The sequence below is a fragment of the Corynebacterium sp. HMSC05E07 genome, assembly GCF_001807225.1.
GTDB lineage: Bacteria > Actinomycetota > Actinomycetes > Mycobacteriales > Mycobacteriaceae > Corynebacterium > Corynebacterium singulare.
Map to the genome: position 1 here is coordinate 1 of NZ_KV788281.1, position 55,649 is coordinate 55,649.

Below are 55,649 nucleotides of genomic sequence, written 5' to 3' on the forward strand. Positions count from 1 at the left end.
CACTGCTACCAAATAGCCGGTCGCAACACCGCTTTCTTGGGCATAGCGCGTGCCTGCGTAGTGTCTTAAGTCGTGAAAGCGCAGGCTTGGCTGGCCAATAGCCTTGCGCGCTTTGACCCAATGCGGGCGAAGCGTGTGGTAGGAAAGCGGATTGTGCGGCTTCGTCGGCGACGACCACAAGCGCTTGCCTGCTGGGGTGCCCAGTGCTTTAGCAGCGATAAAGGGCGCATCTTTGCCAAAGATGTACACCTCACGAATACCAGCAGCACTTTTTGGCGGGCTTTTTACCCAGCCTTCTGCTGATGAGTGCGTCCATTCTTTGGTCACGCGGATAATAACGCCATCTACGGTGTCAGTAGGCTGACCGGTGTCATCAAGCTCGTAGAGAATCTCAATGTCTTCGCGCTCAAGGGCAATGATTTCCCCGTAACGCAAGCCACCACTAGCCGCAATGCGCACAATATCGCGATAGCGCGGGATGATGAGTTCAATAATGTCGTCGACTTCTTTGTCGGTTGGAAAGACGATTTCACGCTTACTAGAAGCTTTTGAGCCGCCCGAAACATTACACGGGTTGGATTCAACAAGACCGTCCTCAACAGCGGTTTTGAACACGGACTTTAAAAAGTCATACACTCGCGCTGTTTGGGTAGCAGCTTGCCTGCTGGATTCGGCATGCCACTGGCGAATCTGTGCCGACGTAAACTCATTGAGTCTGACATCTTTAAAGCAGGCAAGCCTGCCGGTGGTGATATAGCGCTCGTATTCCACGCGAGTGCGCATCTTTAAGTGCTGGCCATCAGATCGCGTGCGCTGAAAGATCCATGTGTGAGCATAGTCATACAAGGTTGGTAGCTTCTTTGTGGGCTTGATACCCAAACGCTCTTTGGGATGTGTCCACTTACCGTCGGCAATAAGCACTTGTTCGCTAGCAAGCCATCTATCGGCTGCAGCTCTCGTAGGAAAGCTTTGGGGAGCTGAGATCCTCACGCGATTAGAGCGTGAGGAGTAGGGCGCGTTATAGCGCGCTTGGAACCTACCGTTTTTGAGTTCTCGAATCGTTCCAAAGGATCGAGACTTCTTGTTTGGCATAGCGAGTCTACCTCCTAGTGACAGATCGCGTGGCCACCCGGTGGCCACATGTTGTTACAATCCGTCAGTTTCTGGCTATTTGTGTCGTAACTTAAGGCGTTTACCAGCGTAAACGCTCGTTAACCAGTATATACAAACTGGTTCGAGCCCAGTTGGAGGAGCAGATAAAACACCCCACTAGCTTACATTCGTTGGCTGGTGGGGTTTCCTCGTTTTCAGATTTCCCGTGTATCCGGCTTAGGCCTAAACCCACACTTAACCTTTCCGACACGTCGACGAAAGGTTCCGGTACTACGGTGTACCTGTCTCGCCGTTCGCTACCTCTCGAAGGATTTTTCTCATGCGCATTCGTGCTCTCGCAATGGCCACTGCTGTTGCTTGTGCTATTTCCCCGGTTCCAGCTTTGGCTGCTGAAGCTACGACTTACTACTCCACGAAGCAGCACTACCAGCCGCAGGGTTCTGCCTACGCTGAGGCACCCGCCGGCTTCCATCAGATTTACACGTCGACTGTGAACCGCCATGGCTCCCGAGGCCTGTCTAGCTTCAAATACGACGACCTAGCACAGCAGATGTTGGAATACGCTAAAGAGCACGGCCAGCTCACCGAACTAGGTGAAAAGCTCATCCCACAGGTTGAAGCCATGATCACCGTGAACAAGGAGCTTGCGGGAGGCACCGGCCAGGAAGCGGGCTACGGCAACCTCACTGTCGTAGGCCGTGAGGAACTGCAGGGCATCGGGCAACGCAATGCTCAGCGCAACTCCGCATTGATGGACCGCATCGAGAATGACGACCTTAAGGTCAAGTACATTTCATCCGGTGAAGACCGCGCAAATGACTCCGGCTGGAACTTTGGTAAGTCCTGGCTTTCGGCAAATCCACAGTTGTCAGACAATCTTGTCGATGGCATGGAGGATGGCCACGTCACCATTGAGACGCGGCCCGACCTCATGTACGCGCACAAGGATAAGAATGCCCCTTCCTATGAGAAGTACTCGGAATGGAAAGACTCCGAGACGCTCGACAGCAAGGTACAGGAAGCTTATGCCAAGCCAGCATCACAGACTGCTGCGCGCAGCCTGCTAGACAAGATTTTCACCGAGGACTTCATCGCGGGCCTCGAGGACGGCTCCATTAGCTTCGTCGGCCGTAAGAAGGAAGACAAGACCGTTGAGGGCATTGTGGACGCTGCCCTGCAGTTCTACAACCTGTACATCATCGCCCCCGCTCTTGCCCATGAGGAGAATACGCCGGCAGAAGGTTGGATCTTTGACCAGTACATGGATGACGCCAGCGGCCCGACCTTTGCATATCTCCTCGACGTAGAGGATTACTACCAGAAGGGACCTGCAATCGAGGGCCAAACGGTCGCCTACGACAACTACGAGCCGCTGCTCAAGGAGATGATTCAAGGCGTCAAGGATCGCGCCGAAGGCGGTGACATCGCTGCTGAGTATCGCTTTGGCCATGCGGAAACCATTATCCCTCTGGCAGCTTTGCTGAAACTCCCTGACTCTGAGAAGGGTATCCCCGCTGATGAACTTTATTCGTGGGAGAACTCCGACTGGCGTGGTGACAAAGTAGCACCGATGGGTGCCAATATTCAGTGGGATGCTTTCCAGAACGAGCACGGAGAGACGCTCGTGCGCATGCTGTACAACGAGAAGGAAATCGCCTTCCACGACGGTTGTGAGCCCATTGCTGAGGAGTCGACGTTCTACACCATCGATGAGCTTTCCGAGTGTCTGCCACTTGGCTCAACGTCGGATCACTCCAAGGCCCGTCTCAAGGGAGATAAGAATCATGACAACCCGGAGCCGTCACCGTCTGGTGCTTTGTCTTCCAAGACCGAGGTGTGGGGCGTTGTCGCTGCGGTCATCGGCGCACTAGCAATCGCTGTTAGTGCCGCTGCTGCTAACGCAGAGCAGATTAAGAGCATCCTCAACAAGTATGGAATCCACTTGCCCTTTTAAACCGCGGAGTTAGATGCTGCGGAATTAGCCAGTCCCATTGATCCTTACGAGTTGATGGGACTGGCTTGTATTTTGTTGCTAGCGCTTCACCACGTGCACATCTACCCCACCAAAGAGGCTGAAGCAGTTCACGACAATTTCTGGGGCGCTGGCAGGGAGGTCTGCGGGGTCAACGGCGCCGTCCTCGATCTTGATGTCGTGGCCGCCGAATAGTCCGACACCGCTCACGCGGACGCGGAAGCCTTCAGGAACCCAGACATCGACGCCTCCGCAAATGCCGACCGCCTTAATAGTCGTGACATGCTCTTGGAGTGCTGCACCGCGCAGGTCAATGTCTGTGCCGCCGAACATGCCGACCGTGGTGTGGTGAGACGCTATGGGCGTGCCACGGACCGTGGTACCACCAAAGATTCCGACTGAAAGGGCCTGGGCGCCGTGCACGCCTGGTTCGACTTGAGCCAAGACGCGTTCAACAATAGGCGCTATCTCTTTGTTCGAGTTCACGCCGCTGAGCTCGTGGGGGCGCTGCTCCGCAAGCTCGTGGCTCCCGAAAAGAACTTGCTCGGGGTCCTCGAGCACGTCAGAAACGAGGTCGACCAGCTCACCACGCGTTGTCGCATCGGAACACTGCTGTGAGCGTTCCTCGAACTCGGTGACGCTGAGTTGGCCCACCGACATGGCATCCGCCAACACTTGCGAGGCGGTGATGCGCTGGGAGTTTGTGCACTTGATGTCGCGTGATTCCATACCTCTATTTTATATCGGGTCACGCTATGGAGTGCGGGAGAACGAAGTGTGAACCCGCACCTGCGGCGGATTAGCCCTCGAGCTCTGGTGCGAAATCGGGCAGGCGCTCGCCTACTCCAAGAAGCTCAGCAATGGCTGCCACAGCACGCGCTGCACCCTTGCCGTCACCGTAGGGGTTGACGGCATTGGCCATGGCGTCGTAGGCCGCGGCATCGTCGAGCAGCAGCTTCGCCTCCGCAACGATGAGGCTGCGGTTGGTGCCTACGAGCTTCACGGTGCCGGCGACAACGGCCTCGGGGCGCTCAGTGTTCTGGCGCATGACCAGAACCGGCTTGCCCAGTGCCGGGGCTTCTTCCTGAACGCCGCCCGAGTCCGTGAGGATGATGGTCGCACGATCTTGCAGCTTAGTGAACTGGTCATACGGCAGCGGATCCGTGATGATGACGTTGGCTAAAGCCTCAACCTCTGGCAACACGGCGTCGCGGACCTTGGGGTTAAGGTGCAGTGGGAGCGCAAAGTTGATGTCTGGGTAGGCCTCAGCCAAATCCTTGACTGCGCCACCGATTTCCTTCATCGCTTCAAGGTTCTCACGGCGATGGGTGGTAACGACGACAAGGCGCTTGTCGGATGCTGTGGCTTCCTGGAGTGCTGGGTCTTCAAACTCGGTGTTCCAGCTCGCAGCTTCGAGGAGTGCGTCGATAACAGTGTTGCCCGTGACCGCAATATCCTTGGAGCGAACGTTTTCGCGGCGCAGATTCTCCATCGACCCTTCCGTGGGTGCGAGGTGTAGTTTCGCCACCTGGCTGATAATCTTCCGGTTCGCCTCTTCGGGGAATGGTGAATCGATATCGCCGGTGCGCAGACCTGCTTCGAGGTGCACGATTTTCACGCCGCGGTGGAAACCTGCAAGAGCCGCAGCCATTGCCGTCGAAGTATCACCTTGGGCAATGATCACATCTGGTTTCTCGGCATCGATGATTTCATCCAAGCCCACTAGAGCACGGGACACGATCTGGTTCAGGCCCTGACCGGGAACCATCAGATGGAGATCTAGTTTCGGTTCGATGCCGAACATGGTGTTGACCTGCTCGAGCATCTCACGGTGTTGACCGGTGGAGACAGCGATGGATTCGAAGCGCTCGTCCCTGTCCAAGGCAGTGATGATGGGGGCAACCTTGATCGCCTCGGGGCGGGTGCCATAAATAGTCATGATTTTAGGACGAGACATCGTTCTCCTTGGTGTAAAAGAAATGGAGACACACCAATTCTTCCATATGGGGGAATAGGAAAAGGAAGCATGCGTGGCTAAGCGCAGCTATGGCGAGACTACGCTTATTGACCCATCGGGGTGAACACGCACCTGCGCAGCCAACGCCTTCACCAGGTTAATGCGCTGCCACGAGCCGGAGCTGCCCTGCCAGTCCAGTGGGGTGCCAGGCTTCGCGGCAGTCTGGCGGAGGACCTCGGCGCGCTGTTCGTAGTTGAGGTTGGGGTGGGCGGCCTCGAGGAGGACGGGTGCGGCCTTGGGCACGATCATGGGGGCATCCGGGTGATAGACGGTGGGCAGGCCGTAATCGGCGAAGTTGGCGTAGCGCTCGGCGGCGTGCTGAGTCGTGGAGTAGCTGGTGCCGGCAGCGTTCTGCTCCGCCACAAGGGTGGCGATGTCCTTGCCGGTGCGCCACTGGATCTCAGCGCGGATTTCAGCCTCGGCCTGGTGGAGGGCATCGCGCATGCGGGGATCGTTGAGGCGGTCGGCGGCAGCGGCCAAGCCGGTCATGCGGCCGCCGATGACATCGAGGGGTGAATGCACGCCCATGACCACACGGTGGTTGCCGGCCTCAGCGCCGCGCAGGGCCAGCTGTGGGCCAACCTCCGGGAGCATGGTGGCCAGCAGCGTGGTAACCCACACAGCCTGGTTGGTGTGCCCGGAGGGGAAGGCCGGGGAATCCAGGTAGTAGTTCCGCACACCGTCGTTGTAGCGGATGATGCGATCCGGGGCCTGCTGAAAGGGGCGCTGGGCCTTGAAGTAGTACTTCTCCGCAAACGTGGAACTAGCCAATCCACCCGCGCGCGCTAAGTAGCCGTTGCCCAAGAGGTATTCGGTTTTAGGAAGGCGGTGCTCTGCCAGGGCGTCGCGGAAGGCACGGCCGAGTTCGGGGCCCATGGCCTCCGACACGGCGACCATGACGCCGTCGGTATCAGCGACGGCGTCGCGTTGCGCACGGGCGATGAGGGTAGCGTCGTGGGCCGCGGCGTTATTGATAGCCACCGCCTTGTCCAGGTCCGCGGCCATGACGGCGGGGTTGGCCTTCACGTCGTCGTAAAGCCGCACCACCTCCCAGTACACGCCGTACTGATAGGACGAGACATCGGAGGGAAATCCCACGAGGTAGTCCGGGGTAAAGGGGCGGGGCGTGGGGGCGCCGTGGTGGAGCGCAGGTTTCTCACCGGTGCTCGAGCCCGTCATCGGATCCATCAGTGCGGGGACGGTGAAAGGCAGGTCGGCTGCCTGGGCGGCGGGCTGAGCAGACGTGGCCAGCAGCAGGGCGGCAAGTGGGGCCGCCAACGCGCGGGAGTGTGTAGGCATAAGGATGTTCTTACACCACGCAGATGTCCACGGAATGACGGGGAGGTTAACGCCGGTGGCTCACGAACGGCAGGGGTTAGTCCTCGGCGGCACTGACCTCTCGAGTTTCCTCAGAGGAGGCCGCGCGGGTCTCAACAGGGCCCAGGCTGGCGGTCAGTAGCGCAGCCATAGCCACGGCTGCGGATGCCGCATACGTTCTCTTCGAAGTCTCCACACTTTTAACCTAACGTGACGCAGGCCGCATGTGAAGTCCTTCGGCCACATCTATTCCCCAGTCCCCATTGATCCCTACCCCCTGCGCCGTCAGGCAGGTAGGCTGTGTGTCAATCGTGTACGTGCATGGAACGTGCGTGCGGCACCGCCCGCACGTATACCGTGAACCACGTACTGTGAATGCTGTTGTGAACGCCATCGTCGGCCCTTAAGGCCGGCTGAAGAAGGGGATGACTAGTTTCCAATGATCCAATTTGTTGTGGGTGCCGCCGCCGGATACGTCTTTGGAACCAAGGCAGGGCGCAAGCGTTACCACCAAATTAAGGGCGCCTACGAAAAGGCCGTGAACTCCCCCGTGACCAAGTCTGCGGTGAAGTCCGCCCGCAAGGCCGTGGCCAACCGTCTAGACCCGGATCCGCGCATGCGCGAGCTCAAGGATTACAACAAGGGAAACCGCGGCAAGCGCGGCACCAAGGGCGCCACAGATGGGGTACAAGCGGACCGCATTTACGAGCCGGACGAGGATTAACGCGCACGCTTATCGCGTGCGCGAGGGCGGACGGATGAGCACGTAGTGCTACCTAACGCACGCCGCGGAAAGCGCGGTCATTGAGCTCGCGGCGGGCTTGCTCGAGGGCGACGAGGTCCGCGAAGAGCGAGTTATAGGCCTCTTCGTCATCGGAGGGGCGCATGCGGCCGAGTTGGGCTTTGAGTTGGGCTACTTGGTCGCCCACGCGGGCCTCCTGGAGGCGCGAGAGAACCGAATCGGCGTAAGCCTCAAGGTCCGTGTCGGGGTTGCCGGTCTCCCCCAGCTTGATGGGCTCGACGGCGAGCTCAGAAACGAAGTTGCGGGCGGTGAGGTCTAGCATCTCCCCTGCCACGGCGGCCAGCCACTCCACGCCGGGCATGGAGGCACCTGCGGTCACGCCACCGAGGGTGGAGATGGCTTGGCGTACGGTGCGGTAGGCCTCGTTGGAGTAGGCGTCCTCCGTAATGCCATCGAAGTAGCTGCCGGCAATCTGCGGGTATTGCAGGGCCAGCTTGAGGGCCTCGCGTTGGGGCCACAGGTGCGGCTCGCGCGGACCGGGGATGTGCATGACGGGGGTGTTAGCCTGCGCGGGCGCTGAAGACGTTTCCTCCAAGCTGGCAAAGCGCGGGCGCTCCTGTTTCTTGGGCTTGCGAGCCTCCTGGCGGACTTGGTGGAGGACTTCCTCCGGGTCCGGCCAACCTACCCAGCCGGCGAGGCGGCGGGCGTATTCTCGCTGCAAGGGGGCATCACGAATCTGGGCCACGACCGGCACTGCGCGGCGCAGGGCTTGGAGGCGGCCTTCGGCGGAGTCGATACTGAAGTCAGAAATGACCGAGCGGATGACGAACTCAAACATGGGGATGCGGTCCGCCACGAGGTCACGCACAGCGGCATCGCCGCGCTCGAGGCGCAGATCGCAGGGGTCCATGCCATCCGGGGCCACGGAGACAAAGGACTGGCCCGTGAACTTCTGCTCGCCCTCAAAAGCGCGCATGGCGGCCTTCTGACCGGCCTCATCACCGTCGAAGGTGTAGATGAGCTCGCCATGGAAATAAGAATCATCGAGCATGAGGCGGCGCAGGACTTGCAGGTGATCGCCACCGAAGGCGGTGCCACACGAGGCCACGGCGGTCTTGACGCCGGCGGCATACATGGCCATGACGTCCGTGTAGCCCTCCACCACCACGGCCTGGTGCTGCTCCGCGATGTTGCGCTTGGCCAGGTCGAGGCCGAAGAGCACCTTGGACTTGCGGTAGAGCATGGTTTCGGGGGTGTTCATGTACTTGCCCAGCTTGTCATCGTCGAAAAGCTTGCGGGCGCCAAAGCCGATGACATTGCCGGAAAGATCCTTGATGGGCCATAGCAGGCGCCGGTGGAAACGGTCGATGGGACCGCGCTTGCCCATCTTAGAAATGCCGGCGGCCTCCAGCTCCTCAAAGGAAAAGCCCATGCGCAGCAGGTGCTTGGTGGCGGTGTCCCAACCCTCGGGCGCATAGCCGCACTCGAAGTCATAAATAATCTCTTTGGAGAAGCCACGGTCCAGGAGGAACTCGCGGCCGGCGGCTGCCTGCGGGGTCTCCAGCTGCTGGCGATAGAACTCGTGGGCGGCCTTGTTGGCGGCGATGAGGCGCTGGCGGGTGCCCGGCTTTTCATCGCGCGCTCCGGTGGATCCACCCTGGTAATTGATGTGGTAGCCAATCTTCTGGGCTACCGCCTCCACGGCCTCGGGGAAGGAGACCTGCTCCATTTCCATGAGGAAGCTGTAGACATCTCCGCCCTTGCCGGTGGAGAAGCAGTGATAGTAGCCGCGCTGCGGGCGCACGTGGAAGGACGGGGTCTTCTCATCCTTGAAGGGACTTAAGCCCTTGAGGGAGTCATAGCCGGCGGGCTTGAGTTGGACGTATTCGCCCACAATTTCTTCAATAGGCGCGCGTTCACGGATAGCTTGAATGTCGCTGTCCGGAATTCTGCCTCGTGCCATGGGTACAGACTACCCCGCGCGCGGGACACGGAGCCATAGACCTTGAGGACTAGCCACTCGCGCCAAACAGTACGCGCGGACGGGATTTCATTTTCGGCCCTACACCTGCAATGATGGTGGTCATGGCTCAGTCCTCTCCCTCCAAAAAATCACTTCCGGCTCTCATCGGCGGTGCACTGCTTGTACTCGTGGCAGGCTACTTCGGCATCGACCTTGGTAATGGAGGTAGCGACGGTGGTGCACAATCCGGCCCGCCCTCTGAGGCGCCAGAGACCTCGGGAAAGGCAGGGTCGGGGGATCGGGGGGACGTCGACAAGCACAGCTCCGACGATGGTGACCTGCCCACCTGCGCCATGGACACCCTGCCCGAGCAGGCCGAGGAGACCGCGCAGGACATCCTGGCCGGCGGGCCCTATGACTATCCGGACAATGACAACGCCCGCTTTGGCAATTACGAGGGCGTGCTGCCGCAGCAGGGACGCGATTATTACCGCGAATACACCGTGGAAACACCAGGGCTTGGCCACCGCGGTGCCAAGCGCATTGTCACTGGTGGCGGCAGCGAAACCGACCCGGATGTCTGGTACTACACCGATGACCACTATGAGAGCTTCTGTACGATTCCGGACGCTGAGTAGGCCTGAAGAGTTGAAGGATTTGTGAGAACATGGACCGCATTCTCATCACCGAAACCATCCGCACCCGCGAGGACTTCTTTGGGGCGCTTGGCCGTCTGCGCGACAACGCAGCCGGAGCGCCGCGCAACCTCGATGACTTGGCGGATTTCCTGCGCGAGCAGCGCATCCAGGCGATCATCGCCGCGGACATGGAGCTGGAGCAGGAGGAGTTGTCGCGGATTTCTCTGGTGCTGGAGGACCAGGGCGTGGCGCTGGTGCGCTAGGGGCTTTTAGCTCAGAAAACCGAACAGCTCGGCACTGCGCTGGGCTAAGCGCTCCAGGCGGGATTCCGTCATGGAGGCAATCTGGTCAATGACGGCGCGATCACGCTCGAGATCGGTCTCGGCCTGGCGCCACCACAGGGCGAAGGTGGCATCGAGGGAACCGGGGGCTCCGGCCACGAGGTAGTCATAGACGCGGAAGATGCGCTCGCGCTGGCGATCCTGGCGCGCCAGGTGGGCGGGCTCATCCATGACGTAGAGAACGGCAATGGTCTTGAGCAGGGTCACCTCGGCGACGGCACCCGGCGGGACATGAAGGTCACCGTTCATACGTCCGAGCGGGCCATTATTGGCTTCCTGCGTGGCGGACACGGTGGCGCCGACGTAGCGGCCAACCAGTTCCGAGGTCATCTTTTTCAGATTTGCGTAGTCGGTGAGGGTGTAGCCAAAATTGCCGATTACGTTGATGACATCCAGCTGGCGCAGCCGGTCCGCGGCTTCCAGCAGCTCGTCGGCGGTGCCGCCGAAAGCCTTCGCGCCCTTGTCCGCAAGGTGCGCAAGCTCGACAAGGTCCCAGAGAACGCTGAGCGAAATGCGGCGCGAAATGATGCCGTCTTCCACGTCATGGACCGAGTAGGCGATGTCATCGGACCAGTCCATAACTTGGGCTTCCATGGACTTGCGCTGGTCCGAGTGGCCTTGGCGGAGCCACTCGAGCACGTCGACGTCCTCGTCATAGGCGCCATATTTGCGGTTGGTGGTGCCATCCGGGTTGGTCTTGGTCCAGGGATACTTGCAGGCGGCGTCGAGCGCGGCGCGGGTGAGGTTGAGGCCATAGCTGTGCGGGCCCGCCGGGGTATCGAGTACTACCTTGGGTTCCAATTTGGTGAGGATGCGCAGAGTCTGGGCATTGCCTTCGAAGCCGCCGAGGGCGACCTCATTGAGGGCGTTTTCGCCGTTGTGACCGTAGGGCGGGTGGCCGATGTCATGGGTAAGCCCAGCCATGTCACACAGGTCAGGATCGAGGCCGAGGCCGGCGCCGATGCTGCGCGCGATTTGGCTGACCTCCAAAGAGTGGGTCAGGCGGGTGCGCGGGGTATCACCATCGCGGGGGCCGACGACCTGTGTTTTATCCGCCAAGCGGCGCAGGGCCGCGGAGTGTAGAACGCGGGCGCGGTCCCGGGAGAAAGCGCCGCGATGCTCTTCGGTCTCGCGGTAGGCCGATCCCTTTGGGGTCTCGGTGGCGAGGCGGGCAACGTCATCGGCGGAATAGTTGTAGCTCACAGGGGTTTAGTTTAGGCGGTGTCGTCGCCCTGCTAGGGCTGCCTCGCGTCAATAACGCTGTGGCGCAGTGCCTGGTTGGGGCGGATGATGCGCTCGATGCGGTAGAAGGCCGTGCGCAATCCGGCCGAGCGCTTCTCCCCTACTGCGGTGCGCAGCCCGAGGTAGATCAGCCCGCCGGTCTCGTGCGCGAGGTAGCGCCACCACGGAATGGAGAACCGCGGGGATGGATAGTAGGGCGTTCCCAGAACCGTGGCGCGTATCCCCTCTTGGCGGGCGATGAGGAAGGTGCGCAGGCGGTGGAGCGGATCGGTGATGATGACGGCCTCGGTGACGCCCAGCTTCTCACGCACAGCGGCCAGCGAGCTGCGGGTATCCAGGCCTTCCTCCACGGCGGTGACGTCGAGGGCTGTATTCTCCAGCAGGCGCTTGGCCACGCCGGCCTCGGTGAACCTATCGCCGGGTAAGTTCCCACCAACGGTGACGATGGGCAGGTTGTGTGCGGCGGCGTGCTCGGCGGCGTAGCGCACGCGGCCGGCGAGGATGCGGGAGGGGCGGCCGTCGTATTGCGCGGCTCCTAAAACAATGACGTACTTCACTGCCTTACTAGCTTAGCGTCGGGAAGGTATCGTGGTGCGCATGACTATTGCTGCTCGTATCGGCCGCGCCGCCCTCGCCGCCCTCGTGCTGGGTTGCGCCACTGCCGGCCCTGCTGTGGCCGCGGAATTAATTGTCGCCGCCCCCGAGGCGTCCGCCCTCAAGGACAAAGTGACGGATGAGGCCGGGGTGCTCTCCAGCTCGGAGAAGTCCGAGTTGGAGGACAAGATTGTGGCTCTGCAACAGGAGCACCACGTGGTGATTTTCGTGGTCTTTGCCTCCTCCCTGCCGGAGGGCGCGGAGAGCTACGCCAACGGCATTGTGAAGGCCAAGGGCCCGAACTCCGCGGCCTATGTGGTGGGTGTGGATGATTCCACCGTCGGCGTGCAGACCGGTAATGACTGGCCCCGCGGGCGCCTCGATGTCATGTATGACGCGGCATACGCGAAGCTTGTCGACGGTCACCAGTACGGCCCCTCTGCCCTCGCGCTTGTCGACGCTGCCGCAACCGGTTCCGCAGGTTCCTCCGGCTCCTCCGGCTCCGGCTCTTCGGGGTCTGCTGATTCCGCGGGTTCCTCGGATGGCTCCGGCGGCCTCTGGTTGGCTGGCGGCGCAGGTGCCCTGGTGCTGGCCGGTGGCGGCATCGCGGCGGCAAGCCGGCGCAAGACCAAGAAGGACTCCGCGGCCTCTCTGGAGTCCGCTCGCCAGATTGAGCCGGGTAATACCTCACAGCTGGACCGGCTGGATATGGCGACGCTCTCCCAGCTGGCGCAGGAAGAGCTGGTCTCCACTGACGAGTCCATTCGCCGCGGCAAGGAAGAGCTCGACATCGCTGTGGCCGAGTTCGGCCCGGAGCGCACCCGCCCCTTCACGAAGGCCATGAATCACTCCACGCTGACCTTGCAGAAGGCCTTCCAGCTGCAGCAGCAGCTCAACGACAATCTCCCTAAGTCCACTGCCGAGCGCCGCCAGATGCTGGTGCAGATCATTTCCTCCTGTGGTCAGGCCGACGATGCACTGGACGAGCAGGCAGCGGACTTCGCGCACATGCGTGACCTGCTCATCAATGCCGGCTCCAAGCTGGATGAACTTACCCGCCGCACGGTGGACCTGCGCGGCCGTCTGCCGCAATCCCGCACCCTGTTGTCCTCCCTCAGTGGGTCCTACTCCGAGGAGGCGCTGTCCTCCATCGCGGATAACCCAGAGATGGCGGAGGTCTCCCTCACCGAGGCCGAGAAGCTCCTCGACCGCGGCCGCGAACTTCAGTCCAAGCCGGCCGGCCAGCAGGGCCCTCTCGTGGGTATTATCCGCGATGCCGAGCATGCGCTCGAGGTCTCCGACCGCCTGCTCACCGGCGTGGAAAATGCCGAGAACTCCATTTCCTCGGCCAAGGCCAACCTGCCGGCTCTCATCGAGGAAGTCGAGGGAGAAATCACCGAAGCCCATCAGCTGGAACAACAGGGCAAGGCCCAGGGCTCGCCTGCCGATTGGTCCGCGCTGGAGGACTTGCTCTCCACGGCGCGAGCCGCCGTAGACCAGGCTCGCAGCAACGGTCAGGCTGACCCGCTGGGCCAGTACACCGCCCTGACGGCAATCGATACCAAACTCGACGAGCAACTCGACACCGTCCGCGAGACCAATTCCACTCGTGAGCGCCAGCTCTCCCTTTACCGCCAGCAGATGGCTTCCGCGGAATCCTCCATCCAGGCAGCTGAGGACCTGCTCTCCTCCCGCGGGCGCGTCATCGGTTCTGAAGCGCGCGTGGCTCTGGCTGATGCCACCCGCCTCCACGCCCAAGCCCAGAGCGCCGCCTCCACGGACCTGCGCGCGGCCCTCACATTCTCCCGCGATGCTGCCGCAGCTGCCCAGACCTCGCTCAACCGCGCCAAGAGCGATCTGGATGCCTACCGCCGCCAGCAGCAGCGCCGCCAAGCCAGCGACGCCGCGGGCAACATCCTCACCGGCATGGTTTTGGGACAGGTCCTTGGCGGCGGCTCCCACGGCCACGGCGGTGGCTTCGGCGGCGGCTTTGGCGGTGGCGGCTTCGGAGGCGGAGGATTCAGCGGCGGCGGTGGCGGTGGCTTCCGCGGCGGCTCCTTCTAGCCGCCCCCGGCCTTCGCTGGCGTCTCACGCAAGGCATCTGCTCGGCGGCGTTTTCACAGCTGAAAACGCCTTATGCCGCCTCAACGGTCGGCTGAGCCTTTCCTTCATGCACATGGTTCGAGTCATACGGCTCTACTCACATGGTTTAGCTCAGAAGGTTTACTTGGGGTCAAACAAACCAAATGGAGGCCTGTAGATGGTTTGTTTGGGGGCAAAGAAACCTTATGACTAATGCCTTCTGACTCGACCCCCCGTGTACGACAACCGCACAGGAAATCCGCACCCCCTACCGATGCGGGGTGGTAAACCCCTTACCGATGCCAGGTGGCACCCCCTACCGATAGGACGGTGGACTGCGGAAGGTCCCTTCAGTTTGGTCCCTGTAGTTTGGTCCCTTGGCACCGTAAAGGGACCACTTATCGCGCGAAATCAGCCAACACATGGTCCCTGTGCACTAATAAGGGACCAGGGTAGAGGGACCAAACGACCAGGTCCGTTCGATAGCGGAGGTGAGCTAGGTGCGCAGGGGGCGGGTGGGGCCGTCGATAAGCAGGCAGCAGTAGCTGGTAAAGGCGGCGTCCGGCAGGGGCAGCTCGCCCACGGCAACCTCAAGGTCGCGACCGCGGGGAGAGGTACGGGCGACTTCGATGCCGGACGCGTCGAGGATGCGACGCTCGCGCCGGAAAGGGTTCGTGCGCTCGAGCAGATATTCACGTCCTTCGCAGACTGCGCGCAGCTTATTCACCGTGAAGCTGGCCTGCTCAGCCGAAAAGACAGGGCCACGCACGCTAAAACGGCGGGCTCCTGGGACATGCTCGAATGCGATCGTGGTGCCCGATCCGGGCAGCAGCAGGCCCGTCGGATTCACGCGGGCAATGACCTCGTCCGCGGCGTTGACCAGCACGCCATCGCGCCACATCCAGCGCTGCATTTACATCAACACCGTGACGACGGCGACGAGGGACAGCAGCAGCAACGTCACGATGATCGGGATGGCGGTGCGCTGCGTGCGCGCTTCAAGGATGACCCGCGTGAACCAGCTCAGACCAGCGATTTCCCAATCATCGAGGTCACCGGAGTCATCACTGTGCTCTCCTTCGAACTCGAGGATGGCCTTGCGCACTCCCGAGTTCTTGGAGGAGAACTGGGCAACCTTGACGCCCGAGCTGTCCTCCACGATCCAGTCACCGCCAGCCTCGTTGATGAAGGCAAAGGTGCGACCATCCAGCGAGGCCTCCAAGCGCTTATCGCGTTTGGGGTTGCCGGCGAGGCGGTAGACGCGGTCGTCAGTCAGCGTGATGGAAGCACCCAAATCAGTGACGTCGAGACGCCAGTGATCACCTTCCACGTCGGCCGAGCGCTCCTGGAACATACCCAGCGACCCCGGCCCCTCCTCCACGAGGAGGACCGAGTTCTTGCTGTCGCTGCGATCCCAGCTGGTGTAGTGCATTAGCAGCCGATCAGGCGGGTGGCCAGGTATGCCTCAAGCTCATCGAGCTTGACGCGCTCCTGCTCCATGGAGTCACGCTCACGGACGGTGACCGCGTTGTCCTCGAGGGTGTCGAAGTCATAGGTCACGCAGAACGGCGTACCAATCTCGTCCTGGCGGCGGTAGCGGCGGCCGATGGCACCGGAGGTGTCGAACTCCACGTTCCAGTTCGCGCGCAGCTTGTTAGCGAGTTCACGGGCCGGGGTGGACAGCTCTTCCTTCTTGGACAGCGGCAGCACAGCCACCTTGACCGGGGCGAGGCGGCGGTCAAGGCGCAGGACCACGCGCTTATCGGTACCGCCCTTAGCGTTCGGGGCTTCTTCCTCGTCGTAGGCATCGATGAGGAAGGCCATCATGGCGCGGCCAAGACCAGCGGCCGGCTCGATGACGTACGGGGTCCAGCGCTCGCCGGACTCCTGGTCAAAGTAGGACAGGTCCTCGCCGGAGCCCTTCGCATGCACAGACAGGTCATAGTCGGTTCGGTTGGCCACGCCTTCCAGCTCGCCCCACTTAGAGCCCTTGAAGTTGTAGGCGTACTCCACGTCCACGGTGCGCTTGGAGTAGTGGGAAAGCTTCTCCTGCGGGTGCTCGTAGAGGCGCAGGTTCTCTTCCTTGATACCGAGGTCGATGTACCAGTTGTAGCGGTCATCGATCCAGTACTGGTGCCACTCTTCGTCCTCGCCCGGCTTGACGAAGAACTCCATCTCCATCTGCTCGAACTCACGCGTACGGAAGATGAAGTTACCGGGGGTGATCTCGTTGCGGAAGGACTTACCGATGTTCGCGATCCCGAACGGCGGCTTCACACGCGCAGATGTCATGACATTCTTGAAGTTGACGAAGATGCCCTGGGCGGTCTCCGGGCGCAGGTAGTGCAGGCCCTGCTCGTCATCAACCGGGCCGAGGAAGGTCTTGAGCAGTCCGGAGAAGGCTTTCGGCTCGGTCCAGTCACCGGGCTGGCCGGTCTCCGGGTCATTAATGTCCGCCAGGCCGTTCTCCGGCTCGTGACCGTGCTTCTCCTCGTAGGCCTCAATGAGGTGATCAGCGCGGTAGCGCTTACCAGTGTGGCGGGATTCAACGAGCGGATCGGTAAAGACCTCGACGTGGCCGGAGGACACCCACACCTGACGGGGCTGAATCACGGAGGTGTCAACACCCACGACGTCGTCGCGCGACTGCACCATGTGGCGCCACCACTGGCGCTTGATGTTTTCCTTCAGTTCAACGCCAAGCGGGCCGTAGTCCCACGCAGAGCGGGAACCGCCATAAATTTCACCTGCCTGGTAGACCAAGCCGCGGCGCTTGCACAGGCTGACGACGGTATCAATGACGGATGCCATGGTAAATGTGACTCCTCTGGTAGGGGACAGTCTTTTGCAATGCGGACAAGTCTAGCGCGCGCCTTCCCGCAACGCGCCGTCACCCCGAAAGTGTGGTGCATTTTATACACATCGGCGTATTTCTAGGCTATAGTATCTATATCTCTAATTATCTCTACCTCTATAGATACGACTGAAGGTGAACCGCGTGAGCACCACCCAATTGGCCCCTCTCTCCTTTGATATCACCGCCGCCGCAACGGTAATCAGCGCTTTAGATTCACCACTGCGCATCGATATCATTCAGCGTCTCGCTGAGCGTGATCACTACGTCCACGAACTCGTCTCCGCTACGGGCAAATCCCAGCCTCTCATTAGCCAGCACCTGCGCGTTCTCAAGCGCGCGAACATCGTAGACAGCGAGCGTTCCGGCCGCGAGGTGCGCTACACGTTGGCGGCCCCGAAGGTGCTGCCGCTGCTTGCCGACGCCGCCCAGGCCACCACCTAAACCCCCTTAGTGAAAGTGTATTGATAAGCTGAACACCATGGCCATCCACGACAGCATCCCCAAGCTCGGTGCGCGTAACACTCGTCAGCGCACCGCCGTGGTCGAAGTCCTCCGGAAGCTCGACAAGTTCGCATCCGCTAAGGACATTCACCAGGCACTCATTGAAGGCGACCAAAAGGTCGGCCTCACCACGGTCTACCGCACCTTGCAATCTCTGTCTGAGATCGATGCAGTCGACGCACTCCACATGCCATCCGGCGAAACTCTCTATCGCCACTGCGATACCGATGCCCATCACCACCACCTGGTGTGCACCAAGTGTGGCCGTACCGAGGAAATCGACGGCGGCCCGATCGAGGAGTGGGCCTCCTCGGTAGCCAAGGAGCATGGCTTCGAGCTCACCGGGCACGATGCCGAAATCTTCGGCATCTGCGCCGACTGCCGCGCCTAAAAAATAACGCTGCCGGGCGTGCCCACGGGCACGCCACCTACAACCGCGCGCTATGTGACGCCGCCCAAAGCGGCGGTCACGCCTCGCTATTTCACTCCGCCGAAGCGGCGATCACGTCGCGCGTACTCTTCCACCGCGGCAAACAGATCCTCCGGAGTGAAGTCCGGGAAGAGCTTGTCCTGATAAATCATCTCTGCGTAAGCCGACTGCCAGAGCAGGAAGTTGGAGGTGCGCTTCTCTCCCGAGGGGCGCAGGAACAAATCCACGTCCGGCATATCGGGGTCATACATCACTGAGCTCACCGTCTTCTCGGTGATGCTGCGCGGATCAAGCTCGCCGCGGGAGACCTGCTCGGCGAGGACGCGGATGCCGTCGACAAGCTCGGCGCGCCCACCGTAGTTCACGCACATCACCAGCGTCATCTTGGTGTTGTCTTTGGTGAGCTCCTCGGCAGCCTCGAGCTCCTTGATGACCGAGCGCCACAGGCGCGGGCGACGGCCGGCCCACACCACGCGCACTCCCTTTTCATTGAGCCAGTGCCGCTGGCGGCGCAGCACGTCGCGGTTAAAGCCCATGAGGAAGCGCACCTCCTCGGCGCTGCGGCGCCAGTTCTCCGTGGAGAAGGCATACGCCGAAAGGTAGGGAACGCCGAGGGCGAGGCAGGCATCGACGACGTCGAGAAGCACGGCCTCTCCCCTACGGTGGCCTTCAGTGCGCTTCATACCGCGCTCCTCCGCCCAGCGGCCGTTACCGTCCATGACCAGCGCGATGTGGCGCGGCAGGAACTCCTGCGGGATAGCGGGCGGATGGAGGACTCGGTTCGGGTCTGGCGTAATCACGCCCTACAGTCTACTGTTCCATGATCCCCAGCGCGCCAACGCTTCGCTCAAGATGCCACTGCAGGTGAGCGCGGGTGAGCCGGTGTGCCTCCTGGGCTTGGGCGTGCGTGGGCTGACTCGGGTGACCGTGGGCAATGAGCCACATGTGGTGCAGGGTTTCCGGGTCCACCTCGGCTGCCCCGGGCGGGCGGCATTGGTGGCAGGCGGCCCCGCCGACGGCCGGGTGGAAGGCATGGTGAGGGCCGGGGCGCTGGCATTGCGCACAGTCGAACAAGCTGGGCGCCCAGCCGGCGTGGGACATGGCTTGGAGGAGGAAGGAATCGAGAAGCACAAGCGGATCGCCGTGCTGGAGTTGGTCAAGGACCTTCACGCACGCTTCGTAGAGATAGGGGTCCCCGGGGGCATCTGCGGCGGCGAGGCGCTCGGCTGATTCGAGGGCCGCGCAGGCCGCGGTGTAGCGGTCATAGTCCTCGATGATGCGCGCGCCGAAATAATCCACGGTATCCGCCTGGGAGATGGTGTACAGGTTGCGGCCGGGATAGAGCTGCACATCGAGGTTGACAAAGAGCTGCAAGCGCGAGCCAAAACGCGACTTGGCTCGGCGCACGCCCTTGGCGACGCCCCGCACGAGCCCATGATTGCGGGTGAGGAGCACGATGATGCGGTCCGCTTCCCCGAAATCATACGTGCGGATGACAAGGGCGCGGTCGCGGAAATTTTCCCGCATTTAGAAGCCCAGGCGGCCCAGCGCCTTCGGGTCCGACTGCCAGTTCTTCAACACCTTGATACGCAGGTCAAGATAGACGTTTTGACCAAGCAGCTGGATGATCTCTTTGCGGGCGGTTCCCACGATACGGCGGAAGCGGCGGCCATCCTTGCCCTCAATGATACGTTTCTGACCCGGGCGCTCGAGGTAGAGCACGGCATGGACGTTGAGGACGCCGGGGCGTTCCTCGCTGGGCAACATCTCATCAACCTCGACGGCCACGGAGTGCGGGAGCTCGTTCTTCAAGCCGGCCAGGGCGGCCTCGCGGATAAGCTCAGCGATGCGCTCCGCCTGAGCCTCATCGGTGACGTGGCCATCCGGGTAAAACTTCGGGCCTTCGGGCAGATGATCGACGATGACTTGGGTCAGCTCATCAAGCTGCACTTGCTCGATGGCGGAGACAGGAATAACCACGGCGTCCGGGTTGTCCTCGGTGAGTAGCGCGTGCAGCGCCAGCAGCTGCGCACCAACCTGGTCCTTGGAGGCCTTATCCAGCTTGGTCACGATGCCAATGATGGGGGTCTTCGGCGCGACCTTGCGCACGTTCTCCAAAATCCAACGGTCACCGGGGCCAATCTTCTCGTCCGCGGGAATGGTCAGGCCGATGACGTCAACGTCTGCGTAGGTGTCCTTGACAACCTCGTTGAGACGCTCGCCCAGCAGGGTGCGCGGGCGGTGCAGGCCGGGCGTGTCAACAACAACTATCTGCGCGTCCTCGCGGTGCACGAGTCCGCGAATGGGGTGGCGGGTGGTTTCCGGCTGGTCCGCGGTGATGGCGATCTTCTGGCCTACCAGCGCGTTCGTGAGCGTGGACTTACCGGTATTCGGGCGGCCCACGAAGGACACGAAGCCGGAGCGGAAGCCCTCGGGCGTGTCGGTGTACTGCGAATAGTCTGCGGCGTTGGCTTCGCCATCTTCAGGCAGGTCCGCGAAAGCGGCGTCAAAATCGGTGCTCATATTGCTTTTCATCATAGCTCACGATTTCTACATTCCCGCTCCCCGCTGCATGCAGGCAGAAGGTCCCTCTAGTTTGGTGCTTTCAGTTTGGTCCCTTTACTCTGGTCCCTTTTCAGGGCAAAGAGACCTTCTGGAGCCAGTTTTCGCTCTTTACATGGTCCCTTTTCAGCGAACAGGGACCAGACTAAAGGGACCTTTTAGTCGGCCGCAGGTGGCGGGTCGTTCGGCCGCAGGTAGAGACCAGGAAGCTAAAGCTCTTCGACGTGGAACTGCAGGCGCGGGTTGGCAAAGACGTCTTGGGCCTCGATGAGCTGAAGTTCCTGGGCGTCGGCCTCGTAGGTGGCGTGGAGCAAGTCGTAGACCGAGGAGGCGGTGCGCTTGAGGGCCTCCTTGGCGTCGCTGGTCTCGGTGTAGTGGCCTGTAAACAGGGCTGCGGTGACATCGCCGGAGCCGTTGCGCTTGACGGGCAGCTTCGGGGTGGCCACGAGGTAGGCGCGTTCGCCATCAACGGCGAGCATCTCGATCTCGTCTTCCTTGGTGTCTGGGCGCTGCACGGAGGTGACCAGCACGGTCTTCGGGCCAATATCCTGGGCCTTCTTCACCGCCGCGAGGGTTTCCTCAAGGGTGGTCACCGACGAGTCGGTGAGGTAGCCCAGCTCGAACTGATTGGGCGTAATGATGTCTGCCACCGGCACAACCTTGTCACGCAGCAGCGGCGGGATGTCGTCAGAAACAAAGCAGCCGGACTTAGCGTTACCCATGACCGGGTCGCAGGCATAGAGGGCCTTCGGGTTAACGGCCTTGATGCGGTTGACGGTCTCCACGATGGCACCGGCGATGTCCGGGCCGCCCTGGTAGCCAGAGAGGATGGCATCGATGCGCGGGAAGGCGCCGCGCTTTTCAATGCCGTCCACAATCGCCGTGACGTCCTCAGCTGGGATCATCGGCCCGCCCCAATCGCCGTAGCCGGTGTGGTTGGAGAAGTTCACCGTGTGAATGGGCCACACCTCGTGGCCTGCGCGCTGGAGCGGGAAGACGGCGGCGGAGTTGCCAACGTGGCCGTAGGCAACATGGGACTGAATGGAGAGGATGTTCATAACCCTCCATTGTGCTACGCGCAGCGTAGCTCCTCAACGTCGGGAGGGGTTTAGATGCCGCCGCCGGGGACTTCCTCGTCGAGCTTGGCGCGCTCGGCCGCATCCGGGAAAGCTTTCGGGCCAGAGGGCTTGGGCTGGTAGCTCACGCCGCGGGAGTCGAGATCTTCGTACCAGTCCGCGAGCAGCTCGTTCTGCAGGCCGAACATCTCCTTTTCCTCCGCGGCTGTGGTGTGGTCATAGCCCAACAGGTGGAGGCAACCATGCACGGTGAGCAGGGCCAGCTCGTGGCCCAAGGAGTGGCCTGCGGCGTTGGCCTGGCGCTGGGCGAACTCGGGGCAGAGCACGATATCACCGAGCATGGCCGGGCCGGCATCGGGGGAATCGGGGCGCCCACCGGTGGCACCGGGGGTGAGCTCATCCATGGGGAAGCTCATGACGTCGGTAGGGCCTTCCAGGTCCATCCAGCGCACGTGCAGGTCTGCGATGGTCTGCAGGTCCACGGCAGTCAGCGTGCACTCGGCATCGGGGTTAACGTCGAGGCGGCCCAAAGCATAAGAGCAGACATCGATGAGCATTTCCTCGTTCACGCCCTCAAAGCCGGACTCGTTGATAAATTCGATGCTCATTTCTTGTCCTCCTGCTCAGCAAAGGTGTCGTAGGCATCCACGATACGGCCCACCAGCTGGTGGCGCACCACGTCGGCAGAGCCCAGCTCCGCAAAGTGAATATCCGGCACGCCCTTCAAGATGCGACGCACCAGGCGCAGACCGGAGACCTGACCGCCGGGCAGGTCCACCTGGGAGATATCACCGGTGACCACGATGGTGGAGCCAAAGCCAAGACGGGTCAAGAACATCTTCATCTGCGCAGGCGTGGTGTTTTGGGCCTCGTCGAGGATGACGAAGGCGTCATTCAGCGTGCGGCCACGCATGTACGCCAGCGGTGCAACCTCGATGATGCCGGCCTCCATGAGCTTCGGAATCATCTCGGGGTCAATCATGTCCCGCAGGGCGTCGTACAGCGGGCGCAGGTAGGGGTCAATCTTGTCATTGAGGGTGCCGGGCAAAAAGCCCAGCTTCTCCCCTGCCTCCACTGCGGGACGCGTGAGGATGATGCGGCTGACCTGCTTGGCGCGCAGTGCCTGCACGGCCTTGGCCACGGCGAGGTAGGTCTTGCCGGTACCGGCCGGGCCGATGCCGAAAACGATGGTGTTCTCATCGATGGCCTGCACGTAGCGCGACTGGCCCAGCGTCTTCGGGCGCACGGATTTGCCGCGGCGCGAAACGATATCGGCCGCGAGCGCCCGGGAGACGGACTCGGGGGCATCGACGGCCACGAGGTCGAGCGTGTGCTTGACCGTATCCGTGCTGACCGGATGTCCGCGGCGGGCAATCGCCTCGAGCTCTTCCAGGACCTTGCGGGCGCGGGCAACCTCATAGTCGGGGCCAGCTGCGGTCACGGTCGTGCCGCGGGCAAAAAGATCCACGCCGACGAGGTCTCCCAGCACGCGCAGATTATCGTCCGCCGGGCCCAGCACGGTGGCCAGGTAGGCGGAGTCGAGATCAAACTTGGTGGTGATAATAGGCACGCCCAAAAGGCTACCAGCGGGAGGTCAGGGTGCCGATGCTGGCCAGTGCCACCATGCTTGCCGACGCCGTCCTCAGCACCTCCGGCCCCAACTTAATCGCCGTGGCACCAGCCGCGGTGAGCTGGGCGAGTTCCTCCTCGCCGATTCCGCCCTCAGGCCCCACGAGCAGGTAGATCGTCTCGGAGGCGTCGAGGTCATCGAGGTCTTTAAGCCGCACCGTGGCGTCCTCGTGGAGGACGAGCGCGCCTGCGCCGGCGATCTCCTCACACAGCTGGCGCGTGGTCAACGGCCCGCGCACTGCAGGGATGCGCGTGCGGCGCGATTGCTTCGCCGCCGCCACAGCCGCAGATGCCCATTTGCCCAGCGCCTTCGGAGCCTTTTTACCGTCCCACTTGGACACGCAGCGATCCGCCTGCCACGCAATGATCTCATCCGCACCAGCCTGGGTAGCCAGATCGACTGCGAGCTCGGCGCGCTCGGACTTAGGGATGGCCTGGACCACGACGACGCGTGGGGACGGTTCAGGGGTGGTTGCGATGTCGTCGACAAGCGCGGCGAGCGTGTCCTTGCCCTGCACGTCCGTAATGGTGGCAGTGACGCGGAGCCCGGACCCATCGATCAGGACCAGGTGCTCCCCTGGTCCCATGCGCTTGACGGTGACCGCGTGGCGGCCCTCCGCGCCGTCGAGGCCGACGGGCTGACCGACCTCGACGAGGGAGAGATCCGGATGAAGGAAGACGGGCAGAGACATCAGCGGCGGAACTTGCCTCGGAGGCGGGTAAAGAGGGATTCACCCTGGTTGTCGCCCGCGCGGTGGACCTGGGTGCCGCTGTGGCCGGCGGCACGGACCTTCTCAAGTGCCTCGCGGGTCTTCTTGTCCAGGTCGGTCGGGATAACGACATCCACGTGGGCATGCAGGTTGCCAAAACCATCTGTGCGCAGGCGCGGCATGCCCTTGCCCTGAAGGGTGATGGACTCGCCCGGCTGGGTGCCCGGCTTGATATCGAGGGTGAGCTCCTCGCCGTCGAGCTGCTCAACGGTGCACGAGGAACCCAGCGCGGCATCCACCATCGGCACGCGGACGGTTAAGTGCAGGTCATCGGCATTGCGCTCGAAGACCGGGTGCGGCTCGGTGTGCACCTCCACGTAGAGGTCGCCCGCGGGGCCGCCGCCGTGGCCGACCTCGCCCTGGGAAGCCATGCGGATACGCATGCCATCACCGATGCCGGCCGGAATGGTGACCGTAATATCGCGGCGCTTACGCACGCGGCCATCGCCACCACAGTGTCCACACGGATCGGTGACAACCTCGCCGTAGCCGTAGCACTTCGGGCAATCGCGGGTGGTCATCATGTTGCCCAGCATGCTGCGCTGAACTTCCTGAACCTGGCCCATGCCGCCGCAGTGATCACAGGTAACCGGCTTGGCCTTGGACTCCGAGCCCGTGCCCTCGCAGCGGTCACACAGCACGGCGGTATCCACCTTGACCTGCTGCTTGACGCCGCTATAAGCCTCTTCCAGCGTGATCGTGGTGCGCAGGAGAGCGTCATCGCCCGGCTGCACGCGGGAACGTGGGCCGCGGGAGGCACCACCGCCGCCAAAGAACTCGGCAAAGAGGTCACCCAAGCCGCCACCGCCGAAGCCGCCAAAGCCACCGCCGCCTTGGGCAGCACGGTCCTCCATGGGGTCACCGCCCATGTCAACAATCTGGCGTTTCTGCGGATCGAGGAGAACCTCCTGGGCCACGGAGGCCTCGCGGAACTTCTCCGCGGCCTCCTCATCGCCCGGGTTCACGTCCGGGTGGTACTTGCGGGCCAGCTTGCGGTAGGCCTTCTTAATTTCGGCGTCAGAAGCCGACTTATCTACACCAAGAATGCCGTAGTAGTCACGAGCCACGTACTGTCATCCTTTTCTATTTCTCGTTGCTATCTCAGTAATTCAGTCCGGCAGGCAAGCTTACTCGCCCGCGAGGATTTCACTCACATAACGTGCAACGGCAGACACCTTGGCGATTGTTCCCGAATAGTCCATATAAGTCGGCCCCACCACGCCGAGCCCACCGAGCGCTGCTGCCTGGGCCCCTGTGCCGAAGCCATAGCGTGTTGCCACGACAGAGGTTTGGCGCAGCTCATCGGCTTCGTTCTCGTCGCCGATGGATACAGAGACATTGCCCAAGTCGGGCACGCGGGCGAGCAGTTTGAGCACGACGACCTGCTCCTCAAGGGCCTCGATGATGGAGGGCAAGCCCTCCGGCAGCGCCACGCGGGTAAGGTTGGAGGTGCCGGCCATGATCAAGCGATCGGAGGGCTGCTCCACCAGGGTCTCGATAAGGGTGGTGGCCGCTTTGAGGACGTGAGGGCGGATGTCGGCCGGGGAGGCGTCGACAAGCGCGGCGAGCTCCACCGAGGCATCCGTGAGCGTCTTGCCCTCCAGAGTGGTGTTGAGGATGTCGCGCAGGCGGTGGGTCTGCTCCGGGTCAATGACATCCTCGAGCTCCACATTGCGCTGATCGACGCGCCCATTATCCGTAATGAGCACCAGCAACAGGCGCACCGGTGACAGCGCGACGACCTCGCAGTGCTTGACGCGCGAAACCTTGAGGTTTGGCATCTGCACGACTGCCGCCTGCTTGGTCACCTGGGCGAGCAGCTGCACGGAACGGCGCAGCACATCTTCTAAGTCCACCCCTCCTTCGAGGAAGGTGAGCATAGCGCGTCGCTCGGGCGCGGACAGAGGCTTGACATCATGGAGCGTATCGACAAACTGGCGGTAGCCCTTCTGCGTGGGCACGCGCCCGGAGCTGGCATGTTCCTGAGCAATGAGCCCTTCGGCTTCGAGCACGGCCATGTCGTTGCGGATGGTCGCCGAGGACACGCCGAGCTGGTAGCGCTCGAGCAGGGCCTTCGATCCCACGGGCGACTGGGAGGCGATGTAGTCCGCGACGATGGCACGCAGGACTTCTTGGCGGCGGGCATCGGTGGAGCTGGACATGTCTCTAAGGTTATCCGTTCTGGCGGAATGGTGGTGGAAGCAGTGCCAATCCGCCGCGGTGTTCAGGCAGGCCGCCAGCGATGCCAGATGGTCTCTCTACTGTGGTCCCCTTAGTCTGGTCCCTTATCGGCGTAAAGGGACCATTTCGGGGCCCATTTCCCGGTCTATATGGTCTCTTTTCGCTGCACAGGGACCAAAATAAAAGGACCAGACTAGAGGGACCTTTTACAACGAAGCACTGTAAGAGAGCTGCCGAGCAGGTCTGAGGCACCTACTCATGACAGCACAAGCTAGCGAGCGCGGTCCTCAGCGACGAGGAGGTCGGTGATGATGCCATCCGCCAGCAGGCGACCGGCCTTGGTCACGCGCAGGCGGTCACCGGCGCGCTCGAGCAGGCCGCGCTCAATGAACCGCGCGGCTACGGGCTCGGCAGCCGAGGCGAGCCAAGAAGCGGGGATACCTTCGCGCAGCCGCAAGCCCAGCATGATGCGCTCGGTGTCGCGGTCCGCCTCGCTGAGCTGCTCGCGCTCCTTAATCGGGAGCTGGCCCTCCCCCACAGCCCTGATGTAGGTTCGCGGGTTCTTGACGTTGAAGAAGCGCTCGTTGCCCAGGTGCGAATGTGCACCCGGGCCAGCACCCCACCAGTTGCCGTCAACCCAGTAGATACGGTTGTGCTCACACTCGCCGCCGGGCTTGGCCCAGTTAGAGACCTCGTACCACTTGAAACCTTCCGCTTCGAGGGTGGAAGAAATCATCTCATAACGCCTGGCCAGCACGTCCTCATCTGGGGCTGGCAACAAACCCTTCGATACCTTGCGTGCCATGCGGGTGCCATCCTCCACGATGAGCGAGTAGGCGCTGATGTGGTCCACGCCGGTGTCCAAAGCGCGCTCGAGGGTGAGGGCCACGTCGGAGTCCTTCTCCGTTGGCGTGCCATAAATCATGTCCAGGTTGACATGCTCGAAGCCCGCAGCAAGAGCCTCACGCGCGGCATCGAAAGCTCGCCCCGGGGTGTGCGCGCGGTCCAAAACGGCAAGCACGCTTGCCGACGCGGACTGCATGCCCAACGAGATGCGGGTAAATCCGGCGTCGAGAAGCCCTGCGAAATACTCCGGCGAGGTCGATTCCGGGTTGGACTCCGTGGTGACCTCCGCGCCTGGGGCAAGGCCGAAAGTGGTGCGAACCTTCGACAACACGCGGCCAAGGCCGTCCGCGCCAAGCAGGCTCGGCGTTCCACCGCCGATAAAAACGGTTTCAGCTTCGCGGCCAACCTGCGCGGCGGCCATCTCAAGCTCCCTCTCCAACGCGTCGAGATAATCGCTGGTCAGATCCCCTCCGAGCTCACCTGGGGTGTACGTGTTGAAGTCGCAGTAGCCGCAGCGTGAGGCGCAGAAGGGAACGTGAATGTAAAGACCGAAGGGATCCATGGGGAACAAAATAACCGACTCGCCCGTTGAAGCGGTAGTCTATAGTGCAGATTTGCCACCCCGATTCTTAAAGAAAGGCCCCCTGTACGTGGAACCTCCGAGTCGATGTCCCCGCCGCCTACCTAAGGCGGTGGGGTAAGCCGTGTTATCTGCAATCCTGATGATTCTGGCGGGTTTCGTCGTCATCGGCCTGATTATCGTGGCCAACGCCTATTTTGTGGCACAGGAATTCGCCTTCATGTCGGTCGACCGCACCCAGCTGCGCCAGCGCGCGGCCGAGGGTGACAAACCTGCGGAGCGTGCCCTCGGCATCACGCAGAAGACATCCTTTATGCTCTCCGGCGCGCAGCTGGGAATCACGATTACGGGCCTGCTCATTGGTTATGTGGCCGAGCCACTCGTGGGCCAGGGCTTGGGCAAGCTCCTCGGTGATGTTGGCGTACCGGTGGGCGTGTCCGTCGCGGTAGGTACCGTGACGGCGCTGGCCGTATCGACGGTGCTCACCATGCTCTTTGCTGAGCTCTTCCCCAAGAACTACACCATCGCGGCCCCCATGAAGTCCGCGCTGTGGCTCTCCGCGTCGACGATGTGGTACCTGCGCATCTTCGGCTGGCTCATTCACTTCTTTGAGTATTCGTCCAACGCCATTCTCAAGGTGTTCGGCATCGAGCCGGTAGAGGATGTCGATTCATCCGCCACCACCGATGACCTGGAGTCCATCGTGGATGCCTCCCACGAAGCCGGTGACCTGGACGAGGACACGTACCTCGTACTCGATCGTCTGCTGCACTTCCCCGAGCACGATGTGGAACACGCCATGATTCCGCGTTCGCGCGTGGATGTCATCGAGCCGGAAACCACGTTGGGTGAGGTTCGGGAGATGATGTCGGAGAATCACACGCGCTACCCCATCATCGATGATGAGCACAATCCCATCGGTGTAGTCCACCTCTATGATGTGCTCGGCACCGAGCTTCCTCCGGCGACGCCGGCCCGCGAAATCATGAAGGAACCCGTGGTGGTGCCGGAGCTCATGCCGCTTCCCGACGTCGTCACAGAGCTTCGCGACGCTGACGAGAAACTCGCCTGCGTCATCGACGAGTACGGCGGCTTCGTCGGCATCGTGACCATGGAAGACTTGGCCGAGGAGATCCTCGGCGATGTCACCGACGAGCACGACCTCGAAGAGACCGAGGAAATCACCGAGCAGGACGAGACGCACTGGATCGTCGACGGTGACACACCCATCGACGAAATCGAGCGCGCCATCGGCCACGATTTGCCGGAGGGCGATTTCGAGACCGTCGCCGGCCTGCTCATCGCGCACTCCGGCGCGCTGCCAGAGGAAGGCGAGCTGCATTCCATTGAGCTCGAGGCCGAACCGGACGATTGGGTCGATGGTGATGAGGCGCCCACGCGTACGCTCAACGTGCGTGTTGAGGAAGTCGACCGCCATGTGCCCTCCGTTCTGGCTCTGGAACTCGTCGAGGAATTCCCGGAAGAGGAGGATGACTAATGACTGACACGTGGTGGTTCAACCTCATCATTACCCTGCTCATCATCGCGGCCTCCGGGTTCTTCGTGATCGTCGAGTTCTCCCTCATGGGCGCTCGCCGCAACCGCTTGGAGGAGACCGCGGAATCTTCTTCCGCCTCGCGCGCGGGCCTGCGCTCCCTCAACGAGCTGACCATCATGCTCGCCGGCGCCCAGCTGGGCATCACCGCAGCCACATTCGTCCTTGGTGCCGTGACCAAGCCGTGGGTCCATCACCTGCTTATGGCCCCGTTGGAGGCTCTCGGCCTGCCGCTGGGTATTGCTGATGTCATCTCCTTCCTCCTCGCCCTTTTCATCGTGACCTTCCTGCACTTGGTCATCGGTGAGATGGCGCCGAAGTCCTGGGCTATTGCCCACCCGGAGACGGCCCTGCAGCTCATCGCTGTGCCCGCCCGCGGTTTCATCTGGCTCTTCCGACCGTTGCTCATCTGGATCAACTCCATGGCGAACAAGCTGGTTCGCATGACCGGTGAGGAGCCCGTGGACCGCGCCGGTGCCGCCGGCTATGACGCGGAAACCCTGCGCCACTTAGTGGAGCACTCGCGCCTGACGGGCACGCTTGATGATGACTCCGCGAACCAAATCACCGGCGTCATCGAGCTGGAGGCCTCCACCGCGGCTCAGCTCGCCCGCGAGCACGGCTCTGAGATTCTGCCGCTGTCCTCCGATTCCACCGTGGCCGAGCTACATGACCTGGTGGTGCGCAAGTCCATCATGCGCGTGCTGGTCTATCCTCGCGCCTCACGCATCCCGCGCATCGTCCACGTGCGTGACACCCTGCTCGCGGATCCGGAGACCCCGGTGCTGGACTTTTCCCGCCCCGCACTGGCAGTTAGCTCCTCCTCCACCGTGCAGAAGACTCTGGATCAGATGCGTGCACGCAATGAACAGCTCGTCATGGTGGGCAAGCCCACCAAGGACAAGACGGTGTGGATTCTGACCTGGGACGACATCATGGGCCAGCTGTGGCCGCAGATTACGGAGCAGCTGGATCAAGCCGCCCCGGCCGCGAAGAATCCGGGGGTCTAAAGCCGCCGGCAATAAAGAAGAGCGCCACCGAGAGAGGGAATCTCGGTGGCGCTTTCCTTTGTCCTTGTGTGTTGGCAACAAGGAAGTCTGTGGTACGGCTGCTACGCGGTCGTGGCAGCCTTCTTCTGACGCTTGGCGCGGACACGGGCGACGACGGCGTCGATACGCGCACGCTCCTCCAGGAAGGGTGGCGGGTTGTGGCCGCGCATAGTGCGCACGAAAGCGGGGTGCGCCTCGACCACGGTGTGGCGCCACGCCTGCATTGCGATGAGGGAGGATTCACCCGCGCGCTTGTACAGGTTCGGCAGGGAAATAACATCGAGGTTGCGGGCCACGGCGTCGGTTTGCGCCAGCACGTACTCGACCAGCTCGCGCAGGTAGGCTGCTACAGCTGCGGTGCGGCCGCGCAGGGTTTCGGCAAGCTCCGACACCACGACGGGTGGGCCGGAGATGGGCAGGCCTTCAGCGAGCGCGCGGGCGGTGAGCTGCGCGGGCTCCTCGACGTCATTATCGCCGGAGGATGCCGCCGATATGGTGCCGGATTTTAGTCCCGACACGAGCGCGTGGCGCAGGCCGATGAGCTCGCCGACGCAGCGTCCGGAATCAACGCGGGCATCCTCGACGATGTCTCCCAGTTCAGCCAAGCAATCGAGGGCGAGTTCTTCGTCCCAGTCCTCGATAGCCTCGATGAGGTGCTCAATGTAATCAACGACTTCATCGCCGATGTTATAGATTTCTTGGGTCAGCTCACGGTGGCGCAGCTCGGCTGCGATTTTGTGCATAGGCTGCCCTTTCCGCGAGAACCTCTAGTTGAGGTTTAGAGTTTTTCTGACCCCGCTGACTCTATTAGAGATCCCCGCGTCGAACCGCGCGACACTCCGAAGAAATTCACAGACTCCGCCCAGCGACACTTGCCATCGGGCGGAGTCTGAGTCACTGGGCCCGCGTCAGTTGGCTCGCGATCTGGAGATTATTTCTTGCCGGCGTAGAGGCGCTCGATGTCGGCCGCATAGCGCTGCGCCACGACGTAACGCTTGACCTTCATGGTCGGGGTGAGCTCATTGCTTTCCTCGGTGAGGTCCTGGTCCAGAATGACGAACTTCTTGATACCTTCCGCGTGGGACACCGTGGCGTTAACCTGGTTGATGGCGTCCTGGATGTCCGCGCGTAGGCCCGGATCGGCGGAGACCTCACGGATGCCCTTGGCCGCGGAGATGTTGCGCTCGGCCTTCCAGCGCTTGAGCGCGTCCTCGTCGAGAGTCAGCAGCACACCGACGAAGGGCTTACCGTCACCGACCACCATGGCCTGGGAAATCAGCGGGTGGGAACGCAGGATATCCTCCATTGGACCGGGCGAGACATTCTTGCCGCCCGCGGTCACGATGAGGTCCTTCTTGCGTCCGGTGATGACGAGCTTGCCATCTTCATCAATCTCACCAAGGTCACCGGTGTTGTACCAGCCATCACTCAGAGCTTCCTCGGTGGCCTCCGGGTTCTGCCAGTAGCCCTTGAAGACGACGCCACCCTTAATCATGATCTCACCGTCATCGTTGATGCGCAGCGTTGTGCCACCCAGCGGCGGACCGACGGTACCGATGGACTGATCCACAAAGTCCACGGCGGCAGCCGCGGCGGTCTCAGTGAGACCATAGCCCTCATAGATGGTCACGCCGATACCGCGGTACCAATGCAGAAGTTCCTGGGAAATGGCCGAACCGCCGGAAATGCAGTACTTCACCTCGCCGCCCATGGCCTCACGGATTGCTCCGTAAACAAGCTTGTCAAAGGCCTTGTGCTTGGCCTTGAGGAAGCGGTCAGGACCCTCCGGAGTGTCGAGCGCCTTGGAATACTCGATGGCTACCTTTTCCGCGCGATCGAAGATGGCGCCCTTGAACGCGGAGGAGCCATGCGCCTTGGCGGAAGCGCCGTTGCGCACCTTTTCAAACACGCGCGGCACGCCCAGAATCAGGTTCGGACGAGAGCGCGCGAACTCAATGGTGATGGTGCCGAAGTCTGCCCAGTGGTTCTGGGATGCACCACCAATGGTGACCGCAAGGGACACCGCGCGGCTAAAGACGTGCGCCAGCGGCAGGAAGGTCAGCACGTGGGAACCCGGTACGGCGATGGCGCCGATCGGGTTGGTGAGCAGGCCACGGGCCTCCGCCAGCCAGTTGCGGTGGGTAAGCATGCAGCCCTTCGGCCGGCCGGTGGTGCCGGAGGTGTAGACCAGCGAGGCCACGTCATCGGTAGCGGTGGCCTCAATGCGTTCGTTCACTGCGGCGTCATCAAGCTCGCGGCCCTCAAACTTCAGGGTGTCAATGGCAGAAGAGTTAATCTCCAAGATGCGGCGCAGCTGGGAAGGTGAACCGTGCAGCTGCGGTGTACCGTCCTCACGCAGCTTGAGGTGCTTGACCAGCTCAGAGTGCTCGCGCGTCTCCGTAATCGCCAGGACAGCGCCGGAATCTTCCACAATCCACTGAACCTGGGAGAGCGAGGAGGATGGGTAGACCGGAACGGAAATCGCGCCGGCAGCCCAGATAGCGTAATCCAGCAGGGACCACTCATAACGCGTCGTCGAGATCAAAGCAACGCGGTCGCCCTGCTCCACGCCGAGGGCAATGAGGCCTTTCGCCACCGCGTAGACCTCCTCGACGAATTCCTTTGCGGTAACGTTGACCCACTCGTAGTTCGCCGGACGGGTAAACATTACGCCATGTGGGCGGGCCTTTGCCGTGGCCATCATGGCCGTCAGGCAGGTCTCCCCTTCATCAATCTGGAACTGAGCTTTGGTATGTGCCTCATTTAAAGTCACAGTTGTGTCCTTTCCCACAAAAACTAAATTCCAGCCCACTCTACCAACCGGATTTATCACGTGCGTGCGGAGGGCGTGGCACAATTGGGCGATGTGACTACCCGTGATCTGCTTCAAGAGCTCGCCCAGCGCCACGGAGTGGCCTGCGAGTACACCGCCCAGAACGGACAGCCTGTGTACGTCAGCGAGGAAACTATTACCTATACGCTGCGCGCACTTGGCGTCTCTATCTCTGACCGACCTGACGATGAAGAATTAACACAGGCCCTCTTTGAGGACTACCTGGATCGCGCTTCCCGCCCATTGCCACCGTGCGTCGTGGCGCGCGAAGGCGCAGAAAAATCCTTCACTGTCCACGTCCACGATGGTGATCCCGTCACCGTCACCATTGAGTTAGAGAATGGCGAGACGCGTCCGACATACCAGGACCACAACGACGCCCCGCCTGCCGACGTCTCCGGGATCATCTGGGGCGAGGCCTCCTTCCACGTTCCTGGAGACTTGCCGTTGGGCTTCCACACCCTGAAGCTATCCTCTCCGGGCATTGGCGAGTATGAATGCCCGCTCATCGTCGTGCCGAACCACCTGAGCACAGCGGATCGCTTCCTCGAGCAGCCCGCAGCGGGTGCGATGGCGCAGCTGTACTCAGTGCGCTCCGACAAGTCCTGGGGTATGGGTGATTTCGGCGACCTGGCCGAGCTTACAGAGATTCTCGCTCCGCACTATGACTTCCTCCTTATTAACCCGTTGCATGCAGGTGAACCGCTCCCGCCAGTGGAGGATTCTCCGTACCTGCCCACCACCCGCCGTTTCATCAACCCCATTTACATCCGCGTCGAGGATGTTCCGGAGCTCAAGCTCCTGAGCCCAGAGCTGCAGGATGATGTGGCCGAGCTGGCTTCCGAGTTCCGCGAGCGCAACCGCTCCGCAGAGGAGATTGACCGCGACTCCATCTTCGAGGCCAAGCTGCAGGTACTGCAAGAGCTCTTCAACCAAGAGATGACGCCGGAGCGCCGTGCGGCCTTTGGTGAATACCAGCGCCGCGAGGGCCGCGGCCTGCGCAACTTTGCCCTGTGGTGCGCTGAGACCGAGTTGGAGCGCCACAGCGGCCGCCGCCACGCACTTGACCTCGATGTCTCCGATTTGGCGGAGTTCTACTCGTGGTTGCAATTCCTCTGCGATGAGCAGCTGGACGCCGCTCAGCGCCGCGCGCTCAATGCTGGGATGTCCATTGGCCTTATCACGGACATGGCTGTGGGCATCCACCCCAGCGGCGCCGATGCGGTCAACCTTTCGGAATACCTTGCGCCGCAGTGCTCGGTAGGTGCACCGCCGGATGATTACAACCAGCAGGGCCAGGATTGGTCACAGCCGCCGTGGCACCCGGTGCGTTTGGCAGAGTCCGGCTACCTCCCGTGGCGGAACCTGCTGCGCACCATGCTGGGCAACGCGGGTGGTCTGCGCGTGGACCACGTTCTCGGTCTGTTCCGCCTGTACTGGATTCCGCGCCACTCCAGCCCGCTCAACGGCACGTACGTGAACTATGACTGGGAAGCCATGCTGGGGATCTTGGCGCTCGAGGCCGAGCGCGCTGGTGCGGTCCTCGTGGGCGAGGACCTGGGCACCCTCGAGCCCTGGGTTCAGACTGCTCTGCAGGACATGGGCGTGCTAGGCACCACCATCATCTGGTTTGAACATGCCGATGATGGCCCCACTCCGCGCCCTCAGGATCAGTACCGCCAGATGGCGATGTCCTCCGTGGGTACGCACGATCTGCCGCCGACTTTGGCCTACCTGCGTGGCGACCACATCGCCTTGCGCGCACGCTTGGGTCTGTTGACCACCGCAGTCGCAGATGAAATGGAGCAAGACCGCGATTGGCAGGAAAAGGTCAAGGACAATCTGCAGGCCTACGGCATGTTGGACAATCGTGAGAACGAAGAGGACTTCCTCGTCGCCCTCCACAAGTACGTCGCCGGCACGCCGTCCGCGCTGACTATCACTAATGTCGTGGACATGGTCGGTGACGTGCGCGCGCAGAACCTTCCGGGAACGACGAAGGACCAGTACCCCAACTGGTGCATTCCGCTGTGCAACACCGCCGGTGAGCCGGTGCTGCTGGAAGATCTGCCGAAGCAGGAGCTTTTCCAGCGCCTAGCCCAAGTGTCAACGCGGTCGAGCTAAGACGCGGCTGAGGGCGGGCCGACTAGACCAGCAGACCCGCTACTGCCACAACAACGATGAGCGCGATCATCAACCACAGGGTCACGCTCACTCGGGATTTGGGGAGGGCCCGCTTACGCTGGGGCTGCTCTGGGCGCTCGGGGTCCCAGAGCCCTTCACGGTGATCATCGGGAGTCATGCTCACCCATCCTAGTCACGGCCTCCACGCGGGAGTACACGCGGTCAATAACCCACATGAGAAGCCACCCCATAATCGTCGCGGCCGGCACGGCGGTGACGGCAAGCACCGCCATTTGCGCCCACACTGGCGCTTGCACAAGCCATTCCATGCCCTCAGGGTAGCCTGTTGGACATGAGCAGCGCACCTCTCGACATCACCTGCCCCGCAGGCACCATCACCGGCTACCTCACGGACGATGTGGCCCACTTCCATTCCATTGAGTACTCCCACATCCCAGGAGATTTCGCGGATCCTGAGCCCGCTGCCCGCCGCGATCAGGATGCGCGCACACCGCATCCGGAAAAGATCGCGCTCACCATCACCGCACCATCCGAGCCGCTCATCACTGGCGAACGCCATGCATCTTCGCTGGCACCGGTGCTGGTCTATGTCCACGGCGGGCGCTACGAGCACGGCTCCCACGAGGACCGCCGCGCAGAAGGCACGCCGACCGCGCAGGCGGGCATTGTGCACGTGCAGCTGGGCTACCGCGTGGGACTGCCGGGCCTGGCACGTTTCCGCGATGATGAACCCAACCGCTACCGCGCCATTGAGGACCTGCAGATGGGCCTGGAATGGATCCAGCGCAATATTGAATCCTTTGGCGGTGACCCCACCAACGTCACCCTTCTGGGCCAGTCCGCCGGAGCCAATGCCGTGCTGTGGCTGACCCGGCGCGATCACTACCGTGGCGCCTTCCGCCGTGGTGTTGCGCTGTCCCCCGGTTTCCCGCGCGAGAGCTTTGAGGAGCGCAAGGCCACGCTGCGTCAGGTAATGAAGAAGCCCATTACGCGCTCCTCCCTGGCTGCGATGAGCCAGGAGGAGCTCGACGCCGGTTATAAAAAGTTCCGCAGGAAGTACAACTTGGACATGGCGCTCGGCCCGACGCCCATGGTGTGCTCGCAGCTTGCCCAGGTCCCCCTCATCCTCGGAAGCACCCGCGACGAGTTCTATAACATCCCCGCCACCCAGAAAATTGACCGCTCTCCCTTCCGCGGGATTGCTTTGCGGTACTTGGCACCGCGTTTGGGTTTCCCGCGCAATGGCTTCAAGCCGTGGTATCAGGTGGCACGGTTCCTGGATAAGGATCGACCGTCTGGCCGCATGGTGGGTGATGCCATCATCCGCCGGTGGACGGCGGAGGTGGCAGAAAAGGCGCCGGGTGAGACGTGGATGGTGGAATTCACGCGCTCCTCCGGCCCGGCGCTGCATTGCGAGGAGCTACGCCCGCTCTTCGGCCGAACCGAGCTGGCCGCGTGGCTGCAGGAGTACGTGCGCACTGGCGATCCTGGTTTCGAGTCCTACCGCCCCGAGCATGCCGTGTGGGAGTACAACCTGGACAATGGAGAACACCGCGTGGCGCACTCCAGCTTGGATTACATTTCCGCGGCGTTCGCCAAGGACGGCGCTCTGCTTTAGCGCAGGAGCGCCTCGCGCAGGGGCACGTGAGCAAGCTCCTCGATCATCCACGGGCTAAACGCGAAAGGCGTAGCCTGTGCGGCGGCGAGGACATCGCCAGCAGGAGCCCACGCGTAGGAATCGACCTCATCCGGATTTAGCGTCGGTTCGTCGGTGGTCTCAAAGAGGTAGACCGGGCAAAACTCATGTTCCACCACCCCAGAGGAATCCTCTGCACGGTAGGAAAAGTCCGGCAACACCAGCTCTGGGGTGCCGGTGAGGCCGAGTTCGAAGTGGGCACGGCGCACGACGGCGTCACCAGTTGCCTCGCCGGGACCTGGGTGCCCGCAAAAGGAGTTGGTCCACACGCCGGGCCACGTCAGCTTGGACAAGGCGCGGCGGGTGAGCAAAATCGTGCCCTCGCGCACGACCCACGCGGAGAACGCAAAATGAAGCGGGGTATCCGCGGTGTGCACAGCGGCCTTGTCCGCCGTGCCGATAGCTTCTCCTTCAGGTGAGGCCAGTACGACGAGTTCCGTCATAGGTTAAGGTCTCCTACAAAGCGCACATTGCCAATGGTAAAGCGCGCATTCCACAGGTTGCCGGCGGCAACGTTATAGACATACTGAAGGTTGGTCGAAGCCCCTGCGCCCAGCGGGTGGTCCAATCCCGGCGCGGGCAGCGACACATTGACCTCAGGGTCATAAGGAACCGGATCAACCGCGGCCCACCCGCCGTTGCCATCGGCACGCTCCAGGGTGGGTTCCGCGAGGGCGTCGGCAGGCAGCGGCAGCTCCCCCAGGTTGTGAATCTTCACGGTCAGCACGGTGCCGCCCCCGCCGGCGTACAGTCCCTGCAGCTCATATTCCACGTTGAGGCCCTCGTCCTTGGCGGGCTCTGCCAGGTTGTCGGTCACCTCGCGGACATCGACGTCTTTAGCCTCAAACGTTGGCGGCTCCGAGCTGGAGACCACGATGTTGTCCTGCGGGCCCGCGTCCGGCGGTTGGAGGATGCTGCAGCCCGACAAGGCCACCAAGCACAGCGGGACGCACGCTAGGGGGAGGTAGTTCTTCACCGCGAATCCTTTTCCATCACGACTACGGTTTCTCCCCTACCTTAGTCCACGGGTTGGATATTCCTATTAAGGGCGTATCATCAGCCGGCGATGAACTCTATTCTCCGCATCGTCCGCAGTGCCTCAGCTCTGTGGCCGTTCTATCTCGGCGTCCTTATCACCGCATCAGTGACCGCTATTCTGTCGCTGCTGACCCCATTTATCCTCCGCGAGGCCACAGATACCGTCGTGGCCGGCGGAGCTTTGCGCACCATCGTGTGGTGGGTCTTTGCCCTTTTCGTGGCGGATGCGCTGGGCAACGTAGTGAAGAATATCGGGGGCTATATCGGCGACGTGATGGTCTCTCGCCTGCGCCAGATTCTCTCGACTCGCTACTTTGCCAAGCTTCTGTCCGTGCCGCAGGGCTACTACGACAACCAGGTCACGGGCACCATCATCGCGCGCTTGGATCGCTCGATTGCAAATGTAACGCAGTTCCTGCAGTCCTTCTCCAATAATTTTTTCGTCATGCTCATCCAAGCCGCGGCGGTCCTCGTCATTACCGCGGTGTACTACTGGCCTTTGGCACTCCTGCTTGCCGCGCTCTTTCCTATCTATATGTGGCTTACAGCAAAGACCTCATCGCGCTGGCAGAAGTTTGAGGCCATCAAGAATGAGAACGTTGACCTGGCCAATGGCCGCTTCGCGGAAGTTATCGGCCAGGTGAAGGTCACCAAGTCCTTCGTGGCCGAAGCCCGTGAGCTGGCCTCGTTCGGTGGGCGCTACCGCACCGTGGTGGATACAACGAGGCCACAGTCACGGTGGTGGCATTCCATGGACACCGCGCGTGGAGTGGCCATGGCACTCATCTTCTTCGGCATCTACGGCCTCATTTTCTGGCGCACACTGGAAGGCCATTTCTCCATCGGTGACATGGTCATGCTCCTGCAGCTGGTGAACATGGCCAAGCAGCCAGTGTTCATGATGAGCTGGATCGTGGATATCAGCCAGCGCGCTATTGCCGGCTCCAAGGATTACTTCAAGGTCATGGAGGAAACCCCGGAGCCCACGGTCAACCCGCAGCTGGTTTCTGCCGCTGCGGCGTCCGACGTCCCGGAGCTCGACCTCTCCCCTGTCGAACCGCTGGCCCCAGCTGAGGGTCCCGTCTTTGCTTTCGACGATGTGTCCTTTGCCTATGAGGCGGACAAGCCGGTGGTGAACGGCATCACCTTTAGCACCGAGGAAGGGCACAAGGTGGCGCTCGTGGGCGAGTCCGGTGGTGGTAAGTCCACGTTGGTCAACCTGTTGCTGGGCCTGTACCAACCCACGGAAGGCACGCTGTCGGTGCTTGGGCAGGACGTGGCCACGCTCACGGCGGAACGCCTGCGTGCCTCGGTGGGCGTGGTCTTTCAGGAGTCCTATTTGTTCTCCGGAACCATCAAGGAGAACATCGCCTACGGTAAGCCAGGGGCATCGATGGAGGAGATCATCGCCGTGGCCAAGCGGGCCAACGCCCACGGTTTTATCGAGGAATTCCCGGACGGCTACGACACCGTCATCGGCGAGCGCGGCCTGAAGCTCTCCGGTGGGCAGAAGCAGCGCGTGGCCGTGGCACGCGCCATGCTCAAGGACGCACCGATTCTGGTCCTCGATGAGGCCACCTCCGCGCTCGACACCAAGGCCGAGCGCGCCGTGCAAGCAGGCCTGGATGAGCTCATGAAGGATCGCACCACGCTCATCATCGCGCACCGCCTGTCCACGATTGCGGATGTGGACACCATCGTCACACTCGACCGAGGTGTCATCTCAGAGATCGGTTCGCCAGCTGAGCTCGCACAGAGCGACGGAATCTATGCCGAGTTGCTCCGCCTGACCCAATCCGCCTCCGCCGCAGACCGCCAGCGACTGAAAAAATACGGATTCGTGCAGACTCCCTCCGAGTAGGGTGGGGCCCATGCATTTTCCTAGTCTGAAAGAACTCTCCGCCCGCGGGACGCGCAAGTGGACCGTGTACGACGAGGATGTCATCCCTCTCTGGATCGCCGAGTCCGATTTTCTCACCGCACCCGCGGTGAAGGAGGCCATCCAGGAGGCCGTTGACGCCGAGTCCTTCGGCTATACCCCGGCCCCCAAGGCCTCGGAGCTCAACGCGGCCGTCGCCGATTTCTACGAAACACGCTATGGCTGGCGCCCGAAGCACGTGTTCTGGATCGGGGACGTTGTCCGCGGCCTGTTGCTCGGCGTGCAGTACTTCACCGAGGGCCCGGTTGCGGTCCCAGTTCCCTCCTACCCACCCCTCTTGGAGCTTCCAGAAACGGCAGGTCGCGAGAAGATCGAGACCTCCCTGGAGCTTGCGGACATTGAGCGTGCTTTCCAGGCCGGCGCCGGCTCCATCCTGCTCTCCCACCCGTACAACCCCCTCGGCATTGTCTTTGATGAGGAGTGGCTACGTGGGCTGGTGGCGCTGGCGGATAAGTATGATGCACGCATTCTTTCCGACGAAATCCACGCGCCACTGGTCTACAAGGGCCGCCACATCCCGCTGGCCTCCCTGTCGGATCGCGTCATCACCGTCACCGCCACGTCCAAGGCGTGGAACACCGCGGGCCTCAAGTGCGCGCAGGTCATCCTGTCCAACTCCGCCGATGTGGAGCGCTGGAATGGCCTCACCGGAGTAGCCAAGGACGGCACCGGCACGCTCGGTGTGCTGGCGGCGGAGGCCGCCTACCGCAAGGGCGTGGACTTCCTCGATGAGGAAGTGGAGTACCTCAAGGACACCCGCGATTGGCTGGTGGATGAGCTACCCAAGCGCGTGCCGGGGCTCAAGACGTCCCGCCCGGAGGCCACGTACCTCTTGTGGCTCGATTTCTCAGAGACAGCCATCGGGGATAATCCGAAACCGGCCGCGTGGGTCCGCGAACACGCCAAGGTAGCCCTCAATGAGGGTGTGACCTTCGGTACGGGCGGCGAGCACCACGCGCGTCTCAATTTTGCGACCTCCCGTGAGCTGCTGGAAGAAGCACTCGACCGCTTGGAGAAGGCCTTCCACTAGAATTTACATCTCACGTCATGGGCATTATCCTTGGAAAAATGTCCATAAATGACGCTCAGGCCTCCCCGCATACAGCCTCGACTGGTTCTCCCATGAAGACCATCGTCGTGGCTTCCCTCATGCTCTTCTCCATGTTCTTTGGAGCGGGCAACCTCATCTTCCCGCCGGAGGTCGGTGTCTCCTCCGGCACCAACTTCTGGCCCGCCACCTTGGGCTTCCTCGCCGCCGGCGTGGCGTTGCCGGTTCTCGCCATCATCGCGGTGGCCATCTCCGGGCAGTCTGTGCGCGATATTGGCAATCACGGCGGCAAAGTTTTCGGCGTTGCCTTCTCCGTCATTGCCTACCTCGCCATCGGCGCTTTCTACGCCTTGCCGCGCACCGGTGCGGTGTCGATGGAAACCGCCATTACCCCACTGCTGGGCTGGGAAGGTACTGCCGCCAACGGTGCCTTCAACGTGGTCTTCTTCCTTATCGCTCTGGTGCTCGCGTGGCGCCCGAACAACATCATCGACACCTTGGGAAAATTCCTCACCCCAGCGCTCGTCGCCCTGCTCGTCGTATTGATCACTGTGGCAACCGTGAGCAACCCACGCGTCCCGGGCACGCCAACGGAGGAGTACGCGACCTCGCCGTTCGTCACCGGCCTCTTTGAGGGCTACAACACCATGGACGCCATCGCCGGCTTAGCCTTCTCCATCGTCATTGTGAACTCCCTTCGCTCCAAAGGTTTTTCCAAGAACACTGAGTTGCTGCGCGGCACGGTGGTCTCCGCGGTCATTGCCGGAATTCTGCTCGCCACGATCTACTTGGGCTTGGCGTGGATTGGCCAGACCATGCCGAACGGCTCCTCCTACGACTCAGGCGCCGCCTTGCTTGCCGACGCCTCCAACCTCACCCTCGGCACCACCGGCCAGGCCGTTTTCTCCGCCATCGTCATCTTGGCCTGCATGACCACCGCGGTGGGACTCATCTCCGCCACGTCAGAGTTCTTCGCCATGCTGGTTCCGAAGACCTCCTACCACTTCTGGGCCTGCCTCTTTACAGCGCTGTCCATCGCTTTTGCATTCCAAGGCCTGGAGACCGTGCTGTCGATTGCCGTGCCCTTCATCATCTTCCTGTACCCGCCGGCCATCTCGCTCATCGCTCTCACCTTGCTGCAGCCAGTGGTCAAGCGCTGGGTGACCTTCCACTGGGCCTTCCGACTTGCACTGTGGGTATCCGTGCTGTGGTCTGCGGCTACCTCCTTTGGCGCACCGCTAGACTTCTCCCCTGGTCAGGACGTGGGCTTGGGCTGGGTTGTTCCCACCCTCCTTGCGTTCATCATCGGCGTTATCATCGATGTTGTATCTACAGGCTCTGAAGAAAGAAGTGAGTAACTCATGACGCAGCGCGCCGCCTTGTCCATCCTCGATTTCTGCACCATCTACGAGGGAGAGTCCCCCGCCCAGTCAATGGCCAGGTCGGTCGAGCTGGCACAGCGCGCGGAGGCCTTGGGGTTTAAGCGTATGTGGTACACCGAGCACCACAACATGCCCTCCATCACCTCCTCATCCCCGGCCGTTCTCATCGCCCACATTGGCGCCAAGACCGAGCGCATCCGCCTCGGCTCAGGCGGCGTGATGCTGCCCAACCACGCTCCCTATGTCATCGCCGAACAGTTCGGCACCTTGGCCGAGCTCTACCCCGATCGCATCGACCTGGGCCTGGGCCGCGCCCCTGGTACCGATATGCAGACCTTGGGCCGCGCACTGCGTCGCGATGGCCACGCCGCGGAGCGCTTCCCGGAGGACATCAGGGAGTTGCAGGGCTACCTCGCCGGCGCATCCATCATCCCGGGCGTTCAAGCCATCCCGGGCGCTGGCACCAATGTGCCCATCTATATCTTGGGCTCCTCCATGTTCGGCGCTTCACTGGCAGCCAAGTACGGTCTGCCCTACGCCTTTGCCTCCCACTTCGCCCCGCAGCACCTCGAGTCCGCCACCGCCTACTACCGCGAGAACTACCAGCCTTCCGAGTCCTTCCCCGAACCTTATGTCATCGCCGGCGTCAACGTCACCGCAGGTGAGAACGCCGAGGAGGAGTTCGAGCGCGTGTGCTTCCGCCGCGTCAAGGCCTTTGTGGGCAGGGGCAAGCAGCTTTCTGACGCCCACGTGGAGCAGATCATCTCCACCGCCCAGGGCCAGCAGATCCTCGACATGCTCAAGTACTCCGCCGTGGGCAACGGCGAGCACGTCCGCGAGTACCTTGCAGAGTTCCAAGAGCTAGCACAGGCGGACGAGCTCATGATTTCACTGCAGTCGACCAATCACGAGAAGGTCTTGGGTAACATGGAAACACTGGCGCACGCGTGGGAGTTGTAATGTTTCCCCAACGTGCAAGACTTTTTGCATGCGCGTGAATTAATATTAGACCTGTTATAACAGTATCAACATTGAGGAGAATGGCCGTGTCACTTCGCGGTACCCAGCAGCACAGCAAGATTGCTGACTATCTGCGCGGACTCATTCGCAGCAAGCAACTCGCCCCAGGTGACTTCCTGCCCAGTGAAGCCGAGCTCTGCGAGCAATTCTCCTCCTCCCGTGGGCCCGTCCGCCAAGCCGTTGCCGCCCTGCGCTCGGAGGGCCTCATTTCCTCCGGCCGCGGCCGGCGTTCCGTCGTGTTGGGCCGATTCACCTCCGAGTCTTTCGACTCGATTTTCTCCGTGACGCACTGGCTCCGCGAGCGCGGCTTCGAGCCCGGCGCGAAGACCCTGTGGCTCGCTCGCTGCCCCGCCCCGAAGAAGGTGGCCAACTTCCTGCAGGTGGACGAAGGTGCCCCGGTCGTCTTCGTGCACCGCGTGCGCAGCGCCAACGACTTTCCCATTTCCATCGAGCGCATGTATTTCCCGCTGGAGGTGGGCAGCCACATCCTCAACTTTGATGCGGACAACGGCTCCATTCACGATCACCTCAGCGCCAAAGGCGTCGAGTTCGACAATGTCAACCGCGAGCTCTCCATGGCGCAAGCCACGGAGGAGGATGCGCGTTCCCTCAACATCGACACGGGCACCCCGCTGTGGCGCCTGCACCTCGACATCTCCGATCACTCTGGCCACCCCGTCGAGTGCACCGAAATCCTGTACCTCAGTGACCGCCTCACGCTCGGCATGACCAGCGTGCGTGGCACTACCTCCCCGCTTGAAGTCAAGCTCTCGGAAGGATGAGAACCCGACTGACTCTGTTGGGGCTGCTGGGGGCGGCGTCGCTAAGCGCATGCTCTGCAGGCTCCACCGCGATTGTGGATGCTGATTCCACCGCGCTCACCTTAGCTACCACCACGCCCGCAACGTCCCTGGACTTCACCACCGTGGGTGGTGCAGCCATCCCTGCTGCACTCATGAGCAACGTCTACGAAACCCTCGTGCGTATCTCTCCGGAGGGTGACATCGTTCCGGGCCTAGCCACATCCTGGGAGGCCGAACCTACGCGCTACACCTTCCACTTGCGCGAGGCCTCCTTTTCCAATGGCGAGGCCTTCACTGCGCACACCGCCGCGTGGTCCATCAACGCGGTGAAGACGGAGTGGACCAACGGCATTAGTGCGCAGATGGACGTCGTCAAGCAGGCCACGGCTGCCGACGACCACACGCTCATCGTCGAGCTCTCCCGCCCCTCGGCCGGCTGGCTATGGTCGATGGGCACCGCCATTGGTGCCATGCGCACCCCTACCGAAGCCGTGGGCACTGGCCCCTTCGCCGTGGCGGGGTTCTCCCCCGGTGAATACATCGCTCTCGAGGCCCGCAGCGACTACTGGGGAACGCCAGCCGCCGAGGACATCACCATCCGTTACTTCCCCGATTCCCTCACCGCGGTCAACGCACTGCGCTCCGGAGGGGTCGACGCGGTGTGGGGCGTACAAAACCCCGAGCTGCTCGACACCCTCGAAGACTCCATCCACACCGCCGTCGGGACCACCAACGGTGAGGTGCTGCTCTCTATGAACAACCAGGCAGCGCCCTTCGATGACCCCCGCGTGCGCCACGCTGTGGCTTATGGCATTGACCGGCAGGCCGCCAATGACATCTTGTGGCAGGGCCGCGCCCGCGACACCGGTGGGGCGCCCGTACCACCGAGCGACCCGTGGTTTAGCGGCCAGGATTACTACCCCTTCGACCCCGCCCGTGCACGCACGCTCATGGAGGACGCCGGGGCCGTGGGCACCCCCTTGACGCTGACCGTCCCGAGTCTGCCTTATACCCAAACCCTCTCGGAGTTCCTCTACTCCCAGCTCACCGAAATCGGTTTCGATGTCACGCTGGAAACCGCCGAATTCCCCGCGGTATGGCTGAGCCAGGTCATGGGCGCGAAGGATTACCAGATGTCTCTCGTGGCGCACGTTGAGCCGCGCGATATCCCCACCATCTTTGGCAACCCGGACTATTACATTGGCTATGACTCCGCGCAGGCCCGCACCTTGCTCCAGCAGGACGATATGAGCGGAGCCGTGGACCAGATCATGGCCGATATGCCGGCCCTAACGTTGATGAATATGCCCAACATTGTGCTCTACCGCGATGGTCTTACCGGCCTTCAGCCCAACCAGATCACCGACGCCATCGAATTGCGAGGTGTGCGATGAGAGTTCTGCGTTTTATCGGCACGTTGTTCGCTGCCTCGATCATCATCTTCCTGCTCATGCGGGCTGTGCCCGGCAACCCGGCGCGCGTAGCCTTGGGCGTCAACGCCACCGACGAGGCCGTCGAGAAGCTGACGCAGTCCATGGGGCTCGACCGCCCGCTGATTGTGCAGTACGTGGAGTGGATGAAAGGCCTACTCACGGGTAATTTCGGTATCTCGTTGTCCTCCCAGCAGGACATCACCCCGCTTGTCCTCGACCGCGCACAGGTAACCCTGCTGCTCATCGGCCTGGCCATCGCCCTCGCTCTTTTGGGCGCCATCCCCATGGGCATCCTCCTCGCGCGATTCCGTCTCCCGGTGCTCAACGCGGCGACGCAGCTGGGCATCGCGGTGCCGAGTTTCTTAGTCGGCATCCTCCTCGTCGCGGTCTTTTCCGTACATCTGGGCTGGCTGCCGGCCAATGGCTGGCAGCTGCCGCGTGAGGGATTGAGCCATCTCGTTCTACCGGTGATTTCCCTGGCGTTGGTGCAGGGCGCGATGCTCACCCGCTACGTCCGCGCCACCCTCACGGAGGAGATGGACAAGGACTATATCCGCACCGCGCGCTCCCTGGGTGAGTCCCGCACTGGGGCGCTCATCCGCCACGGCCTGCGCAACGCGGCGCTGCCCGTCCTCACCGTGACGGGCGTGCAGCTGAGCACGCTCGTGGTGGGCGCGGTGGTCATCGAGAATGTTTTCGTCATCCCAGGTTTGGGCTCCATGCTTCTCGACGCCGTCTCCACCCGCGACCTCACCACAATCCAAACGCTCATCATGGTCTTTGTCACCTTCACCCTCACCGTCAACTTGCTCACGGACCTGGCCTACCGCGTCATCGATCCGCGCCTCAAGGAGGCCCGATGAAACCCGGTTATCTTCTCGTGGGGCTTACAGTCCTGCTGGCTCTCGTCTCGCTGGTGTGGACGCCCTATGACCCGAACCTCATCTCCCCCGACCGCCTGGCCGGCCCCAGCCTCGAGCACCTCATGGGTACCGACCGCTTTGGCCGCGATACCTTCTCCCGCATCCTCACGGGCGCGCAGGTCACGCTGCTCGTGGGTGTCGTCGCGGTGGCTATCGCCGCTCTCATCGGTGTGCCGTTGGGCATCATCGCGGGGATGCGCGGCGGCGGGGTCATCATGGCCGCGGCCGATCTCCTCCTAGCTTTCCCGGCGTTGCTGCTGGCCATCGTCGCCGGCGCGGTGTGGGGCTCGTCCACGCTCACGGCCACCATCGCCATTGGTATTGCGGGCATTCCCTCCTTCATCCGCGTCACGCGCTCCGGCACTCTGCAAATCATGACGCAGGATTACATCGCCGCGGCGCGCATCTCGAAGGTGCCTCCGGCACTCATCGCGTGGCGCCACGTGCTGCCCAACCTGGGTGGCATCATCGCCATCCAGGCTTCGGTGTACTTTGCGCTGGCTGTTCTCGCGGAGGCCGGCCTGTCCTACCTGGGCCTGGGCACCGCCCCTCCAACGGCCTCGTGGGGCCGCATGCTTCACGACGCCCAACCCCTCCTGGCCACCCACCCCCTCCAAGCTCTGTGGCCCGGGCTGGCCATCGCCGGCACCGTCCTCGGATTCAACCTTCTAGGAAGCCATGCTGACCGTCACTGATCTGCGCGTGGGCTCCGTCGGCCCCTTCACCTTCGAGATTGCCCCGGGCGAGCGCGTCGGGCTCGTCGGCGATTCCGGCAGCGGCAAGTCCCTCACCGCGCTCGCCATCATGGGCCTGCTGCCTGACCATCTCAAGGCCACCGGCTCCATCCGCTTCGAGGGCCAGGAGTTGCTCGGTATGCGCGACCGCGACCTGCGCCAGCTTCCCCTAGCTATGGTCTTCCAGGAACCCATGACTGCGCTCGATCCCCTCCAGAAGGTTCCGGGCTTCAACCGCTTCCCGCACCAGCTCTCTGGTGGGCAGCGCCAACGCGCCCTCATTGAGATGGCCATGGCGCGCGGGCCCAAACTCCTCATTTGCGATGAGCCCACCACCGCCCTCGATCCGCACACCCAGGAAGAGATCCTCTCCGACATCGCCTCCGTCACCGACAACCAGGACACCGCGCTGCTGTTCATCAGCCATGATCAGAAGGTGGTCGAGCGCCTCTGCGACCGCGTCGTCCACATCGGTGAGATGACCACTCCGGATCTCAGCTTGCCACCCACCCCTACCCTGGGCGAGCCCGTCATTACCCTTGACCACGTCACTAAGACCTACCGCGGGGTTACCGCGCTGGATGATGTCTCCCTGACCGTCCGCGAGGGCGAACGCCTGGGCATCATCGGCGGCTCCGGCTCTGGCAAATCCACACTTCTCAAGCTGCTCACCGGCTTGATAAAGCCTACGTCTGGCACCGTCACCGTCTCGCGCCGCTTCCACATGGTCTTCCAAGATCCCAAGAGCTCGCTCAATCCGCGCATGCCCGTATGGAAAATCGTGGCCGAAGGCGGCGGCACCCGCGAGGAAGCCGAGCGCGTGCTCCGCGAGGTCGGCATCGACGGCGTCGAGCGCTATCCCCGTGATTTCTCCGGTGGTCAACGCCAGCGCATCTCACTCGCCCGCGCGGTCGTGGGCAAGCCCGAGATCCTGCTGGCCGATGAAGCCGTCTCCGCCCTCGACGCCACCTCCCGCGCGCAGGTCCTCGAGCTGATCCAGCGGGTGACTCGGGACATGACGTTGGTGTTTGTGTCACACGATATGGACGTCGTCAAGCACTTGTGTCCCACCGTGGCCGTGCTGCAGGACGGCAAGCTCGTGGATTCTGGCGAAACGAGTAAGGTGTTCTCACGTTATGGAACACCCTCTGCCGCAACGCCCTAGCGCCCTCCAGCTCTTCACCGCCTTCAACACCTCCGCGCGCCGCTGGCCCGGCGCCCTGCGCGCGGCGCTAGCGATCATCATTCCTGGCTTGGTGGCCATCCTCATCGGACACCCCGACGCCGTGCTCTTGGTCTCCGCCGGAGCGTTCTCCGTCATCTACGGTGAGGGGCACCCCTACCGCACGCGGCGCCGCATCATCCTCACTGCCGGCGCGCTGCTCACGCTCGCCGCCACGACGGGCTCCCTCATCGACGGGCTGGCCATGACCGCGGTGTTCACGGTGACGCTGGCGACGGTGGGCGCGTTCGTGCAGAACGCGCTGCGTCTGCCGCCGCCCGGCACGTTCTTCATGGTGATGGTGGCGGGCGGTTCCACCATGCTGCGCGGGATTTCGCCATGGGAGGTCGCCGGGTGGAGCCTGGCGGGCGTGGCTGCCGGCTACGTGCTGGGCATGTTGCCGCGCTTCTGGGATCCGCACGGCCCGGAGACGCGCGCGGTCGCCGCACTGGAGAAAGCTGCTGCGGCCTTTGTGGACTCCTCCTCGGATTTCCTGGCCAAACACCACCAGGCACAATCTGCCCTGTCCACGGCGTGGCAAGCGCTTGCCGACGCCGGCGTCATCCGCGGTGGCCGCATTCGCCGCCCTGCCCAGGCCTCGCTGGTGCATCGCGCCCTCGCCGCGCAGCAACGCATCGTGGCCCACCACCAGCAGGTGGGCGGCAACTCAGACGACCTGTCGGATGCGCCTACCTATGTCGACCCCGACCGCACCACGATTCCGCACACCAAGCCCACGATGCGCTACCGCATGTACCGCGCGGCCGTGGGCAACTCGCATGCGGTGGTTACGGCGGAAAAGATTGCGCTGGGTGGTCTGGTGACCGCGTTTCTGGGTTTGGCGCTGGGGCTTCACCGCCCGGACTGGGGCGCGGTATCGGTGCTGCTGCTCTTACAGTGGGGCCCAGACCGCGTTCCGGGTACGATTCGCGGCCTGCAGCGCATGCTCGGCTCCGTGTTGGGCGTGTGCGTCTTCGCGCTCATCGCATCCTTCAGCCCGCATGGCTGGGGACTGTTGCTGGCGCTGGCATTCTGCCAGTTCTGCGCGGAGATTCTCGTGGTGAAAAACTATGCGCTGTGCGTGGTGTTCTCCACCCCACTGGCGCTGCTCATGGGCAATTCCTCGGGCCATCTGGCTCAGACGATTGGTCAGCGCATGGCGGAAATCGGGCTATCCGTGGTGGTAGCCATGCTGGTGTTGTGGCTGTGGAAGCCCAACGCGCAGATGCTCAACCACCACCGCTTGCAGACGCGCTGCTTCGAGGCCATGGCGGCCCTGCTCGGCGCGCTGCTTATCAAGACCCCGGAGGAAGCCTTGGCGCAGCGCCGTGACCTGCACTACGAGCTGCTCTCGGAACGCCGCAGTATGCAGTCCCTGGCCACGAACCGCTCTGACATCGAACAGTTCTGGAAGCGCCACACGGCTCTACAAGCAGCCGGCTATTATCTGTTGGACTTCTGCGTGGTCAACCCGCTCTCGCAGCCGAGCCGCGCGGAGCTGGATGAACTCATCGAGCACATCACCGCAGCGGAAACTCATCGATGACCTCATAACGCGGCCCGCCCCCGCGTCCTTCCCCAAGAAAGGACTGCACCAAGCTGATGGTGCTGACCTCGAATTCCGGTCCGCGGTAAACACTCAGCGCGTGGACAGCATCCGGGATAAGCCAGGGGTCGCGCGTACGACGCCCCGCGCGGGCTAGCGTGAGATGCGGACGGGATGGTTCCAGCATGAGGTGCGTGATGTGGCCGTGCACTCCAGCCCACAGCACGTTTTTGTCAAAGGACCCCGCCCCGCTCAGACTCAGTGTCACCGATGCTCCTTCAATTCCGCGGAGCATCTCGCGGACCTCGGCGGCATCATTGGGCTGATCCCCGAAGAAATCCAGCGTGATGTGCCAATTATCTGGATCGACCCACCGCAGCCCATTGTCCTTCAGAGGGCGTACCGCCCGCACCAGATGCTCCCGCGCTTCCTCCGAGGGGAAAAAGGCGCTGAAAAGGCGGATCATCTCACCGTCAACAGGAGTTTTGGATCCAACACGTGCTCTTCCACGCGCTCAAAGACGGCAAAGGCCTCCTCTAGCTCGCGGACATTCTCATCAAAATTAGGCAGCGGCATGGCATTCCAATCGACGCAGAAATAAGTGCCCCTATCCTAACTCACAGCGCTGTCATTTCGCTTATCTGAGACAATGGTGGCCGTGAACTCTCAAAAAGCCACCGGCCCTGCGGTCGGTCTTTATCCCCATAACATGCACCCAGGCTTGGTTCCCGGCATCAGCGTCGAGGACCAACGCAACACCTTCGGGCTCGACAAAGTCACCTTCTTCACCACCGCAGCCCTCATCGTAAGCTTCATCATCTGGGGCATTAGCTCCCCAGAGTCCGTTTCTACGGCATCCTCAACCGCGTTCTCATGGGCCATCACCAACGCCGGATGGCTGCTCAACGTCACCATGATGATGGCGGTGGTCACCATGGCCTACATCGGCTTCTCCCGCCTTGGCCGCATCAAGCTCGGGACTGATGACGAAGAACCCGAATTCGGCTGGTTCAGCTGGGTGGCCATGATGTTCGGCGCGGGCATTGGAGTCGGCATCTTCTTCTACGGCCCCTCCGAGCCGCTAGCGCACTACCTCACCCCACCGCCACATACTGTTGATGGCAACACCGTCGAAGCCCTCCACCAATCCATGGCGCAGGTCCACTACCACTGGGGGCTATCCCCGTGGGCGGCGTACGCGCTCGTCGGCGGTGCCATCGCGTATTCCTCCTACCGCCGCGGCCGCGTGCCGCTGGTCTCCTCCATTTTCAAGCCCCTGTTCGGCTCCCGCGATACCGACGGCCCGCTGGGCAAGCTCATCGACATCCTCGCGCTCGTGGCCACGCTCTTCGGCACCGCGGCTACGCTCGGCGTCTCCGCCATCCAGATTGGCCAGGGTGTCTCCATCATCCGGGGCGCCGGGCCGCTGACCAACACCGCGCTCATCGTCATCATCGCCGTGCTTGGCTGCGGTTTTCTGATTTCGGCAGTCTCCGGTGTTTCCCGCGGCGTGCGCTACCTGTCCAACTTCAACATCACGCTCACACTTGGACTGGTGCTCTTCGTCTTCCTCGTCGGCCCCACCCTCTTGCTGCTCAACCTCATCCCATCCGGCATCGTCACCTACCTGGACCAGCTGCTGCCCATGATGGCCAAGGGGCTGTCCTGGGGCGATGAGACGGTTCAGTTCCAGTCCTACTGGACCGCCTTCTACTGGGCGTGGTGGATTGCCTGGACACCGTTCGTGGGCATGTTCGTAGCCCGCATTTCGCGCGGCCGCACGCTGCGCGAATTCACCGCCGTGACGGTCCTGGCCCCCACCACCATCCTGATCCTGGCCTTCACGATCTTCGGCGGCACGGCCATTGACTTCCACCGCGACAACCTGCAGGGCTTCGACGGCTCCGCCTCCGGCGAGCAGGTATTGTTCGACATGTTTGCCAACCTGCCGCTGCACCAGGTAACCCCCTTCATCCTGCTGGTGGTGCTGGCGGTCTTCTTCATCACCTCGGCCGATTCCGCCTCGGTCATCATGGGCACCATGTCTTCCAAAGGCGACCCAGCGCCCAACAAGATCATCGTCATCTTTTGGGGCCTGTGCATGATGGGAATCGCCGTCGTCATGCTGCTCACCGGCGGCGAAGACGTGCTCACCGGGCTTCAAAACCTCACCATCCTCTCCGCGCTCCCCTTCTGCATTGTGCTACTCGTCATGATGGTTGCCTTCATCACTGACCTACGCTCCGACCCGATGTTCATCCGCCGAAAGTACGCCCAGACCGCGGTGGAGAACGCGGTTCTGAGGGGCATCGAGGAGCACGGCGATGACTTCGAGCTATCCATCGAGCACGCCGACGACGGCCGCGGCGCCGGATCTGATTTCGATTCCTCCGCGCACCGTTATACCGACTGGTACCAACGCACGGACGAAAAAGGCGAGAATGTAGACTACAACTTCGAGACCGATACCTGGTCCGATGGCTACGACCCGGACTCTGAGCAGAAGGAGAAGTAGGTGGGCATCCCTGACGATGTCGTCCTCGACGGCTACACGCTTATCGAACAGCACGAAGTGGACCACGAGTTCCTTATCAATGGCTCGCCGCTCGCCGTGGATACGCCTCTACTTTTTGTGCTCACCATCGTGGGTGTTCTCCTCGTGGCAGCCAGCTTCTTCCTGCGCAGGCCGGTCCGCATCATCGCCGGGCTCCTGGGCGCGATCCTGACGCTGACCAAGCTGTGGTGGATGCCCATCGCACTGGCCCAACAGTTCAACGACAGCCAGGTCTTTGGCTACACGCTGAAGTACTACCCCCAGTACTGGCCGGCGGCCTCCATCATCGTGGTGGTCATCGCTATCATCGGCATCATTTCCGCCTTCCTCCGCCGACGCTAGCGCGATTCCAGCACCGCAATCGCGATGTGCACGCGGTTAGTGCCGCCGAGCTTGTCCAGGATGTGCTTGATGTGGGTCTTCACCGTGGTCACGGAGACGTAGAGCTGATCCGCGATCTCCTGGTTATCCAGCCCTTGGGCCACCAGCTGCGCCACCTCGTTTTCGCGCTGACTTAGGCTTTCCAGCGGGCGGGGCTCAAGCACCTCCACCTCTGCCGGCTCCGGCTCAGGGCGTTTGAGCGCCAGAAGGTTTTTCAGCGCCTGCGGGCTCAGCAGCTGCTGCCCCGTGGCCGCAGCCCGCACCGCGGAGACCAAGCCCTCCGGCTCGATGGTCTTGAGCAAGAAACCCATAGCGCCGGCATGCAGCGCATCCACGATGAACTCATCCGTGTCGAAGGCGGTGAGCATGACCACCGGGATATCCGGAGCACTTGCGCGCAGCTGCCCGGCCGCCTCGATGCCGTCCATAACGGGCATGCGGATATCCATGAGAACGACGTCCGGCCGCAGATCCGTCACGCGTGCCACGCCATCGCGTCCGTTGCTGGCCTCGGCCACCACCTCGATGTCCGAAGCACCTTCCAGGATGAAACGGATACCGCGGCGCAGAGCCTGCTCATCATCGACCAATACCACCGAAATCATTACGCGTGTGCCTCCTCCGGTAGCTCGAGGACCCAGGTGAACGTGGAGGCGTCGTCAAGCACTGTGAAGGTGCCTCCCGCCAGCCGGGCGCGCTCCTCCAGCCCCAGCAGCCCGTTGCCGCCGCCGGACTCAGGCTGGTGCGCCACCTTCTTGTTCTGCATCGTCACCTGCACCTTATCTTCCTCGTTATCCACGGTGAGCGTCACCTTCTTCCCCGGCGCATACTTGCGCGCGTTGGTCAGCCCCTCCTGCACGGCGCGGCCCAAAGTGTGAGCCGCCATCGTGCTTAGCTTATCGACGTCCCCCTTCTCATATCGCACCTTGGTTCCCGCCGCGCGAGCGCGCTCGATGTGTTCTTCAATGGTGGCACGCGGATCCACGCGGTCGTCCACACGGAGGGCCTTGATAACCCCACGCAGGTCTTCCACGGCGGCCTTGGCCTCCGACTGGATGGTGTCTGACGCCTCCTTGATGCGTTCTGGATCGGCGTCCTTGCGGTAGCTCAAGCCACCCGCGTAGACGGAGATGAGGCTAAGCCTGTGCGAGAGGGAATCGTGGATATCGCGGGCAATGCGGTTGCGCTCTTCCAGGCGGGCGCGCTCCTCGCGCGAGCGCAGCTGGTCCTCATTGAGCTCCGCCAAGCTCACCAGCGTGACCTCGCGTTGGCGGCGCTGGGCGCGCACCGACCCCGTAATCCAGGCGACGACGAGCACGATGATTCCGAAGAACCCGTAGCCGAAAACCGACAGGTAGCTCAAGTGCAGGTAGGGCACCGCCATGACGGTCACATACGAGACCACCAGCACCACCGTGCCCGCCAGGGACCACCGCAGTCGGCCGCGCGAGATGAGAGAAATCAACACCACCAGCACTGACAGCGACAGTGGGCGAAACCCACCGAGCGCTAAGACGAGCAGAGCCGCACTCAGCGCCACCGGGTGGCCGGGGTACTCCTCGTGGATGTTGCGCTCCCGGCGCGAGTGGTGCAGGGCGAAGGGCAGCAAAATCCACGTGACAACGGCAAATAGAATCATGAAGGAGGTGACGTATATTTCCTGGTCCGTCACCTCGAAGGTCTCGATCTGAAGGATCCACGTGGCCCCATCCGCCAGCACGCAGAGCAGAATGAGCAGCACTGTGATCCACAGCGGTCGCGTCTTTCTCGTCATGGTTGACACGATAGTTCTCCCCGCGTTCCGGAAAATCCTCCCTGCGGAGGATACCGGTACCCGGACGAGGTTCATAGCCTAAACCGCATGAGACAAACAAGATTCTTGTACTATCTGCTCACCGCCGCTGGGCTCATGAGCGCCGCTTATAAATTCTCCCAAGGCGCCTTCGTACCCACGAGCGCGCTTGCCGCGGTAGCGTACATCGGCATAGCTATCGGCCTCACGCTGCTGATACTGCGCAAATACCCAGGCATTGCGCATGGCGTGGTGTGGGGCATCGCGGTCACCGGAGTCGCGGCTTCGCTCAACGGGAACATGAATCACCTCCTCATCCGCGTGGTCCCAGACTGGCTGGTCGGTGCTGGAATCGCCCCACTCCCCGAGGAGGTCCTCAAATTCCTCGGCGTCATCTTCATTTGCACCTGCGTCATCCAGCCCCGCCACTGGGCGGACTACGTTTTCGTCGGTGTGGCCGTGGGGATGGGCTTTAGCGTGAGCGAGAATGCCGTCTACTACGCCAACATGACGCTGGAGAACCTGGATTCCGATATCAAGGGCACCTTGATGGCGCTCCTTGCCCGCTTCGTCGCGAACCCTCTCATGCATTCTTTCTTCACCGGAATCGCAGCTTATGGACTTTCCCGCAAACAACCGGTGCGGTGGTTGCTTATCGCCATGGCGGTGCACTTCGCTGCCAACTTTGGCCCGTCTGTGACTATCGCGTTGGAGGAAGCCATTTGGCCCGTCTTTGCCGCCCTCATCATTCTCATCTCCCTGTGGGTGGCCACGATTGTCAGCATTGTTAAGCTCCGGAAAATCCTCCCTGCGGAGGATACCACCACGAAACCACAGCTCATAGGGTCGAACGCATGAAAAACACACTGATTTATTCCTGCCTCGGCGTCCTCGCCGCAGTACCGCTTGCCGACGCCCTCCTCCCCGACCCCACTCCCGAGACCACAACCGTGCGCGGTATCCCAGGACTTGAATGCCCGGACGACCCGTACGCTTCCTCGCAGACCTGGAACTGCGAGGGCGCGACCATCATCGCCGAAAAAGGAAGCTCTTCGCACCCGGTAGAGACGTACCTGCCCCGCCAACACCGCTCCTTCAACGGG

Annotated in this window: 55 protein-coding genes (1 of these 55 running past the window's edge); 25 read left to right on the top strand and 30 right to left on the bottom strand. The window is 62.3% G+C overall.

The features are described 5' to 3' along the window. Positions 1-1,092: site-specific integrase (xerC, locus tag HMPREF3149_RS12430; RefSeq protein WP_141741533.1), on the bottom strand; the 1,092-nt coding region annotated here is incomplete at its 3' end. Positions 1,093-1,432: 340 nt separating this feature from the next. On the opposite strand from xerC, the gene HMPREF3149_RS12435 reads away from it, so the two are divergent. Beyond that, entirely contained in the window at positions 1,433-3,067 is a 1,635-nt protein-coding gene (locus HMPREF3149_RS12435; protein WP_070538541.1) for a histidine phosphatase family protein, read from the top strand. 78 nt (positions 3,068-3,145) lie between these two features. Here HMPREF3149_RS12435 and HMPREF3149_RS12440 read toward each other — a convergent pair whose 3' ends face one another. The 4 genes from HMPREF3149_RS12440 to HMPREF3149_RS13705 form a co-directional block, all read right to left on the bottom strand. Continuing rightward, on the bottom strand, positions 3,146-3,814 hold the full coding sequence (locus tag HMPREF3149_RS12440; protein ID WP_070538543.1) for a DUF1707 SHOCT-like domain-containing protein: 669 nt from the start codon (positions 3,812-3,814) through the stop codon (positions 3,146-3,148). Positions 3,815-3,884: 70 nt separating this feature from the next. Further along, on the bottom strand, positions 3,885-5,042 hold the full coding sequence (gene wecB / locus HMPREF3149_RS12445) for a non-hydrolyzing UDP-N-acetylglucosamine 2-epimerase (protein WP_070538545.1): 1,158 nt from the start codon (positions 5,040-5,042) through the stop codon (positions 3,885-3,887). A gap of 87 nt (positions 5,043-5,129) precedes the next feature. Next, entirely contained in the window at positions 5,130-6,401 is a 1,272-nt protein-coding gene (locus HMPREF3149_RS12450; protein ID WP_070538547.1) for an acid phosphatase, read from the bottom strand. A gap of 76 nt (positions 6,402-6,477) precedes the next feature. Continuing rightward, complete coding sequence (locus HMPREF3149_RS13705; RefSeq protein ID WP_156126962.1) at positions 6,478-6,615, bottom strand: hypothetical protein; 138 nt, start codon at positions 6,613-6,615, stop codon at positions 6,478-6,480. 243 nt (positions 6,616-6,858) lie between these two features. Between HMPREF3149_RS13705 and HMPREF3149_RS12455 the strand changes: the two genes are divergently transcribed. Beyond that, the gene (locus HMPREF3149_RS12455) at positions 6,859-7,143 is read left to right on the top strand and encodes a hypothetical protein (protein ID WP_070538549.1); all 285 of its coding nucleotides are present in this window, start codon (positions 6,859-6,861) and stop codon (positions 7,141-7,143) included. A 52-nt stretch (positions 7,144-7,195) separates the two neighbouring features. Here HMPREF3149_RS12455 and dnaG read toward each other — a convergent pair whose 3' ends face one another. Continuing rightward, the gene (gene dnaG / locus HMPREF3149_RS12460) at positions 7,196-9,124 is read right to left on the bottom strand and encodes a DNA primase (protein WP_070538551.1); all 1,929 of its coding nucleotides are present in this window, start codon (positions 9,122-9,124) and stop codon (positions 7,196-7,198) included. Between the two features lie 122 nt (positions 9,125-9,246). Here dnaG and HMPREF3149_RS12465 point away from each other — a divergent pair, with 122 nt between their 5' ends. Both HMPREF3149_RS12465 and HMPREF3149_RS12470 read left to right on the top strand, forming a co-directional pair. Next, complete coding sequence (locus HMPREF3149_RS12465; RefSeq protein ID WP_070538554.1) at positions 9,247-9,762, top strand: guanyl-specific ribonuclease; 516 nt, start codon at positions 9,247-9,249, stop codon at positions 9,760-9,762. 29 nt (positions 9,763-9,791) lie between these two features. Continuing rightward, positions 9,792-10,025 (top strand): hypothetical protein, encoded by a 234-nt coding sequence (locus HMPREF3149_RS12470; RefSeq protein WP_042531831.1) that lies wholly within the window; start codon positions 9,792-9,794, stop codon positions 10,023-10,025. Positions 10,026-10,031: 6 nt separating this feature from the next. On the opposite strand, the gene HMPREF3149_RS12475 is transcribed toward HMPREF3149_RS12470, so the two are convergent. Together HMPREF3149_RS12475 and HMPREF3149_RS12480 are read right to left on the bottom strand one after the other, a co-directional pair. Continuing rightward, positions 10,032-11,306 carry a deoxyguanosinetriphosphate triphosphohydrolase gene (locus HMPREF3149_RS12475; RefSeq protein WP_070538556.1) on the bottom strand — a complete coding sequence of 425 codons (1,275 nt, stop codon included), beginning with the start codon at positions 11,304-11,306 and terminating at the stop codon, positions 10,032-10,034. A gap of 32 nt (positions 11,307-11,338) precedes the next feature. Next, positions 11,339-11,902 carry a YdcF family protein gene (locus tag HMPREF3149_RS12480; RefSeq protein WP_070538558.1) on the bottom strand — a complete coding sequence of 188 codons (564 nt, stop codon included), beginning with the start codon at positions 11,900-11,902 and terminating at the stop codon, positions 11,339-11,341. A gap of 40 nt (positions 11,903-11,942) precedes the next feature. Between HMPREF3149_RS12480 and HMPREF3149_RS12485 the strand changes: the two genes are divergently transcribed. Continuing rightward, complete coding sequence (locus tag HMPREF3149_RS12485; protein WP_070538560.1) at positions 11,943-14,003, top strand: TPM domain-containing protein; 2,061 nt, start codon at positions 11,943-11,945, stop codon at positions 14,001-14,003. 514 nt (positions 14,004-14,517) lie between these two features. On the opposite strand, the gene HMPREF3149_RS12490 is transcribed toward HMPREF3149_RS12485, so the two are convergent. Genes HMPREF3149_RS12490 through HMPREF3149_RS12500 form a run of 3 tightly spaced genes read right to left on the bottom strand, consistent with a single transcriptional unit; the run spans position 14,518 to position 16,832 of the window. Then, positions 14,518-14,934 (bottom strand): hypothetical protein, encoded by a 417-nt coding sequence (locus tag HMPREF3149_RS12490; protein WP_070538562.1) that lies wholly within the window; start codon positions 14,932-14,934, stop codon positions 14,518-14,520. Then, positions 14,935-15,453, bottom strand: coding sequence for a hypothetical protein (locus HMPREF3149_RS12495; RefSeq protein WP_042531840.1), 519 nt, complete (start codon positions 15,451-15,453; stop codon positions 14,935-14,937). Next, positions 15,453-16,832, bottom strand: coding sequence for a glycine--tRNA ligase (locus tag HMPREF3149_RS12500; protein WP_042531842.1), 1,380 nt, complete (start codon positions 16,830-16,832; stop codon positions 15,453-15,455). Before HMPREF3149_RS12500 ends, HMPREF3149_RS12495 begins: the two co-directional genes overlap by 1 nt. A gap of 187 nt (positions 16,833-17,019) precedes the next feature. On the opposite strand from HMPREF3149_RS12500, the gene HMPREF3149_RS12505 reads away from it, so the two are divergent. Both HMPREF3149_RS12505 and HMPREF3149_RS12510 read left to right on the top strand, forming a co-directional pair. Next, complete coding sequence (locus tag HMPREF3149_RS12505; RefSeq protein WP_042531844.1) at positions 17,020-17,319, top strand: ArsR/SmtB family transcription factor; 300 nt, start codon at positions 17,020-17,022, stop codon at positions 17,317-17,319. Between the two features lie 37 nt (positions 17,320-17,356). Then, positions 17,357-17,770: a Fur family transcriptional regulator gene (locus HMPREF3149_RS12510; RefSeq protein WP_042531846.1), complete on the top strand. Its 414-nt coding sequence runs from the start codon at positions 17,357-17,359 to the stop codon at positions 17,768-17,770. Positions 17,771-17,856: 86 nt separating this feature from the next. Here the strand turns inward: HMPREF3149_RS12510 and HMPREF3149_RS12515 are convergent, their stop codons facing one another. From HMPREF3149_RS12515 to hemW, 10 genes are all read right to left on the bottom strand, one after another. Then, complete coding sequence (locus HMPREF3149_RS12515; RefSeq protein ID WP_070538564.1) at positions 17,857-18,609, bottom strand: isoprenyl transferase; 753 nt, start codon at positions 18,607-18,609, stop codon at positions 17,857-17,859. A gap of 10 nt (positions 18,610-18,619) precedes the next feature. Next, positions 18,620-19,336: a DNA repair protein RecO gene (gene recO / locus HMPREF3149_RS12520; protein ID WP_070538566.1), complete on the bottom strand. Its 717-nt coding sequence runs from the start codon at positions 19,334-19,336 to the stop codon at positions 18,620-18,622. After that, positions 19,337-20,332, bottom strand: coding sequence for a GTPase Era (gene era, locus HMPREF3149_RS12525; RefSeq protein ID WP_371440991.1), 996 nt, complete (start codon positions 20,330-20,332; stop codon positions 19,337-19,339). Between the two features lie 248 nt (positions 20,333-20,580). Next, positions 20,581-21,429 carry a pyridoxal kinase PdxY gene (gene pdxY, locus HMPREF3149_RS12530; protein WP_070538567.1) on the bottom strand — a complete coding sequence of 283 codons (849 nt, stop codon included), beginning with the start codon at positions 21,427-21,429 and terminating at the stop codon, positions 20,581-20,583. A gap of 50 nt (positions 21,430-21,479) precedes the next feature. Then, complete coding sequence (gene ybeY, locus HMPREF3149_RS12535; protein WP_042531855.1) at positions 21,480-22,055, bottom strand: rRNA maturation RNase YbeY; 576 nt, start codon at positions 22,053-22,055, stop codon at positions 21,480-21,482. Next, complete coding sequence (locus tag HMPREF3149_RS12540; RefSeq protein WP_070538569.1) at positions 22,052-23,017, bottom strand: PhoH family protein; 966 nt, start codon at positions 23,015-23,017, stop codon at positions 22,052-22,054. The genes ybeY and HMPREF3149_RS12540 overlap by 4 nt, the downstream gene beginning before the upstream one ends. A gap of 10 nt (positions 23,018-23,027) precedes the next feature. Next, complete coding sequence (locus HMPREF3149_RS12545) at positions 23,028-23,768, bottom strand: 16S rRNA (uracil(1498)-N(3))-methyltransferase (protein WP_070538572.1); 741 nt, start codon at positions 23,766-23,768, stop codon at positions 23,028-23,030. Further along, a complete protein-coding gene (gene dnaJ, locus HMPREF3149_RS12550; RefSeq protein ID WP_070538574.1) occupies positions 23,768-24,913 on the bottom strand; it encodes a molecular chaperone DnaJ in 1,146 nt (381 codons plus the stop codon). The genes HMPREF3149_RS12545 and dnaJ overlap by 1 nt, the downstream gene beginning before the upstream one ends. Before the next feature lie 60 nt (positions 24,914-24,973). Next, positions 24,974-26,008, bottom strand: a complete 1,035-nt coding sequence (gene hrcA, locus HMPREF3149_RS12555) for a heat-inducible transcriptional repressor HrcA (RefSeq protein ID WP_070538575.1) — start codon at positions 26,006-26,008, stop codon at positions 24,974-24,976. A 290-nt stretch (positions 26,009-26,298) separates the two neighbouring features. After that, complete coding sequence (gene hemW / locus HMPREF3149_RS12560) at positions 26,299-27,435, bottom strand: radical SAM family heme chaperone HemW (protein ID WP_070538577.1); 1,137 nt, start codon at positions 27,433-27,435, stop codon at positions 26,299-26,301. Positions 27,436-27,577: 142 nt separating this feature from the next. On the opposite strand from hemW, the gene HMPREF3149_RS12565 reads away from it, so the two are divergent. Together HMPREF3149_RS12565 and HMPREF3149_RS12570 are read left to right on the top strand one after the other, a co-directional pair. Beyond that, positions 27,578-28,951, top strand: a complete 1,374-nt coding sequence (locus tag HMPREF3149_RS12565; protein WP_070538579.1) for a hemolysin family protein — start codon at positions 27,578-27,580, stop codon at positions 28,949-28,951. Then, positions 28,951-30,018 (top strand): CNNM domain-containing protein, encoded by a 1,068-nt coding sequence (locus HMPREF3149_RS12570; RefSeq protein ID WP_042531869.1) that lies wholly within the window; start codon positions 28,951-28,953, stop codon positions 30,016-30,018. Before HMPREF3149_RS12565 ends, HMPREF3149_RS12570 begins: the two co-directional genes overlap by 1 nt. Before the next feature lie 101 nt (positions 30,019-30,119). On the opposite strand, the gene HMPREF3149_RS12575 is transcribed toward HMPREF3149_RS12570, so the two are convergent. Further along, positions 30,120-30,800 carry a hypothetical protein gene (locus HMPREF3149_RS12575; protein WP_042531872.1) on the bottom strand — a complete coding sequence of 227 codons (681 nt, stop codon included), beginning with the start codon at positions 30,798-30,800 and terminating at the stop codon, positions 30,120-30,122. 188 nt (positions 30,801-30,988) lie between these two features. Next, positions 30,989-32,830, bottom strand: coding sequence for an AMP-dependent synthetase/ligase (locus HMPREF3149_RS12580; protein ID WP_070538581.1), 1,842 nt, complete (start codon positions 32,828-32,830; stop codon positions 30,989-30,991). A 93-nt stretch (positions 32,831-32,923) separates the two neighbouring features. On the opposite strand from HMPREF3149_RS12580, the gene malQ reads away from it, so the two are divergent. Next, positions 32,924-35,014 carry a 4-alpha-glucanotransferase gene (gene malQ / locus HMPREF3149_RS12585; protein WP_246820015.1) on the top strand — a complete coding sequence of 697 codons (2,091 nt, stop codon included), beginning with the start codon at positions 32,924-32,926 and terminating at the stop codon, positions 35,012-35,014. Between the two features lie 22 nt (positions 35,015-35,036). On the opposite strand, the gene HMPREF3149_RS13710 is transcribed toward malQ, so the two are convergent. Next, positions 35,037-35,192, bottom strand: coding sequence for a hypothetical protein (locus HMPREF3149_RS13710; RefSeq protein ID WP_168162220.1), 156 nt, complete (start codon positions 35,190-35,192; stop codon positions 35,037-35,039). Beyond that, positions 35,179-35,343: a hypothetical protein gene (locus tag HMPREF3149_RS13715; protein ID WP_168162221.1), complete on the bottom strand. Its 165-nt coding sequence runs from the start codon at positions 35,341-35,343 to the stop codon at positions 35,179-35,181. The genes HMPREF3149_RS13710 and HMPREF3149_RS13715 overlap by 14 nt, the downstream gene beginning before the upstream one ends. 23 nt (positions 35,344-35,366) lie before the next feature. Here HMPREF3149_RS13715 and HMPREF3149_RS12590 point away from each other — a divergent pair, with 23 nt between their 5' ends. Continuing rightward, positions 35,367-36,653 carry a carboxylesterase family protein gene (locus HMPREF3149_RS12590; protein WP_070538583.1) on the top strand — a complete coding sequence of 429 codons (1,287 nt, stop codon included), beginning with the start codon at positions 35,367-35,369 and terminating at the stop codon, positions 36,651-36,653. Here the strand turns inward: HMPREF3149_RS12590 and idi are convergent. Further along, a complete protein-coding gene (idi, locus tag HMPREF3149_RS12595) occupies positions 36,650-37,174 on the bottom strand; it encodes an isopentenyl-diphosphate Delta-isomerase (protein ID WP_042531878.1) in 525 nt (174 codons plus the stop codon). The genes HMPREF3149_RS12590 and idi overlap by 4 nt on opposite strands. Beyond that, complete coding sequence (locus tag HMPREF3149_RS12600; RefSeq protein ID WP_042531880.1) at positions 37,171-37,707, bottom strand: polysaccharide biosynthesis/export family protein; 537 nt, start codon at positions 37,705-37,707, stop codon at positions 37,171-37,173. The genes idi and HMPREF3149_RS12600 overlap by 4 nt, the downstream gene beginning before the upstream one ends. Positions 37,708-37,797: 90 nt before the next feature. On the opposite strand from HMPREF3149_RS12600, the gene HMPREF3149_RS12605 reads away from it, so the two are divergent. The 10 genes from HMPREF3149_RS12605 to HMPREF3149_RS12650 all read left to right on the top strand — a co-directional run bounded on the left by HMPREF3149_RS12605 (position 37,798) and on the right by HMPREF3149_RS12650 (position 49,819). Next, the gene (locus HMPREF3149_RS12605) at positions 37,798-39,630 is read left to right on the top strand and encodes an ABC transporter ATP-binding protein (RefSeq protein WP_070538585.1); all 1,833 of its coding nucleotides are present in this window, start codon (positions 37,798-37,800) and stop codon (positions 39,628-39,630) included. Positions 39,631-39,640: 10 nt separating this feature from the next. Then, positions 39,641-40,738, top strand: coding sequence for a MalY/PatB family protein (locus HMPREF3149_RS12610; protein WP_070538586.1), 1,098 nt, complete (start codon positions 39,641-39,643; stop codon positions 40,736-40,738). A 38-nt stretch (positions 40,739-40,776) separates the two neighbouring features. Next, on the top strand, positions 40,777-42,114 hold the full coding sequence (brnQ, locus tag HMPREF3149_RS12615) for a branched-chain amino acid transport system II carrier protein (protein WP_070538602.1): 1,338 nt from the start codon (positions 40,777-40,779) through the stop codon (positions 42,112-42,114). Positions 42,115-42,117: 3 nt separating this feature from the next. After that, positions 42,118-43,098, top strand: a complete 981-nt coding sequence (locus HMPREF3149_RS12620; protein WP_042531886.1) for an LLM class flavin-dependent oxidoreductase — start codon at positions 42,118-42,120, stop codon at positions 43,096-43,098. Positions 43,099-43,178: 80 nt separating this feature from the next. Further along, entirely contained in the window at positions 43,179-43,940 is a 762-nt protein-coding gene (locus HMPREF3149_RS12625; RefSeq protein WP_306558253.1) for a GntR family transcriptional regulator, read from the top strand. Beyond that, positions 43,937-45,355, top strand: coding sequence for an ABC transporter substrate-binding protein (locus HMPREF3149_RS12630; protein WP_070538587.1), 1,419 nt, complete (start codon positions 43,937-43,939; stop codon positions 45,353-45,355). Before HMPREF3149_RS12625 ends, HMPREF3149_RS12630 begins: the two co-directional genes overlap by 4 nt. Beyond that, a complete protein-coding gene (locus HMPREF3149_RS12635) occupies positions 45,352-46,257 on the top strand; it encodes an ABC transporter permease (RefSeq protein WP_070538588.1) in 906 nt (301 codons plus the stop codon). The genes HMPREF3149_RS12630 and HMPREF3149_RS12635 overlap by 4 nt, the downstream gene beginning before the upstream one ends. After that, on the top strand, positions 46,254-47,012 hold the full coding sequence (locus HMPREF3149_RS12640; protein ID WP_042533386.1) for an ABC transporter permease: 759 nt from the start codon (positions 46,254-46,256) through the stop codon (positions 47,010-47,012). Before HMPREF3149_RS12635 ends, HMPREF3149_RS12640 begins: the two co-directional genes overlap by 4 nt. Further along, positions 46,996-48,216 carry an ABC transporter ATP-binding protein gene (locus HMPREF3149_RS12645; RefSeq protein WP_070538589.1) on the top strand — a complete coding sequence of 407 codons (1,221 nt, stop codon included), beginning with the start codon at positions 46,996-46,998 and terminating at the stop codon, positions 48,214-48,216. The genes HMPREF3149_RS12640 and HMPREF3149_RS12645 overlap by 17 nt, the downstream gene beginning before the upstream one ends. Continuing rightward, positions 48,188-49,819: an FUSC family protein gene (locus tag HMPREF3149_RS12650; protein WP_070538590.1), complete on the top strand. Its 1,632-nt coding sequence runs from the start codon at positions 48,188-48,190 to the stop codon at positions 49,817-49,819. The genes HMPREF3149_RS12645 and HMPREF3149_RS12650 overlap by 29 nt, the downstream gene beginning before the upstream one ends. Here HMPREF3149_RS12650 and thpR read toward each other — a convergent pair. Beyond that, complete coding sequence (gene thpR, locus HMPREF3149_RS12655) at positions 49,794-50,285, bottom strand: RNA 2',3'-cyclic phosphodiesterase (protein WP_083280876.1); 492 nt, start codon at positions 50,283-50,285, stop codon at positions 49,794-49,796. The genes HMPREF3149_RS12650 and thpR overlap by 26 nt on opposite strands. A gap of 183 nt (positions 50,286-50,468) precedes the next feature. Between thpR and HMPREF3149_RS12660 the strand changes: the two genes are divergently transcribed. Continuing rightward, entirely contained in the window at positions 50,469-52,334 is a 1,866-nt protein-coding gene (locus HMPREF3149_RS12660) for a BCCT family transporter (protein ID WP_070538591.1), read from the top strand. Continuing rightward, entirely contained in the window at positions 52,335-52,715 is a 381-nt protein-coding gene (locus HMPREF3149_RS12665) for a hypothetical protein (RefSeq protein WP_070538592.1), read from the top strand. It begins immediately after the preceding gene. Here HMPREF3149_RS12665 and HMPREF3149_RS12670 read toward each other — a convergent pair. Both HMPREF3149_RS12670 and HMPREF3149_RS12675 read right to left on the bottom strand, forming a co-directional pair. After that, complete coding sequence (locus HMPREF3149_RS12670; RefSeq protein WP_070538593.1) at positions 52,712-53,359, bottom strand: response regulator; 648 nt, start codon at positions 53,357-53,359, stop codon at positions 52,712-52,714. The genes HMPREF3149_RS12665 and HMPREF3149_RS12670 overlap by 4 nt on opposite strands. Further along, positions 53,359-54,528: a sensor histidine kinase gene (locus tag HMPREF3149_RS12675; protein WP_246820016.1), complete on the bottom strand. Its 1,170-nt coding sequence runs from the start codon at positions 54,526-54,528 to the stop codon at positions 53,359-53,361. Before HMPREF3149_RS12675 ends, HMPREF3149_RS12670 begins: the two co-directional genes overlap by 1 nt. A gap of 87 nt (positions 54,529-54,615) precedes the next feature. Here HMPREF3149_RS12675 and HMPREF3149_RS12680 point away from each other — a divergent pair, with 87 nt between their 5' ends. Both HMPREF3149_RS12680 and HMPREF3149_RS12685 read left to right on the top strand, forming a co-directional pair. Then, complete coding sequence (locus tag HMPREF3149_RS12680; protein WP_083280877.1) at positions 54,616-55,404, top strand: PrsW family glutamic-type intramembrane protease; 789 nt, start codon at positions 54,616-54,618, stop codon at positions 55,402-55,404. Continuing rightward, positions 55,401-55,649: the 5' portion of a hypothetical protein gene (locus HMPREF3149_RS12685; RefSeq protein WP_070538595.1), read on the top strand. Its footprint extends 171 nt past the window's final position; the window shows 249 of its 420 coding nt (coding positions 1-249); it begins with the start codon at positions 55,401-55,403; its stop codon lies beyond the right edge, outside the window. The genes HMPREF3149_RS12680 and HMPREF3149_RS12685 overlap by 4 nt, the downstream gene beginning before the upstream one ends.

What these genes read in the sequence shown, in the direction of transcription:
- HMPREF3149_RS12435 (WP_070538541.1), top strand. Translation starts at nt 1,433, where the DNA reads ATGCGCATTCGTGCTCTCGCAATGGCCACTGCTGTTGCTTGTGCTATT.
- HMPREF3149_RS12440 (WP_070538543.1), bottom strand. Translation starts at nt 3,814, where the DNA reads ATGGAATCACGCGACATCAAGTGCACAAACTCCCAGCGCATCACCGCC.
- wecB (WP_070538545.1), bottom strand. Translation starts at nt 5,042, where the DNA reads ATGTCTCGTCCTAAAATCATGACTATTTATGGCACCCGCCCCGAGGCG.
- HMPREF3149_RS12450 (WP_070538547.1), bottom strand. Translation starts at nt 6,401, where the DNA reads ATGCCTACACACTCCCGCGCGTTGGCGGCCCCACTTGCCGCCCTGCTG.
- HMPREF3149_RS12455 (WP_070538549.1), top strand. Translation starts at nt 6,859, where the DNA reads ATGATCCAATTTGTTGTGGGTGCCGCCGCCGGATACGTCTTTGGAACC.
- dnaG (WP_070538551.1), bottom strand. Translation starts at nt 9,124, where the DNA reads ATGGCACGAGGCAGAATTCCGGACAGCGACATTCAAGCTATCCGTGAA.
- HMPREF3149_RS12465 (WP_070538554.1), top strand. Translation starts at nt 9,247, where the DNA reads ATGGCTCAGTCCTCTCCCTCCAAAAAATCACTTCCGGCTCTCATCGGC.
- HMPREF3149_RS12470 (WP_042531831.1), top strand. Translation starts at nt 9,792, where the DNA reads ATGGACCGCATTCTCATCACCGAAACCATCCGCACCCGCGAGGACTTC.
- HMPREF3149_RS12485 (WP_070538560.1), top strand. Translation starts at nt 11,943, where the DNA reads ATGACTATTGCTGCTCGTATCGGCCGCGCCGCCCTCGCCGCCCTCGTG.
- HMPREF3149_RS12490 (WP_070538562.1), bottom strand. Translation starts at nt 14,934, where the DNA reads ATGCAGCGCTGGATGTGGCGCGATGGCGTGCTGGTCAACGCCGCGGAC.
- HMPREF3149_RS12495 (WP_042531840.1), bottom strand. Translation starts at nt 15,453, where the DNA reads ATGCACTACACCAGCTGGGATCGCAGCGACAGCAAGAACTCGGTCCTC.
- HMPREF3149_RS12500 (WP_042531842.1), bottom strand. Translation starts at nt 16,832, where the DNA reads ATGGCATCCGTCATTGATACCGTCGTCAGCCTGTGCAAGCGCCGCGGC.
- HMPREF3149_RS12510 (WP_042531846.1), top strand. Translation starts at nt 17,357, where the DNA reads ATGGCCATCCACGACAGCATCCCCAAGCTCGGTGCGCGTAACACTCGT.
- recO (WP_070538566.1), bottom strand. Translation starts at nt 19,336, where the DNA reads ATGCGGGAAAATTTCCGCGACCGCGCCCTTGTCATCCGCACGTATGAT.
- era (WP_371440991.1), bottom strand. Translation starts at nt 20,332, where the DNA reads ATGAGCACCGATTTTGACGCCGCTTTCGCGGACCTGCCTGAAGATGGC.
- pdxY (WP_070538567.1), bottom strand. Translation starts at nt 21,429, where the DNA reads ATGAACATCCTCTCCATTCAGTCCCATGTTGCCTACGGCCACGTTGGC.
- ybeY (WP_042531855.1), bottom strand. Translation starts at nt 22,055, where the DNA reads ATGAGCATCGAATTTATCAACGAGTCCGGCTTTGAGGGCGTGAACGAG.
- HMPREF3149_RS12545 (WP_070538572.1), bottom strand. Translation starts at nt 23,768, where the DNA reads ATGTCTCTGCCCGTCTTCCTTCATCCGGATCTCTCCCTCGTCGAGGTC.
- hrcA (WP_070538575.1), bottom strand. Translation starts at nt 26,008, where the DNA reads ATGTCCAGCTCCACCGATGCCCGCCGCCAAGAAGTCCTGCGTGCCATC.
- hemW (WP_070538577.1), bottom strand. Translation starts at nt 27,435, where the DNA reads ATGGATCCCTTCGGTCTTTACATTCACGTTCCCTTCTGCGCCTCACGC.
- HMPREF3149_RS12570 (WP_042531869.1), top strand. Translation starts at nt 28,951, where the DNA reads ATGACTGACACGTGGTGGTTCAACCTCATCATTACCCTGCTCATCATC.
- HMPREF3149_RS12575 (WP_042531872.1), bottom strand. Translation starts at nt 30,800, where the DNA reads ATGCACAAAATCGCAGCCGAGCTGCGCCACCGTGAGCTGACCCAAGAA.
- HMPREF3149_RS13710 (WP_168162220.1), bottom strand. Translation starts at nt 35,192, where the DNA reads ATGACTCCCGATGATCACCGTGAAGGGCTCTGGGACCCCGAGCGCCCA.
- HMPREF3149_RS13715 (WP_168162221.1), bottom strand. Translation starts at nt 35,343, where the DNA reads ATGGAATGGCTTGTGCAAGCGCCAGTGTGGGCGCAAATGGCGGTGCTT.
- HMPREF3149_RS12590 (WP_070538583.1), top strand. Translation starts at nt 35,367, where the DNA reads ATGAGCAGCGCACCTCTCGACATCACCTGCCCCGCAGGCACCATCACC.
- idi (WP_042531878.1), bottom strand. Translation starts at nt 37,174, where the DNA reads ATGACGGAACTCGTCGTACTGGCCTCACCTGAAGGAGAAGCTATCGGC.
- HMPREF3149_RS12605 (WP_070538585.1), top strand. Translation starts at nt 37,798, where the DNA reads ATGAACTCTATTCTCCGCATCGTCCGCAGTGCCTCAGCTCTGTGGCCG.
- HMPREF3149_RS12610 (WP_070538586.1), top strand. Translation starts at nt 39,641, where the DNA reads ATGCATTTTCCTAGTCTGAAAGAACTCTCCGCCCGCGGGACGCGCAAG.
- brnQ (WP_070538602.1), top strand. Translation starts at nt 40,777, where the DNA reads ATGTCCATAAATGACGCTCAGGCCTCCCCGCATACAGCCTCGACTGGT.
- HMPREF3149_RS12620 (WP_042531886.1), top strand. Translation starts at nt 42,118, where the DNA reads ATGACGCAGCGCGCCGCCTTGTCCATCCTCGATTTCTGCACCATCTAC.
- HMPREF3149_RS12625 (WP_306558253.1), top strand. Translation starts at nt 43,179, where the DNA reads ATGGCCGTGTCACTTCGCGGTACCCAGCAGCACAGCAAGATTGCTGAC.
- HMPREF3149_RS12630 (WP_070538587.1), top strand. Translation starts at nt 43,937, where the DNA reads ATGAGAACCCGACTGACTCTGTTGGGGCTGCTGGGGGCGGCGTCGCTA.
- HMPREF3149_RS12635 (WP_070538588.1), top strand. Translation starts at nt 45,352, where the DNA reads ATGAGAGTTCTGCGTTTTATCGGCACGTTGTTCGCTGCCTCGATCATC.
- HMPREF3149_RS12640 (WP_042533386.1), top strand. Translation starts at nt 46,254, where the DNA reads ATGAAACCCGGTTATCTTCTCGTGGGGCTTACAGTCCTGCTGGCTCTC.
- HMPREF3149_RS12645 (WP_070538589.1), top strand. Translation starts at nt 46,996, where the DNA reads ATGCTGACCGTCACTGATCTGCGCGTGGGCTCCGTCGGCCCCTTCACC.
- HMPREF3149_RS12650 (WP_070538590.1), top strand. Translation starts at nt 48,188, where the DNA reads ATGGAACACCCTCTGCCGCAACGCCCTAGCGCCCTCCAGCTCTTCACC.
- thpR (WP_083280876.1), bottom strand. Translation starts at nt 50,285, where the DNA reads ATGATCCGCCTTTTCAGCGCCTTTTTCCCCTCGGAGGAAGCGCGGGAG.
- HMPREF3149_RS12660 (WP_070538591.1), top strand. Translation starts at nt 50,469, where the DNA reads ATGGTGGCCGTGAACTCTCAAAAAGCCACCGGCCCTGCGGTCGGTCTT.
- HMPREF3149_RS12670 (WP_070538593.1), bottom strand. Translation starts at nt 53,359, where the DNA reads ATGATTTCGGTGGTATTGGTCGATGATGAGCAGGCTCTGCGCCGCGGT.
- HMPREF3149_RS12675 (WP_246820016.1), bottom strand. Translation starts at nt 54,528, where the DNA reads ATGACGAGAAAGACGCGACCGCTGTGGATCACAGTGCTGCTCATTCTG.
- HMPREF3149_RS12680 (WP_083280877.1), top strand. Translation starts at nt 54,616, where the DNA reads ATGAGACAAACAAGATTCTTGTACTATCTGCTCACCGCCGCTGGGCTC.